A 57671-nucleotide genomic window follows, 5' to 3' on the forward strand; every position below is an offset into this window, starting at 1 on the left:
GCCAAAAGCGTTGTCAGACAAAGAGCTTTGTTCAAGGGCTGAGGGGGCGAAACGTACTGGTTGGCTGCAACCTACGACAGCCTCAACAAGAGCTCCACACAGAACCAATTTGGAAAATTGAGTTAGTTTATTCACAGTATCCCCCCGGATATCAGAGCTTATTCAGAGTCGCGAATGGATTTGACCTCAACCTCGTCCTCGTTCAGAAACGGATTGTATTTCACGGGATTGCGTTTGCTATCAACCACCGTGATCACGTCACCTTTAAAGGTGGCTCCACCGGTGGAGCTGATATTGCGTGCAATTGTTGAGTTTAGGCTCTTGGCTGCGGCATTGCCTTCATCAATCATTTGATTAAATGTACCTGTGGAAATGGCCTCTTTCGCCAAGGCATATTCTGGAACCGCTGCTGCTACAAATAATATGGTCCACAAAATCTTTCTCATCGTTCCCCCCTGCAGAGGATTCCCAAAGCAATGGATGGGCCAGCACCTAAGCTGCTGAAATCTTACAAAACTGAATGTCGACGAAATTGCTCCAAAAGTTTTCGATGTTGGGTGTGAGTCCTTGTTTTTAGATAAGTTTTGGAAAAATCGGAAAATGTTTGAACATGTGCTGGATCTGTACAGTTGTGAACCGGTGCAAATCGACTGTCTAATATATTTTAGACAGTGCTAAGGGAGTTTTCGTTTATAAGCAACCTATTGCAATAGGGGTGGCAAGGAGCGTGCAAAGGGATCTATCTACGATATCCGGGGGGATGTATGAAGTTGAGAGTGGTATTGTTGTGCCTGCTACTTTTGAATGTTGTGTCCTGCGCCAGTGCGCCGTCCTTATTGTCCTCCAAAAAAGATCCCACAAGAAGTATCTATATAACAGAGGCCTTTATCTATCCTGAATTCCGTCAAGTGGCTGTGGCTGAAAAAGAAACCGCCGCTGTTGTCGCGGCGGTATCATCAAGTTCGCGTGCTCCAGCCAGTGAGCGCTAGGCTGCGTCTTTGATTTTCACTTTGTCTGCGGCTTCGGCTTCATAGTCGGAATAAGGCGTGCGCACTTCAACCATGCTTCCGTCTTCAGCTCTGTAGCCGCGGACTTTGAACATCTTCAGGGCTTCGGAACGCCCTTTTACTTCGGCAGCACCAGCCAGTTCGGTTTTGAAATCCTCGCCAATTCTTTCGATCACAGTATCCGATATCAGCAGATCCGCACCGAAGGCTTTTGTCGAAGCTTCAATACGGGAAGCCGTATTGACGGTGTTTCCAATGACCGTGTATTCCATACGTTCGTCAGAACCAATCGTACCCGAAATTGCTTTTCCTGCATGCAGACCCATACCGATGTTGATCGGGGGTTGGCTGCGGGCAATGCGGCGTTCATTCAGTTCTTCCAAGGCGCGTCTCATTTCCAGACAGGCGCGAACCGCATGGTGAGCGTCGCGGTCAGAGCTCTTCGGAGCCCCCCAGACCGCCATGATTGCATCCCCGATGAATTTATCGACAACGCCACCGTGGCTGTTGATGATCTTCACCATCACGCCAAAGTATTCATTCAGCATTTCAACGACCTCTTCCGGAGAACGCTTTTCTGAAAAGGCTGTGAAACCACGGATGTCCGAGAAGAAGACCACGACTTCTTTGGTCTGACCACCGACCCCGATATCTTTGCTGATCAAGTCTTCCGCAACCGAGGACCCGTGGAACTTCGAGAAAAGACTTTTCACTTTGTCGCGCTCTTTCAAGCCTTCGGTCATGTGATCAAAGGCTTCGGCCAGATCTCCCACTTCATCGTGGGATCTGACGGCGGCGCGGGCTTTAACGTTGAAGTTTCCTTTGGAAACCAGGTTGATCATCTCCGCCAGTTTTTCAATCGGGGAGGTCAGCGTCATAGAGAACAGGAAGATAAAGAAGATGGCCATAGAGATCGCAGAACCCGCGACAAAGATCGCCCGGCGTTTCACCTCGTTGGACACTTCCAGAATGGTTTCTTCAGAGGTTTGCGAGATCACCGTCGCGCCGTAAGAGGTCTTTACGGAAGCTCCAAAGTAGTCTTTTTCGTTGTCCGGATTTAAGAACTTTGTCTGGAACTGCGGTGATTTCTGGGTCATGGCTTTTTGTACGATAGGGTATTTCCCCATGTTCAGACGGGCCATGGCTTTTTGTTCATCTTTATGAGCCAGAAGGTCCCCATTGCGATCAATCAGATATTGAGTGCGCTCGGATGGATCTGTAAAAGGCTTTTCAAACGGGGCGAGAGACACATCGGCCAAAGCAATGTGTGTGATTTTACCCTGTTCATCGCGAATCAGAGGGATACCAATCGTGATCATCGCCGGAGCTTTGGGATAAGAGGCATTCTTGATTTCAATGCTTCCCTGCGCCACTGAGCGGATGGGAAACTTCTGCCAGGAGCGCAGATGAGTGATATAGACGGGAGTCAGACCATAAGGCTTTAGCACGTCATCTTTCACTCGACGGGCCACAGTTTCCACAGCGGGGCCGTCCAGTTTCAGGACTTCCAAAGCAATGAAGTTTTTGTCTTTGGTAAAGTTGAAATCAAAGTCATCACCCGTAACCGTGTGTGAAGCCGCTTCTTTGGTCAGCAGGGATGCTGTGGTGCGGGTCTTATCAACAAGTCCGGCAATGATGTTTTCGATTTCTTTGGCTTTGGCTGCGGCGGATTCCAGATTGGCGATATCCACCTGTTCAGCGGCCTTCTTCTCAAAGTAAGAGGAAGAGATCCAGGTGATCGTTCCGGTTGCCGCCACCAGAATCAGGATGGTGACCGTGATGAGTTTTGTAGAAATGGGTATTCTCATAATTCTCTCCTGATCACTAGAAGCTCCACTCGGCAAAGACGTTCAAATAATTTCCGACGATGGTAGACTCATTGATGTCTCCGTCGTTGGCGAAGCTGTCTGTTCCTGTCGCGGCCTTATAAGACATTTTATCTTCCCGGCGAGCGTAACCAATCAAGCCCGTAAAACGGGGCGTGAAGCGGTAACTGCCCAGGAATCCAAACTGCGTTGACATCTTGGGCTCCATCGGCTGACCGTTCGGAGTGCTGATTTTCATTAACGACATATAGATATGCGCATTCACCTGAACGCCCAATTTCGGAGTCAATGAATACCAATATTCAGCACCGAAGTGTGGTCCTGCCGAGCTGATTTTCAGATCCGAGGACTGACCCGAGAAAGGATCACCCACAGTTTCTGGAAGTTCTTTATAGTAAGGCCCCATTTGAAAGCGGAATTCACCGCGATCTCCGGTGGCTTTGCGATAAACGGCGTTGGCTTCTGCGGAAGCAAAGGTTTGGGTTTTGCCGTTGAAAGTAAAGCCGCTCATGTCCAGAATACCCAGGAAGCCCCATGGGGTTCTTGGACTGAACCAGCCCACACCCATGCGTCCGGTGCCACCCAATGCTTTGTAGGCCACGGAGGAATTCTTTTCGGGATTGATCCCTTGATATTGCATTTCCGTGACAAGATAACTGGCAACAGCATACCAACCTGTGACGCGGTCGATGGATTTACGAACCAGAGCTGTGTATTCGGCGGCGGGGGAGCGGTCTCCACTACGCACGTTGAAAGACTGCTTGGCAATTTTAGAGGAAGGCCGCAGATCAGACTTTGCCCGGATGCCAACCTGATATTGCCCGCCGGGCCAGCTTTCATCGAATGGCAAGGTGTCTTGTTGATAGTTCTCAAGAACTTTCATTTTTTCCCATTTGCGGGCAGTCTTATTATATTTCAGGATATAGATGTCATAGCTGCTGACATAGTCAGGCTTGGACCATTTCAACTCTCGCACAAAATCGGATTCGGGCTTTTCAACGCGTGGGTTTTCAACGGGTTTCCCCATCACTGTAAACTGACCCACCGCTGTGGCATCGCTGACGATCCCTTCGCTATTGGAAGAAGAGACTTTCCAAGTGTAGTGAGAAGCTACCGGAATCGTGGTCTTGAAGGAAGGTTCTTTCAGTGTTTCTGTAATTTGTGTTTTACCGTCTTCAGATGTCAGGGTGAACTGATACTGGTCGGCACCGCCCACAGGGTCCCACTTGAAGTTCATTGTGGTTTTGTCGTTTTCCTGCGTTGGCATTTGCACGCGGGAACCCGGGAATTTCAGCACGGCTGTTTCCAGGCCAACGTTGAATTCGCTTTCCTCACTCCAGTCGCCTGGAACGCCACGATAGTCACGGGAACGCAGCTTCATCATGTATTTGCCTGGTGTCAGGCGGCCGTTCCAGACGGCTTCAGTAACTTTGAAAGTGAAGGTCTTGGCTTCTTCACCTTTGACTTTGACCTGTTTCAATTCGATTTCGTAAGACTTGGCGTTTTCAATTGCTTCCCACTCGAAATTAACGAGTCGGCGATAGGGCGCCGCCCAGACCACTGAGGTCCAGAAAGAGATTAGCAAAAGAATGAACGCACTACTTAACTTCATCAATTGACCTTGATCTTCCTTAAAGTAGGGGCTTTAACATTCGACTTATCTGGCACCAGCAGCTTGCGCGCAGGTAAAACTTCACTGCTGCGACCATAGTTATCAACGGCGGTTACTTCGACTTCGTATTCTCCCGGAAGCAGATTCTTCAGGGACGTTGAGTTCTGGGCATATTTGCTGCGTTTAAGTTCTTTGCCATTTTTTCTGATGGTCAGCCAGTATTCTTTGGCGCCTTCCACTTTGCTCCAGATCAGTTGGCTGCGACCGTCGTTGGAAGCTTGCAACTGTCCTTCCGCAGGGGTAAACACCGGCGCTTGTAAAAGTGGTAATGGGCTGACTGTCAGCACTTGCGAACTGGCGGCCCCCAGCACTTTTCCTTCTGCAGAAAGAGCTTCAATGGAAGCAATGTAGCGGCCTGGTTTGCGAACGGGAGTTGTCACTTTGGTTTCTTTGACATCCATACTGCGCGCTGATTCCGGGGCCTCATTTTCGCCACGGTATTTGACTCTCCAGGATGCCACCTGATCCGGGCGATCGCCCTTCCAGGAAAGACCCAGTTGCGGTTGTTCAACATAGTATTGCACTAGATCTTTTTCAGGTATTGTGAAGTCGACCAGTACCGGGATCGGTGCTTTCTTGGCGTTGATTTCCGCCAAAGAGCTGACAGTGAACTTTTGTACTTTGCCCAAAACGGGTTTTTCGGTGTCGACGAAGTAAGAGGTCATGCGCCAGTAGTAGGTGCCGCTTTTCAGGCCGGGAAGAGTATAACCTTCTTCTTTGGTGAAAGACTGCGTGGCCACCTTGCGGGTCATCTTTTCGTCGGACCAGATTTCCAGAGTCATCTGTTTGGTGTCGTCGCCTTTTTGCCATTTGAAGCTCAGGTCATATGGAAGCTGAGTCGCTGGAATTTCGGCGTCGGCCGTAGGGAAGGTGACTGTCGGAGCATAGCGCGCCAGTACTTCAGTTTTATAGATCGGACTTTCGGCAGCCACAGAGCCTTGCGGTGTTGTGGCGACAAGTTTCCAATAGTGACGGCCAAAAGACAAAGGAGCCTGAAGCTGGCTGGCATTCAGGTTGGCTTTTTTAACTTCTTTAAGTTGTTTACGACTTGGTCCCACCCACAAAGACACCTGAGTGTTGGCAGGGAATCCGCGCCATTGGAAAGAAACAGGGTCTGGACTTTCCGCGTCCATAGCGACAGGTTTTTGCGGGGACGGAGACAGAATCTGCACCTCTTCACGAGTGGTCAGATCTTGCGTTTGACCATTGTTACCTTTGATAGAGGCTTTACCCTCAAGGACCTGGACATCAACAGAATTGCCACGTCCTTTGGAAAGAGACGCAGACGCCTGGGACAGATCCACTTTTCCGTTGGCAGAATTCAAAACCAGGCCCGGGGCATTGCTGTCACCGGCGCCAGCTTTGGCATTGACGAACAAACTACCTTCCATCAAATCCAGGGCGATTTCACCTTCGGATTTCTTGATGACAATTAAGGATTCCGGTTCCAGATCCAGATAGCGATCTGAATCGACAAATTGAATACGCACTTCGCCGCGCTCACTGGTACGAATCGCTTCACCGTTGTATAAGGGTTCACCCGTGTTGACGAGCTGCCAGAGCAGGCGGGAGGCCGGACGACGCTGAATATCTTCAACAACTTTTCCGACGTAAGCCAGTGGTTTTTCATTGGAATGAGAGGCGCGATTGTTGTCGGTGGATTGATACCAAAACCACGTTCCAGCAAACACGGAAGACGAGCTTAAAGCGGCAATAAGCAGACGTTTCCATTGTTTTTTCATCGATTCCTCCTCAATCTTTTTTCGGAGAAAATGTCTCATTGTTAAAGGGCGCTTAAGTCTAGGTCCGAGTGATTGAGGGTCGAAATTATGGATTCCGAGGTAAAAACCTTTGTAAGGTCTCTGGCAGATGGTCTAGAGTCTTGCATTATGGACAACAAGAAGAACTATATTACCCCCGAAGGTCTGGCCAAGCTTAAAGCGGAATATCATGAGTTGATGCACGTGGAGCGTCCAAAGCTTGTCGAAGTGGTGGCTTGGGCTGCCAGCAACGGAGACCGTTCGGAGAACGCAGACTATCAATACGGCAAACGTCGTTTGCGTGAAATTGATCGTCGCGTGCATTTTCTGACTAAAAGAATTGAAGATGCCGAGCTTGTTGACCCAAAACTGATGAAGGGCAGTACGGTGCTTTTTAGTGCCACGGTGACATTGGTGAATGAGGACGGGGATGAAGTCATTTATCAAATCGTGGGCGAGGATGAGTTCGATCCCAAGGTGGGCAAGATTTCCTGGAAATCCCCTGTGGCGCGGGCCTTGCTGGGTAAAAAAGAAGGCGATGAAGTGCGTATTGTCAAACCTGCGGGTGAAGAGTTTGTGACCATTGATAAAGTGGAGTTCCGATAGTTCAGAGACGTGAGCTTCTTTCTTTTCCGGCCGCTGAGGGCTCTAGCAGTAAATTTTACAGAGAATGTAAGACTCTTTTTGATTGTCAGATGTCCGCCTTTGGAGCAGACTCCGACCGCGTATAGGGCATGCTTCGTTCATGAGGGGGATATGATGAAGTCTTGGGTTCGTGTTGCTATCTATGTTTTTGCATTTGTTCTGGTTGTCTTTTCTCAAATGGATTCTGCAGAAGCGGCTCGCTTCAAACAATATCAGGAAACTGGAAATATCAATAACGACCGTGAGATTGTGGATGCTGTCAACAATCGCCGTCGTGAGGACTTTGTTGAAGGTGCGGATATGGTTGTGACCAAGATCCTGCCGGACGACAACAGTGGTCTTGAACATCAAAAATGGACAGTTCGTCTTTCTAATGGCGAGACTATGCAGGCTGTGTATAATTTGGATATGTGTCCTCGCGTTCCGCTGAAAGTGGGCGATAGAGTTGCGATGGGTGGCCAGTTTATCTGGACTCAAAAAGGCGGCCTGCTTCACTGGCTGCACCATGATCCACGCGGTAGAAGACCGGATGGATATGTTTATGTGAATGGGACTTTCTATTGTAAGGAGTAAGCTTGCGACGCCTTGATCTGATTCCATGCTCTGCGCCTTTTTGGGCCGATAGTGGTCATGGTCAGACATTGTGGGCGCATTTCCTTAAGTCTGTTGAGCTTTCTGATTTTGGTAACAAGTTTGAAGTCGATCTTCCGGATGGGGATCGACTTTTTTGTTCTTATCTGCCGGGTTCTTCTCCGATTGTGGTCAGTCTTTTCCATGGTCTTTCTGGTGATATTTCCTCTGATTACATGCAAAGAACGGCTTTGATCTGCCAAAAGCTGGGGCACACCGTCGTGCTGGTGAATCATCGTGGAGCTGGCGAAGGGGCACCGTATGCACGACGTCCCTATCACTCCGGCAGTGCCGAAGATGTCTCTTTCGTGTTAGGGCATTTGCGTCGGATGTTTCCACAACATAAGCACGTGTCAGTGGGCTATTCTTTGAGTGGCAATATCATGTTGTGTCTGTTGGGTGGGTATGGCGGCCAGGTGAAACCGGATGCTGCGATCACAGTGAATGCGCCTATAAACCTAGCCAATGGATCTTTGCTGCTGAAGACAGGGTTAAATCGCTTGTATGATCTGCGCTTTGTTTCGCGATTGCGCAAGCTGGTTGATGAAAAGTACAAGATGGGATTGATTCCTGAGCGCTATGAAATTCCACGGTGGGCCACGGTCTGGGATATGGATCAGATCTATACAGCGCCGGCCTCAGGATTTTTAAGTCGTGAAGACTATTATCAGCGCTGTTCTTCGATCAACTATGTCAGCAATATTGATGTTCCCACGTATTCTTTGACGGCCGGGGATGACCCCTTTGTTTCAGTCCAGGATTATTTGAAAGCCCCGTTTTCCAAGAACGTTCAGCTGCACATTGAAAAACGTGGTGGGCACATGGGCTATCTTCATCAGGGGAATCTGCCTATCGGTGGGAATCGCTGGTTGGATTATTACTTGTTTGAGGCCTTGCGTGGCTTAGAACAAACACTCTTTGAAAAGACCCCAGCGCGCTTTCCATAAAGAAAAGCCAGGGGCTGTCAGGCCCGAATCCAGTATCGGCAGTTGTTCCATTTGCAAAGGTTGTTGTTTCAGGGCACGCAGTAATACCGGTGCCAGATACCAGCCTTTGATTTTTCCGATGTTCGTAGTGGAAGTCAGCTTCTTCAGGGCGCTTTGTTTTATCATCACAACATCACTCAAAGGATCTGCAGGAAGGGCTCCGAACTTTTCCTTAAGGATGCCGTTGAACAGGTGCTCTGTTTTTTGACGGGGGCTTTCTTTTTTAAGGAAGGAACTGTTTTTGTGGGCATAGCGATCACCCCAGTAGAGATCAATTTTTTCTTCGCTCATCAAATACTGAAGCAGTCGGAAGAGATCTCCCAATGGCGTGGTCATTTCAACGGAAGACACGGCAAGAAAGTGGCCCTGAGCGGCCTGCAGTCCCTGCCACAAGCTGGCCGCACGCCCGAGGCGGGTTTTGTTGTGAATGATTCGGACAGGAGTCTGCTTTTCCGAAAGTGTAACTCCCTTTTCCGCCATCAGGATGACTTCGTAAGGCAGGGGAAACTTGGTAAAGAAAGTCTGCAAATCCCGCAGGCAGTCCTCCAGGTGTTTGCTTTCCTGATCCAAATATATCACCAATGACAAGAGCGGGGTTGACACAGCAGATTCCATCTTTACGATAGTTAGCAATGAAATCCTTGAAGGTCACGAACTTCTCTCAAATAGCGCTGTGGTTGGGGCTTTTGCTGCTGGCGATCCTCAGTCGATTTATGCTGCTGACGAACAAGCCCATTCATTTTGACGAGGGCATCAACGGCTGGTTTGTCATGCAGATGTCCAAGCTGGGGTTTTACAAATACGATCCTAACAATTATCACGGGCCTCTTTATTTTTACGTGCTGCAGTTGTTTGAGTCCTTGTGGGGGCGCAGTCTGGAAGTGCTGCGGGCGGTGCCTGCCGTTTTCAGTGTCTTAAGTGTGATGGTCTTTTTGTACGGGGCCTTGTCGTCACGTTTTGTCAACTTAAGCATGGCTGTTTTAGTTCTGATCAGTCCGGCCTTTATCTTCTTCGGCAGGTCCGGGATTCATGAGATGCCCTTTGTGTTCTTTCAGATTGTGTTTGCCTTGGGACTTTTACGCTGGCTTCAGCGGCAGGATAGCAAGGCTTTAGGGCTTTTCTTGTTGGGGCTTTGGGGCATGCTGACCCTGAAGGAAACTTTTGTAGTGACCTTGTTTGCCTGGGGTGTGGGGTTGTTGGCGTTGGGACCACGCACTTTGCGTGATCTTTTTGGCGTATCCCGTATCGCGCAGGCGTGGAACCGTTCTGTCACCGTTCTGTTTTTGGTTCTGCTGTTGTTGTTCGTGCAGTTATTCACAGGATTTTTTAAGAATCCATCCGGGCTGCTGGACTTCTTCAAGGCTATTTTGCCGTGGTTGAAAACTGGCGTGCACGGACAGGGACATGAAAAGAGCTTCTGGTATTGGCTGCAGGTCCTCTATACGGCAGAGCCTTTGGCATTGTTAGGTGTGGCCTGTGCATTCTGGGGCGCATTTTCTCGTCATCATATTTTGCGTGTTGTCAGCGTTTTTTCGCTGGTGCAACTGCTGGTGTACTCATTGATTCCCTATAAAACTGTTTGGTGCATTCTGTCGCTGGTGTGGGGCTTTTATTTTGTGTTGGCGTTCAGCCTGCAGCAGGTCTTTGCTGACAAAGCTCGCGGACGCTGGGCCTTGGTGGCATCCGGGTTGGCGCTTGCTTTGATAGGCTTCCAAAGTACTTATGCATCTGTTTATAAAGTGCCGGTGGATTTGACACATCCCTATGTTTATGTGAATTCAAGTTACGAGTTGGTGGATGTGGCTGTTAAGATCACCTCCACGTTGAAGGCCCATCCAGAGCTGCGCAAAGAAACCGTGCAGTTCGGCATGAAAGAGCAATGGCCTTGGCCATGGATTCTCAGGGATTCAAGTGCCGCGGCATTTGAGCTTTGCAGTAAAAGAATTCTGCCGAACGCTTTGGTGTACTTCTGCGAGAAGATCGACAGTGAACCATTGGAACTTCTTTTGAATGAACCCTATTGGAAGATTGAAACAGTTTTCCGTCAGGGGAAAGAGGCCAGTGTTGTCTATTTGCGAAAGTCCGCTTTTGATATGAGCGGTTATAAAGGAAGCCTGCAAGTTGTGGGTCCGTCAGAGGAGGATGCTCCATGAGAAAAAATATTATTCTTGCCGGTCTTTTGATTGGATCAACAGCTTCAGCGCAGGTGCATAAGATTGATGTCAAAAAAGAGTTATCTGGAACTGTGGTCGATTTGTATCAGGTCACTCCGGAAAAAAAGAAAGTAAAGCTTTCTCCGTTATCCCAGCTGAAGGACTATGAGATTCATCTGAAATGGGCGGAATGCTCCAAGCTGGCGCCTCAGGTGTTTAATGCTCGCAAGGATCTGCGTGGTTGGGTGGCGACAAGTTGGCTGCATTGTCTGGAAGGTGCGCAGAATAAGGTTAAGGATCGGGCTGCCGTGGACAAGGCTTTGAGCGCGATGGAGGCTCATAAGGACTTGCTGCAGGAAGGACCGTGGTCTGCAAATTTGGCGAAGTCTTATGTCAGTTTGAAGCTTTCGGCGTTGGAAGATCAAGTCAGTCGCAAGGTGAAAACAGCGGTCAGTGGTATCGACAGCCTGCTGGGTGGTTCATACACTTTGAATAAAGATCAAAGAGGTCGTGTTTACCAGTTGTTGGGTGACTTGGCGCTTTTGGATAACAATTATGCCGAAGCGCAATTCTTCTATGAGCAGGCGCAGGATCAGCGTGACTCAAAATATCTTCAGGAAAAATTGGATTTTATCAGTCGTACAAAAGTGACGGTGGTGGCCCCCACTAAGCCCACTGTCACTGTTCCAGAAGTCAGCGGCGAAGAAAGTAAATTGGAAGAACGTGTGGCCGCAGCCTTGAAGCAGAATGATCCTATCTCGGCGCTGAAAGATTCTATTCAGATTTTGAATGAATACCCGGGCAGCCGGGCGGCTCGTCGATTGAAAGACAAACCGTTGGAAATATATAATTCCCTGTCTGAAAAGCTGGTGAGGGTCAAAGCTTTGAATGAAATGGAAGAGGCCGACACCCAACGTCTGATGGATTGGGCGCAGAATCTGCATCGTCGTGCGGATTATGCAGGCTCTATGTCATTGGCACTGAAAGCGATGGAAAAGAACCCTGCGGCTCCAAGTACAACTTCTGCGTTGTGGATCGCCGGACGGTCTGCGCACTTCCTGGGACAGTATGATCGGGCGTTGGATCTTTATAAAAAACTTTTCACCAATCATCTGGGTTCGGAGGAAGCGGCGGAAGCCTTGTTCCGTTCCAGTTTGATTTACTACAGAAAGAAAGAGTTCACGAATGCATCGGCGCTGTTGGAAAGGCTTCTGCAACAGGGACGCGAGCGCTATGAGCTCAACGGGCAGTATTGGTTGGTAAGATCTTTCCAGGCCAGCAAGTCGGATCGGGCCAAGCAGGCGGCTGCGGATTTGATGGACCGTTTTCCGTTTTCTTACTATGGACTGCGCCTGCGTGCTGAAGCTCAGGAAGGCAAGCTGACTTGGCCGGATAACAAAGATAAAATTCCGGCATTGACGAACGAGTTTTATGTCGTGGGGGCGCAGAAGTCCGCATGGCTGCGCTTTAAGTCGTTGTCTGAATCCGGTTGGGTGAGCGAGGCACAGGAAGAGTTGTCGTTCATGCCTTTCATGAAGGATGCGACGCTGAAAGTGAATCTGGCGGAAAAAATGATGGAGCGTCAGCAGTACGTCACCGCCATTCGCTGGATCAATGAGGCGATGGAGTCAGATCCTCGTCTGCGCCGTGAACAGTTTGTGAAGATCAGTTATCCGGAAGCGTTCTCTAGTTTGTATCAGGCTGAGGCAGAACGTTATGGCGTGGATGCGGTCTTGTTTAAAAGTCTGACTCGCCAGGAAAGTGCTTTCAACTTGAAGGCGGTTTCGACTTCCAACGCCCTGGGGTTGATGCAAATGATTCCACCCACTGCGCAGGAAGTGTCTCGCAAGCTGGGAATGAAAGTGGAGCTTCCAGACGATATGTTCCGTCCGGAAGTGAATATCCCGATGGGGTCGTTCTATATATCCCAGATGTTAGACCAGTTCCAAGGAAGCGTGCCATTTGCTTTGGCGGCTTATAATGCAGGGCCCTATCGCATGAAATTATGGATGGAGGGAAGAACTGAGGTTGGCGAACTAGTTTCCAAGCCCAGCTCTGAACCCCTTGATGAGCTTTGGTTTGACGAGTTGCCATGGACGGAGACGAGCTTCTATGTGAAGGCGATCTTGAGGAACGTCCTGCTGTATCGTCTCTCAGAGAAGGGAAATTATGCCCCAAATCCCGTCCTATGGCAGGATTTGCTGATTAAAAAGGCAAAATAAGGACGATGTTTTATTGAAAAAGTCCTCTGACTTTTGTAGCCTGAAAGCTGCGTCGGAGGACTCATGAGGAGACTTTTAACATTGAGTTTGGTCCTGGCCTTTTTGGCAGGGTGTGCTCATAAGGATTTGGGCACAAATGCTGGCAGATCAGCAACCAACAGTGAAGGGGATTTGAAGGACATTGGCTCGTTCCGCTTGTCTGACCCCGAAGGCCCCAAGGTGGTGGATCAGGAATTGGAATCCATCCCTACTGAAGTTAACCCCCTAGTTGAAAAGTGGATTGCCTACTTCCAGGGTCGCGGTCGCCCGCACATGGAACGTTATCTGGCCAGATCCACTCGTTACGAAAAACTGATGAAAAAGGTTTTGCGTGACAATGGACTTCCTGAAGATCTTTTCTACATCGCTTTGATTGAATCTGGATTCAGTTCCCGTGCGACGTCACATGCGTCAGCAGTGGGTTACTGGCAGTTCATTCGCGGTACAGGAAAACGTTATGGCTTGGATATCAACGCCTTCGTGGATGAACGCCGTGACCCGGTTTTTGCCACGCAAGCAGCGGCTGAATATTTCAAAGGCCTTTATAGCGTCTTCGGTTCCTGGTATCTGGCGATGGCTTCCTATAACGTGGGTGAAAACCGCGTAAAGCGCGAAGTGATGAATCACTATACACGCGATTTCTGGGAGCTGGCTCGTAAGAAAAGACTTCCGGCTGAAACTATCAACTATGTGCCTAAGTTCATTGCCGCGAAAATGATCGGTAAAGATCCTGCGAAATATGGTTTCGACGATATTGATTATCTTCCGCCAATTGAGTTCGATCACATCACAGTCAATCAGCCGGTGAACCTGCGCATGATGGCTGAAAAGCTGAATTTGAACTATGAAGACTTCAAAGCTTTGAATCCAAAGTTCAAAGGTGAAGTGGCGATCCTCAAGGGCAGCGATCTGGTCCTGCGCGTTCCACCGAGCACAGCCATTGATGCTAAAGTGGCGGCAACAGAGAGCTATGTGACCAGCGTTCAGTTCATCGCTGACTCTGGTGACACGCAAACTTACCGTATTCGCCATGGTGATACGTTGAGCACAGTGGCTCGTCGCTATCGCACGACTGTGGCTTACCTGCGTGATCTGAATGATCTGCCTCGCCGCAAGGCTTTGAAAGTGGGCATGCGTATTCAGGTTCCGGATCGCACTCCGGTGAAAGATCGTTCAGCGACTCGTTCCATGGTGGCCAAGAAGTCCAACACCGCTCCTCGCAGCGGTGAAACCGTGACGGTCAGCAGCGATGGTCGTTACTACATCGTTCAATCCGGGGATTCTTTGTTCACGATTGCACGTAAGTATTCCACCAGCGTTTCTGAGCTTCAACGTATGAACAACATCAAACGTGGTCGTACATTGAAAGTTGGGATGAAAATCAAAGTTCCAACACCAGGCAGTTCTGCTATCGCCAAAGCAACAGTGGATGTGGCGAAATCCAGCAAGCCTAAGGCAAAGGTTCACGTGGTTCGTCGTGGTGAAAACCTTTCTGTGATCGCTGCGAAATACAACGTGGCGGTTTCTGAAATCAAACAGAAAAACAATATCCGCAACCCGGCTTCTTTGATGGTGGGGACGCGCATTGTGATTCCAAATGAAGTGAATCAGTAAAATTCAGATTAAATTAGAAACTAAAAGGGACTCTGTGAAGAGTCCCTTTTTTTATTCCCGGAAACCTTGCTGCAAGTTCTGAATAAACAGCCGGGCAGGCTTGGACACCTGATGTTCACCAAGATGGATCAGATAGATCTTATAGCGGATTTTTGCGGCCCACTCTGAAAACTCATCAACGGTTTTGAGTCCCGGCTGTGAGGCGGCGATAAAGTCAGGCACAAAGCCGACGCCCATTCCCAGCAGACTCATTTGGGCAATGACCTCCCAGCTTTCCACGGTTAAGGCGGTAAGCGCACTTTTTCCTGTGGCCCGTTTGTAGGCTTTTTCCAGTTCGAGTTTGCCGGGGCTTTCCTGAGTGCTCAGGAAGCGGGGTTGCGCAGGCAGGACACTGGATTTTTGAATGCAACAGAAGCCGCCTTCGCCTAAAAGTTTGCCTTCAAATCCAGAGGGACGGCTTTCATCAATGATGATTCCCAGTTCGCATTTGCCAGAGCGGATCATCTGGGTGATTTCCTGGACAGAACCGAATTGAATTTCAGGTGTCGTGGAGGGGTGTGCCTTCATAAAGTTTTTTAAAATGGATGGTAGAAGATAGTGCGCCACCGCACTGGACGTGGCCACACTTAAGGGGCCTGAAACAATTTCAGAACGGCCTTTGAGGTCGACTTTGAGTTCTTCAAGCTGGCCAAGGATTCCTCGCGAACGCTCCAGCAGCAGGCGGCCTTCCTCGGTCAGTTTAAAGCGATTTTTGGTGTGTAGAAGCAGTTCGCACTGCAGGTTTTCCTCAAGCTTTCTGATGGCTTGGCTGATTGCGGGCTGGCTGATGTTCAGGGCCTTGGCGGCGGCGGCCAGGCTCCCTAGTTCGGCGGCTTTGATGAAGTATTTCAGGTGGTAAATATTAGGTTCTGACATAATAAGTAAATCTTATTAATGTATTAATAATAATTCAATTTTGATTGTTTCATTTCGGCGTTATAAGGCCTTTCGTTGTGGAGGTCCTATGAAAAGTCTTGTTGTATCCGTTGTTATGTCCTTGATGGTGTCAGTGGCAATGGCGGCAAAGCCAGTTTGTGCTATCGAATATCGCAGTCCAGCCCATACATACGATGTGCAGGTTGAAATGGCCGTGGAGGTGAAAGAAAATACAGATCTGGCGGCTTGGGTTCTGGATCGCCAGGTGGAAAAGTTCAAGGTTCGTGTGATAGAAGTGGATGGCCGCTATCTGGCTAATTTGTCTTCTGGTGATATGTCTGTTCATGCGGAGACAGAAGGGGATTTGTCCCTGTCTCTGCGTAAGAGATCTGAGCAAGTAACTGTGACCTGCCCAAGTTCTTACTAAATATTCTTAATCGACAATAAAGAAATGGCGCTTTTGATTTTTCGGATCGAAGCGTTCCTGTCCGGCGTCGCTGTGGCATTGCGAATTTCCCAGCGGCGTCCCTGGTAGAGGTAATACAGATAGTTTTGCAGAGTTTCCTCGGTGATCTCTGAGTGGTGATACGCCACATTGCGCAGATCTTTCATCAAGTCGGCACTGAAGGCCAGGGTGGCGATGGCGGCTGATTTTGGATCTTTCAAATCACTTTTTTCCATTTTGTAGTGTTCAATGATGGTCTCGGGAATGCGTTTGATTTGTGTCGGGCCACGGCTGTTGGTATCAGTGTCAAAACCATTGCCCTTGGCCAAAGAAACCAAAACCGGAGCCAGTTCCTTGATTTTGTATTTCCAGTTCTGACCGTAGTCAGTTTCTGGTGCAAGAACGCCAAAGGCAAACTGTGCCAACATATTGTAATCATCATCTTCAATGCGCAGCAGTCCCATCAAAGTGCTTTTTTCGTCCTGCAAGGCTTTAATATAGGCTTGCGTGAAGCTGTCGTTGAGTTTCACTGTGATAGCAATTTTTTTGAAGTCGCGGTTCAGCGGGGTGTAGTTGTAGGCCACACGATTGCGGAACACCTTGCTGGCGCCAAAGGTCAGCTTATGATTGCGAATGCGGAAGTGATGTTCGGAGGTTGCTGGAAGAACATAAATAGGTGTTCCCACTGGTACAGAACCATTGGATTTGAATACGGCCCGAGTCAGGTTGTCGCGTTCGGCTTGCAGAAAATGGAATCCGCTGGCTTGGGAAGCATAGAAGTAAATACCAGCGCCACCCGAGTTGATTTCATCACCCGGATAGGTTTCGATCTGAGAGCTGGAAAGCTGAACTCCATCCTGACGGAAGTAAATCAGTTGTTTTTGTTTTTTATCAACCACCACATAAGCTGAATCACCATAGTTGGCGTGGAAATACTGAATCACTTCCAGATCGCTGCGACGATTGATGGTGTGGCGTTTCTGAATATAGGTTTCATAATTTTCAGAAGCGTATTTTTTTGCAGTGATAAATTTGGTCGTGCCTGGGTTCAGGCGTTGATCCGGCAATTTGATCGAAGGAACTGCGACAAAGACCTGTCCCAGGACCACAATGCGGGCGCCATCGACGTCCGCTGTTTGCTTTTCCCTTAATGTCAGCCAGTAATCCTGGCGCATTTTCGTTTGAATTTCCGCATCGGTGAGCGAACTGCAATCACGCCCCAGTCCACGCAGCAAAGAATTGAATTCTGCCACCGTCAGATGGCGTTTCTTATCCGTGGCTCCGGAAATAGCGGCCAATTTTTTCGACAGCGATGTTCCATCAATACGCGGCCAGTTGTGACTGATCCAAAGACTTTCAATTTCGCTGTCACTGATGTTCAGCTCACCCAGATGGCGGGCCAGTGCCGCAACCACTGCAACATAAGAGTTCTGCATGCGCAGTTCGGGTTTCCAGTAGTCTGTTTTTTTCAGTGTTTGAATGAAGTTTTCATAGTCTGACGCCTGACCATATTTGACGAAGATGGCTTTGAAGCTTTCAATCTGTTCTTTTTGCAGACGGGTGCTCAGGGCTGCGGCGTAGGCTTCGATGGTACTAAGATTTTCAAGGCTCAGTCTTTGTGCCAGCTTCAGGAAAGCTCTTTGGTACAGATGTCCCGTCAGGGATGGGTTGAGAATTTTTTGTTCAGAATCCTTGAGGCTGACAACGGGTTCTTTGCAAAATGCCGGAATATCGGAAGCCCAGGCCGAGCCGGAGATCAAAAGACCAGTCACAAAGAGTTTAAAAGCTTGAATGCGCATGATCGACTTTTGAGCAAAGCTGAAGCCAGTCTGAGAGGGAAATCAGACTGTTTTGGGTCCCCGGGGCCTGTTCATATCTTTGACAGAAGCCCGGAAGCGGCAAGGGCCCTTAATTGGCAGGGGTACCATTTTAGGCGCGTATTTGACAGTCTCTCGGCTTTAGATTCGCTCCGGACCGGGTATGAATATCGCTAGAATAAATTTTCTGAGAGAGGTCTTATGCGTTGGAAAAATATTTTTGCAGTAAATATTGTGATGGCTTGTATGGTGGTCTTTCAGGCGCAGGCCTCGGCCACACAGTATGTTTCGCCGGATTATTATCTAGGACAACTGGTCCGCGGAATTTTGCTGGCGGCCGCGAAGGTCAGTCATCCGCAGTTTAAGGAAATCGAGGCTCCTGAAGCCAAACACAAGGCGGAACAAGCGCTGCAGAAGATCTATCAGTATCCGGCCTTTAAGTATCGATACGACAAGCTTTCTATCATCATTATTCAGGGACTTTCCGATGAACCCAACGGGTTTAGTTTTGGCAACAACATGTTTTTGACCAAAAGCATTGTCGAGATGCTGTCTCCGGCTCAGTTGACAGCCGTGATTGCGCACGAATTGGCGCATTCAGAAAAAGCGCACAATCTGCAAAAGACGCCGTTGCCACTGGGAGCTGCGGCTTATCAGCTTAAAAACATCTATGAGGCGGTGAAGGCCGGAACATGGCCTAAAGGACGCGATCTTCTAGCCTCTATTCAAGATTTGATGGCGACGAGTGGACTGGCGATGGAGCTGCAGGCTGATTGCGTTGCTGCTCAACAGTTGGAATATATGAAGCGTCAGGGACTTCCTCATTCGGCAGCGGATTTAAATAGCGCCACCAGTGCGCTGATGGGTTTTGATATTACGACAGACAAGTCTGATGATCCGGCGGCTGTCAGGGCGCAAGCTTTGATGAATAAAGTTTATGAACAAGGCTCCTGCGATATTTTCTAGTGTCGTAGGTCTTTGATCTGGTTTATGGCGAGGCCCGGGTTGCTTGCGAAGAGGTTCGATGATAAACATTTTCGTGTGTATCAACTTGCCTCGGAGAATCGCCTATGAAAACCATCCTGAATCTGGTCACTATTGTTGCTTTGCTGGCCAGTACTACTGTCATTCCCAATTCCAGTGAAGCCTGCACCCGGTTTGTCTATCATGGTGCCGGCAGTCAGGTTATGACAGCCCGTTCAATGGATTGGAAAGACGATATTAATTCAAATCTGTGGATTTTCCCCAGAGGCATGGAGCGCAGTGGGCAGGCTGGTCCGAACTCGCTGAAGTGGACTTCAAAATATGGCAGTGTGATTGCATCCGGTTACGATATTTCCACGACAGACGGGATGAACGAAAAAGGACTTGTGGCAAATATCCTGTGGCTGGTTGAATCGAATTATCCGAAGTACACCAAAGACAAACCGGCGGTGGCGATTTCCTTGTGGGGGCAATACATCCTGGATAATTTTTCTTCTGTGAAAGAAGCTGTCGAGGCTTTGAAGAAAGAGTCTTTTATTGTTGTGACCGCCAATGTGCCTGGTCAGAATCGTCTGGCGACCTTGCATCTTTCGATTTCTGACTCCAGCGGGGACAGTGCCATTATTGAATATATCGACGGTAAGCAGGTTATTCATCACAGCAAAAACTATCAGGTGATGACGAATTCTCCGACGTTTGAAAAGCAATTGGCCTTGGACTCCTATTGGAAGGAAATTGGTGGGACTGTGATGCTGCCGGGAACCAACCGATCCGCAGATCGTTTTGCCCGCGCATCTTTTTACATCAAGGCGATTCCCAAGGAAAAAGATCCGGTAGTTACTTTGGCTAGCGTCTTTGGTGTGATCCGGAATGTTTCGGTGCCCTATGGTATCAGCACACCGGGCCAGCCGAATATTTCCTCGACACGCTGGAGAACCGTGTCGGATCACTCTCGTCTTCTTTATTTCTTTGAATCAGCTCTGACTCCGAACACTTTTTGGGTGGACTTGAAAGAAGTTGAGTTTTCGAAAGAAAAAGGAAAAGTCATGAAGTTGGATTTGGGCAAAGACCAGCGCAATATCTACTCTGGAAATTCGACAAAATCCTTCAAAGAAACAGCTCCTTTCGCATTCCAAGGGCTTTAGAAAGGTTTCTCAGTTTAACACGGGGCTGCGGGCCTATTAAAAGGTGAAAAACGCAATCGAAGTTTGACCATTGTGCCGAGGTTCGGTAGGTCCATGGTATGACAACAATTACCAAGACACTGACGACCTCGCCGAAGGCCCTTCCTCCGTCCAATCAACTTGGATTTGGGCAACATTTCTCTGATCACATGTTTGTGGCTAAGTTCACCGAAGGTAAAGGGTGGAGCGAAGCTGCTATTGTTCCTTATGGTCCACTTTCTTTGGATCCAGGTGCTTCTGTATTTCACTATGGTCAGGCCCTGTTTGAGGGGATGAAAGTTTTCCGCCAGCAAGACGGCAAAGTGGTTTTCTTCCGTCCGGAGTTCAATCAGCGTCGTATGGCCGATGGGGCTGCTCGTCTGTGTTTGGAAGCTCCTCCATTGGAGCTTTTCATGGATGCTTTGCAGGAACTTGTGGCGGTCGATGAGCGCTGGATTCCTGAAGGTCCCAATACCTCTTTGTATATCCGTCCGACCTTGATCGGATCGGAGCCTTTCCTTGGGGTGCGTCCTTCTCGTGAAACCATTTTCTTTATTTTGCTGTCTCCGGTGGGTTCTTATTACTCTGAAGGGACTAAGCCGATAAAAATCTGGGCGGAAGAAAAGTATCTTCGTGCGGCACCAGGCGGGTTGGGGGCTGTAAAGGCGGGGGCGAACTATGCCTCCAGTCTGAAGGCGGCTTTGGATGCTAAAAAACAGGGCTATTCCCAAGTGTTGTGGTTGGATGTGGAACATCAGGGGATCGAAGAGGTCGGCACGATGAACGTGTTCTTCGTTTTCGATAACGAGATCGTCACACCAGCTTTGAACGGCAGTATTCTTCCGGGTGGGACTCGTGATGCTATTTTGGAGCTTCTGCGCTCAAAAGGTCTGCCTGTCGTAGAACGCCGTATTACCATCACTGAGGTGATCGAGCGTCTGGGCAGGGGTGAGCTTAAGGAAGTCTTTGGAACCGGCACAGCGGCGGTTATTTCGCCTGTGGGTGTGCTGCACTACAGAGGTAAAGACTGGATCATCAACAACAATGAAAATGGTCCGTTGAGCAACGAACTTTACAGCGAGATCACGGCCATTCAGCGCGGAACTCAGCCGGATAAATTAAACTGGCTGGTGCCTCTTAAGAAGTAATTTTTATTGATTCTGCTTGGGCGAATTTGTCTGGAAACGACAAGGCCCAAAAAAAGTGCTAGCGAGGAATCGTCAGTGATAACTCGCTAGCTAAGGGGAATGAAACCAATCCTTGTATGTATTTGTTCCTTCCATATGCACACCTCTGATTCCTCAGGTGACTCACCTTTGGCAGCTGGCTGGCATGGCTTACGCCGACACCCCTTTAGCTTTGCGTCCCGCCGTTTCCGACGGTTTGCCTTGAGGCAAAGGAAGGATCTATATCCTAACGAGTATAACCCTAGGAACCTCCTTTGAGTTATTCATCAGATCCTACCAGTCCATTCTTGTTTAGAGAGGCATGAACCGCACCTCTTTGTAATAAACCTGGTGACGCATCTTCACTTCAGTTCGTCATCGTGATGTTCGTAAAAACGAAAATTCATCCGTGTCCTCCTTTAGCTGGCCCTACTAGCGTTCACTTACTCGAGGGTAAGTCTCACGAGCCTTGTGGTTTCAACAAGATCAGGATAGCTCGACCAAAGTTTGATTTTCAAGAGCACCAATGTCGATTCTCAATTTACGTCAGATTTGCGTATCAGGGTGGGAAACAGAATGGTTTTTTGTTTTGGCTTGAAACAAAAAGGCCGTCTTCGCGACGGCCTTTTTTGAGAATAAAAAATAGAATTATAAAAATTTGAACTAGGTTGTCGGAAGAAGTTCACGAATTTCATCAGCGATCTTCATGAAGGCCTGCGCCTCTGCGCCATTGCTGTTGGCTTCAACAATAGGAATGCCAGCTTCGCACGCCATGCCCACAGAAGGGTTGAATGGAATCTGCCCCAACTTGTTGATGCCTTTGGAGTCTGCGTAAGCATCGATTTCGCCTTTAGGGAAAAGCTGCATTTTTTCGCCGTTCGCAGGGTTGATCATGTAAGCCATGTTTTCAACAAGACCCAACAAAGGAACATTCACACGCGCAAACATATCGACGGCTTTTTTCACATCCACCAACGCCACGTTTTGCGGAGTGGAAACCATCACTGCGCCTGCCACTGGAACTTTCTGCGCCAAAGTCAGTTGGATATCACCTGTGCCCGGAGGTAGATCCACCACCAGATAGTCCAACTCGCCCCAATTCACATCACGCAGGAATTGGTCCATTGCTTTGAACAGCATAGGTCCACGCCAAACGACTGCTGCACCTTCTTCCACCAGGAAACCGATGCTCATCAGCTTGATGCCGTAACGGGTGATTGGCTCCAGTTGATTGGTGTCGGGATTGATATGAGGTTTTTGAGCCAGAGTTCCTAACATACGAGGAATGCTCGGGCCGTAGATATCAGCATCCAGCAGGCCGACTTTGTTTTTTTTGCCCAAAGCCATGGCAAGATTGGTAGCCACCGTGCTTTTACCGACTCCGCCCTTACCAGAGCTGACGGCGATAATGTGTTTCACTCCGGGAATTGGCGTCTGTTTTTCAAAGGGATTTGGGGCTGCCATGAAGGTGACTCCTTGCTAATTTGGTCCACACAACCAATAATAGAACTTGGATGAATAGCCAAGACTTTTTGACATTGAATCTAGTGGGAGCAGGGGCTTTCATTTTCTGGTATCTCGTTTCGCGGGGCGGAGGGCGTCGTCCGACGCAACTGAACCTGAAGGCGAAAGACAGTGCACCACCTCTAATCGATCCTGCGCCAGTTCAGGCGCCGGCCATCGAGCCTTTGCGTCGAAATGTTGCACCCCCTCAAGTTCATCCGGATCTTGCGGGGAGCCAATCGAAAAACCTCAACGTGATGTTTAATTACAACGGGCATTCCTGGGATGCTTATGAGGTTTTGGGGGTTCCGGCAGGGGCCTCTATCAAGATTGTGACAGAGGCCTATCAGGCCGCCATCCATCGCAGCGACCGCGAATCGCTGGAGTTTTTGGAGACGGCTTACAAGGCTATCCTTAATAAATCGGCTTAGAATTTTTACTGTCTTCGGTAAGGCATATAGCGTGGGGTGGATACGAAAGTTCCATCCCATCTTGCTTTTGAACACCACAGTTTTGAAGAGGTGTCCATGGCGCAGTAAGTGTACCCTGCGCCATGACCTTTGATGCTGGTGAAAGTCGTCGCAGGCTGAATGGCTATGGGTGCCTGGTCAAAGCGTGCGGTTGGCCAGTAGTGCAGTTTTCCGTCCGTGGTCATCGCCAGGGCGGAGCTGCTTCCAACCTTGATGTCCAGATAGGATGTTCCAGCGTTGACCACAGTGGGCGAAGTGACCGTCAAATTCCCAGTGTAATCCCCCCAGTAGCCCCAGCATTTCAAAACTTGTCCACTGGTGATCGCGCAGACCGGGCTGGAGCCAACACTTAGCTTGGTGAAGGTTTCAGTTGAGTCCACAGTGTAAGGAACGCTGGTGTTGGTGGTGGTACCATTGCCCACTTTACCTGTGCTGTTTGCGCCCCAGCATTTGACTTTATCCGCGGTGGTAATTCCGCAGATGAGCGCGTAGGCGACAGACACAAATCGATATTGGGTGCCGCTGTCCATAAGGGTTGGTGTGTTGCGCGAGACACCGCCCAAATGACCTGTTCCACCATCGTAGCCAAAGCACTTCAGTTGATCTCCGGTGGTGATGGCGCAAGCTAAACTGTCGGCGACGGCCAGGGTCTCAGGTTTGTACGTTGTGCCCGTATCCACCGCTGCCGGTGTGCGACTGGGGCAGCTTGATTCAGATCCCCAGGCGTAAAAGGTGCCGCTGGTTGATATGCCATACCCGCAATAGAAAGTTTCCCTGGCTGTGTTGGCAAAAGCAATTGAGTGAGCAACCGGAGACATATAAGGGACATACGATTCCGTCGCACCATTTCCGACGGCACCAAAGCCATTGGCTCCGGAACAGAACATCTGCCCGCTGCCATTGATGACACAACTGCCGTTATTCGAAGGAACCGCCTTGCCTCCGGTAAAGTTAGAGCCGTTGTCGACAATAGCGGGGGTGGACACTGTCGATCCCGCTCCGGCATGTGCGCCAAGGCACAGGGCCAGGCCGTCGGACTTAATCGCGCAGGCACCCGCAGACCCGACGCCGTAGTCTGATACGGTGGTATCGGTATCCACAAGGGTCAGGTCAAAGAGGATCGCGGGCTCAAACCAGTTGTTGTAGTGATCGCCCATGCAGACAATCTGTCCATCCGTAGAAACACCACAAGCCCCATAACCAGCCATCGCAATCTGAGAGTACTTGATCCCGTCGTTAACATCGGTGGGCGACGTCAAAAGTGTGGTTTGATTGGAGTTGACCGTACCGCGAACCTCGCCCCAGCACTTCAGGTCATTGTTAGAGGTGATGGCGCAGCGATAACCCATATCATCTGATATAAAAAGATAATTGGTGGCGCCGTCGATGGTGGCCCGTGTGACAACGGGGTTGGTGCCAGCATAAGCTCCGACATTTGAGTTGTTGTTCCATCCCCAACATTTCAATTTGTTGGCTGTTGTAATCCCGCAGACAGTGGACCCGCCAGTCGCAGAAAGATACGTCGTTCCGGCGTCGACCACGGTCGGTGTCAGCACATTGCTGGTGCTTCCGACAACAATCTGCTGGTAAGAGTTCCCGCCCCAGCATTTCAATTCCTGAGCCGCCGTGATTCCGCAGGCAGTACCGGATTTTCGGTGAACACTGGTATAGGTGACAGAACTATCAATCAACTGAGGCGTGGAGCTGTTGGCGGTGGTGCCATCTCCGTTCGTTCCACTCACATTTCGACCCCAGCACTTCACTTTTCCGAGTTCGGTCAGGGCGCAGGCCCCATTGGCTCCAAGGGATACCTGCACATAGTTTTCTGCACTGTCGACATCTGCAGGAGAGGTCTGATCTGTGGTGGAGCCGATCCCCAGATCGCCGTAGTAGTTGTATCCCCAGCACTTGAGTTTTTTGGCGGAGGTGATGGCGCAAATGGATTGGGTCGTGATGGAGACATCGATGAAGGTGGTTCCTGGAAGGGGCTCCACAATAGTGCCAACCCGATTTTTGTGACCCAAACCAAGTTGACCGTAGTAGTTGTCACCCCAGCAGAACAGGCGGTTGTCAGAATAAATAGCACATTGATTGTTGCGGGCGGCGACGACTTTGAGGACGGTTTTAAAGACTGCGTCGTTGTCCTTGATCAGATGAGAGACCAGACTTGTCGCGCCAATGCGGACGGCCGGCTGGTCGGTATGCGATATATAAATTCTTAAGTCCCGATCGCTGTCGTTCAGTCCGTTATCGAAAGTATCATAGCTGACGGATGCAGTGAGAGTTCCCGCCGGGATTGTGACAAATCCGGGAGCCAGGTTGTGATCCGCCATGTAGATTTGTCTGCCGAAGTAGTCGAAGTAAATTTTGACGTCATAGGTCTTCGTGCCGGAAAGGGCGAAGGTGATCGTGTTATTGGTGGTGCCCTCGTCGACGGAAATATTTTTTGAAGTGATGGTGGCGACCACTTCGGAATCCTTGGTCCAACTGACACTGCTGGCCGAAGCGAAGTCCTGCCATAATCCATTGACCGGATTTTTACCCACGGCACACAGAGTGACGTTACCATTGCTCAGCCCGGAAATATCCAGCGTTCTTGTTGCCGGAGCTGCAGTTTCCGTTGAATAGCCTGTTGACGAAGAGCAATCGGTGGAATTTCCGATTTTGTAGCGAACCGAGCCGACGTTGGTGCCGCCAAAGTTGACATTTACAGAGCTCAGAACGCTGACGCCAGAAGGCGCTCCTGTGATCTGCACCGTCGGCGGAGTGGTGGACAAAGTGTAGGTGGCGGATTTTGTCTCTTGAACGATTGAATTGTGCAGAAGCTGCGCGGTTAAGGTGATGGTGGCTCCGTCAGCTCCAGGTACATTGATGGAAGCCGACCAGCTTCCAGCTGTACACGTGGTCGTTGTCGTCACCGGACTTGTGATATTGATCGTCGCCCCTGAAATATTGCACGAACCGCCAAATTGAGTTGTGGGTCCGATCGTGGTTGCGGGAGCGGGCGTTTGCAGTGAAAGAGTTCTGGTGATTGTATAGGTCTTGGCATTGCTGGCCAGGGTCTCGCTGCCGTCTTTGAGGGTGGCGGTGACATTGACCGCCGAGTTGTTAGCCAGAGCGCTGGTGTCCAGCGTAAGCTCCCAGCTCTGGTCCGGGGCGCAGGTCGTACTGCCTGTAAGAGTGCCGCTAAGTTGGACTTGTTTATTGGGGATCGAACAATACCCACCGATCACAAGCGAATTGCCGATCTGATCCTCAGTTGCGGGATAATCAATGGAAATCTCTGGAAGTTCCAGACGGATGCTGGCCGAAGAACAGAAGGTCTCCTGGTTAAAGGCGTCGCGAAACTTGACAAAAAGTTCTTTGGGGCCTGAGCTGGCAGTTGCAAAAGTCCAGGTTGTCGCAGCGGTAAATGCTGTCCAGGTTCCTCCAGAAGAACAACTGGGGTCTTCGGTAAGATAGGTTTGGAACATGGGAGAGGGTGTGCTGAGCGCGACATCAACAAGATTTTTGACCGCGATCGCATCGCCGTTATTTAAAGAGATGGTTTGAGTGGCGCCAGTCCCAGCGCTTTCCCAACGAAGATTAAAGCCGGCTTGCGTGTAACTTACATCTGATATGAATTCGACCCGAACGTTGTTCGAGGTCGTGGTGAAAGAATCTGGCAACTCGGTGCCAGAGTGATCTAAAATCTTGGTCTCGCCGTCATAGATTTTGATGAAGTCATAGCCTTCTTCTGTATCAAAAAGGTCAAATGTGAAGTTTGTTGGGCCAGCAAGTGTCAGGTTCAGTGCGCAGTTTTCGTTGTTTTGATAAGGTCCCGATGTTCCACCGGAGTCGACGATACGTCCGCGAGAAAGGCTGGAGCTGGTGCTGGTGCACATAGTGTGGGAGGTGTAGATAGGCCACTGAATGGAGTCGTGGTAACAGGCGGATTCCTGCATGGTTGCAGTTCTAAACTTTACACTGACATAGGCAGTGCCACCTTCAGCGGTTGGGTCCAGTGCCCAGTTAGGCACAAAGTTTTCGGTGCTGATCCAATTCTTGGTCCCAGAACAAGTTTCATTGTTGAACAGGGCCATCTCCGGAAGGGAGGCCGGGGCCAGGATATTCAGATCTTCGATACCATTCAAAGTCAGTTCTTTTGAAAGCGCGCCGATGAATATTTTCGGCTGGCCCACGTACAGTTGGACTTGGACCGGAGCAGACAGATTTTGTGCCTTATCAGTGGCTTGGATGTATAGATAACGAATGCCCGGCGTAGACAGTGAAGCGCTGGCGGTGCTGTTGAAGTCTTCAGCAACGAAGACAAAGGCTGGAGAATCACTTTCCTGAACGCGGAACTGGCACAGATCCAGAGGGTCGAGGCAGCTCCAGGAGGCTGTTTGCGGTAGAGCAGGTATAAGCTGGCTGCTCAGGGGAGTGAGTTGCGGTGGAAGAGTGTCTTTAAGGAGCACGGCTGTATCTGTGAGAAGTTCTCCATTGACGGTAGTTTCCTGGACTGTGAGAGTCAGGTTGTCACTGTCCGGAGTTGGTGAGAAGTCATGAAGAATGGACCACTGATTGTTGTTGCAGGCAGCGGATGCAAGGGCATCAGTGTTCAACGTAATTTGGACGGAGCCATCATTGTTCGTGCAGGTTCCTGAAATGGATTTGGCTGCGACATTGGCGGCATTGACGATAAGATAAGGATTTTTTTCAGAGATCTTAAGTTGAATGGGGCCTTGAGATTCCGCTTCCAGAAGGTCTTGAATCTGTGCGCTAAGGTTGCATCCTGATAACGCCAATATCAGAGAGAGAAAAACACCAATTTTTCTGAGACGTGCCTGGCAATTCATGACTATTTATTCGGAATAAAAAGGACCTGCAATTAGCCAATAAGCTCATATTCCCACTTTGAGACAAAAAGAATGTTTCGAGGAATACACTACCTGGTGTAGAGACAGCTGTAGCCTCGCCCATTACGGCTGTGTTCCCATAGGAATTTTTTGGGACCGTCCTGAATGACAGTGTCCTCTTGCAGCAAGCTGAGAGAGTTGTCTTTATCCAAATAAAGGGTCGTCTCTTTTTTAGTGATGTAGTTGTCGCGACTGACCACTTCGCGCAGAACCTTTTTTCCCGGTGATTGAAGAACCTTAAATCCCCGGTTGATCTGGCAGAATCGAATGGTGTCCATGGAGGCTCCCTGCGAAGAAGGATACAGAGCGAAGCCGTCGCAGTCTTCCGCCCACTCCACTTCTGTGGGGCAGTTGTCGGTACCACTGATCAGGCGATAGTAACCTTCTGCAGTCTCAGCGCCAGGCAAGGGGGGTGAGGCCGTTAGCGCCTGCGCAACATCGGACAACAGCAGTCCCAAAATGAGAATCAAACGAGGCCAGTGCATGCACACTCCTTCATTCCTTTTTCAAGGAGCAAGCTTCGTGCACACGTCAGATGGGTTATAGCTGAGGTCACAGACAAAATCTTAGGTTGATACGTCGAAATGCCGTCTCTTGTCAGTCTCGGGCCGAAGGACGGGTCCAGATAAAAGCCAATACGCAGGAGCAAACCACAGCCGCGCTGACCTTGGCGTACAGTGGAACGTCGCCAAAGAAAAGGGAGATCGACACCAAAGGAACCATCAGCACCGTGGCCATGATCTTGGCCCGTGTGCGGATGACCCCGTGTTTTTGCCAATCCAGAATCAGCGGGCCCATGTGAGGTTGCGCCAGCAGCCATTTGTGCCAGCGAATGGAACTGCGGGCAAAGAAGAAGGCTGTCAGTAAAAGAAACGGCGTTGTCGGGAGAAGTGGCAGGAAAATACCGATGATCCCCAAGCTCAGGAACAGCCAACCCAACACAAAGTAAATTGTTCGTCGGGTTCGCTTTACAATCTTCACAGTTCGACCTTTTTCCTTTTGCTTTCAAGTGGTGAAAGCATCAAATACAAAGCAGGCACCACAAACAGCGTCAGCAATGTTGAAACAATGGTTCCCCCGATGATGGAAAGACCCATTGGAATACGTGTTTCAGAACCGATACCATGACCGATAACCAAAGGCAAAGCCGCAGCGACAGTGGCGACCGAAGTCATCAAAATCGGGCGCAGGCGGATCGGGCAGGCTTCCAAAAGTGCTTTGGATATGTCGGCCTGTCCACGATGTCGGACCTGGTTGGTGAATTCCACTAACAGAATGGAATTCTTTTTGGCAATACCCATCAACACAATCAAACCGATAAAGCTAAACAGGTTCAGGGAAATATCAAACATCCACAACGCGACCAGGGCTCCGGTGACCGAGAAGGGCAGCGCCACTAGAACTGAAACGGGATGGATGAAAGAATTAAACTGAACAGCCAGAATCAGGTAGGCCACCAGAATTCCGACCATCATGGCAGAGTAAAGACTTTTGAAGGAATCCGCAAAGCCCGCCGAAGCCCCTTCCAGGGCAAAGGAATATCCTTGTGGCAGAATCTCTTTGGCAATGGCACTGGTTCTTTCCAAGACCGCGGCTTGGGATTGCCCCGGAGACAGATTTCCGAAAACGGAAATAGCGCGCTGGCGATTCACACGGCTGATGCCCTGGATGGCTTTTTTCTCTTCGATTTTCACCAACTGAGAAAGTGGAACCAGATTGCCGAAGTTATTGCGCACATACAGACGCTTGAAGTCTTCAGGCTTTTGGATCTGCTCTTCCAGGAATTTGAAACGAATGTCATAGCGTCGTCCGTCGGCGGTATAGCGCCCTTGACGGAGACCGCCGACGCCGGCGGAAAGAATTGCGCCAACGTCCTCGACAGAAACACCACGCGCAGCCATGGCTTTTCGATCCGGAGTCAGGACCAGTTCTGGAATCCCTTTACGGAAATCCGTATCCAGATCCACGGCCAGATTTTCTTTTTCCAGGCGATCCATCAGTTCGTTGGATTTTGCAAACAGGACATCCAGATCCGGCCCGCGCAAGTTGATGGCGACAGGATTCTGACGACCTGAAGACAGATTGCGCGCAGAGATATCCCGCATCGACACACGCATGTCCTTGATCTTGCGGAATTCTTTACGCCAGCGATCCATGATCTGCAGGTGTCCTTCTTTACGATCCGCTCGGGGCTTTAAGGCCACCGGCATGAAGACCTGATTGACGTTGGAACCACCACCGCCCCCTCCGACAGACACAACAAATCCTTCGACGGTTGCGTCCCCCTTCAGAACAGCTTCCAGTTTTTCGGCGGCCTTGCTGGTGGCTTCCAGTGACGTGCCCGGAGGCATCTGGGCATTCAGAATAATAAAATCCTGATCCTGCGCCGGAACGAATTCCTGGCGAACCTTGCTGACCAAAACCAAGGACACCGCAAAGAAGATCACCGAGCCCAGCACCACCAGATATTTAAAGCGCAAAGTTCCGTGCAGAACTTTCTGATAAGAGTGAGCGAATTTTTCAAACAATTCGTCCAGGAAGTGTTCCAGCTTGGAAACTTTGGGTTCAGTGCTTAGCAGGGCTGCGGCACGCATCGGTGTGATAGTGACGGCTTCAAGCAAAGACAAAGAAACCGCGGCACTCATCGTAACGCCAAACTGGAAGAAGAACTTACCGATGATCCCATCCATGAAAACCACAGGCAGGAACACCGCAATAACCGCTAAAGTTGCAGCCACCGCCGCAGGCAGAACTTCCTTAGAACCGTCCGAGGCGGCTTTGGCTGACCCTTTCCCCATACGATAGTGCCGGATGATATTTTCCAGCAACATGATGGCGTCATCCACCACGATAGAAATCGAAAGTGTCAACGCCAGCAGGGTGAACAGATTCAGCGTGAAGCCTGAAAAATATAAGATGATAAACGTTCCGACAATGGAGGTCGGGATCGAGAACAGGATGTTGATGGCGGCCTGGACGTTGCCAAGGAAAAGGAAGCAGATCAGGATGGTGATCAGAGCGGCCACCCACAGCTTTTCAATTGTCAGGTTGACGGTCGCATCGGTGGGGCGGGTGAAGTCCACGTTCACACGGAAATTGAAACCTTCCGGGAAAGTGCCTTTGATGCTTTCCAGCTTTTCGCGCACTTCGTTGGCGACGGTGACCTCATTGGTGCCACGCTGTTTACGGACGATGATGGACACCGCCTGCCGCCCATCAACACGGGCTGTGCGACGGACGTCGGAAAGGCCATCTTCCACCCGGGCGACGTCCTTGATGAAGATGTCACGATCAAAGATGCGTTGCCCGCCTCGGCGTAAGATTTGAATATTGGCGACTTCGTTGACGTCCGAAGCCTCACCCAACCAGCGAACACGCAATTCGCGCTCGCCTTCGGTGAACTGACCCGCAGCACTTTCCAAGTGTTGGGTGTTGATCGCAGATACAACATCGTTCAGGGTCAGATACAAGGATTCCAGCTTCTTGGTATCAACCCAGATACGCAGGTTGCGTTGGCTGAAGCCGCCAATACTGACCTCACCCACACCGGGCAGGAAGCGGACTTGGTCCAGCAGATAGTTTTCCGTCCAATTGATCATTTCACGCAGCGGAGCTTCGCCGAAAACGGACAGAATAATGATCGGATCTTCCTCGGGGTTCTGTTTGCGGATTGTTGCCGGGTCCACGCCGGGAGGCCAGCGCATACGGCTGAGCGCAGTTTGTACTTCCTGCAAAACAACATCAACGTTGCGATTGATATCGAATTCCAAAGTCACAGAACCAGACCCTTGGCGGGCCGAGGATCTCATTTCCTTGATTCCTTCGATCGCAAGCAGGCGTTCCTCGACAGGGTCCAGCAATTCAGCTTCGACGACCTCAGGGGCGGCACCTTCATAGTCCACAGAAATACTGACGACCGGGAAATCAACGTCGGGCAGTTGGCTGATGCCCATGCGGTTCATACAGATGGCTCCGAAAACAATCAGAGCGAACATGAGTACCCATGCAAACACCGGGCGTCGGATCGAGAGGTCAATCAGGTTCATGGCAGTCCTTTCGCACAATTCATTTTTCCCCAAGTTTAACGAGAGTCAACGAGGGGACTGGAGGGCATGTCACTTTAGACGAAAGAGAGGCGACTAAGGTTCGTCGGAAAGGTTTTTTGCTGTAAAAAAGAGGGATGCTTAGAAAGCCTTTGCGTTAGCGGGCTCTTTATAGTCGGGCATCAGTTTTCCGCGATGACACATGTAGCAGGTGGCTTTCGGGCCTTTTTTTCCGTCTAAGCCGTTGTCCCTCAACATTTGAGTCAATTTCATGTGCTCTTTGCTGACTTTGAAGGCTTTTTTGTCGTCGGCTTTGAAGTTTTGGACATTGTGGCAGGCGTTGCAGGTGACGCCCAGTTCTCGGGAAATGACGATCATCTCGTCACGGATCTTTTCTTCGTTGGTCACGAATTTGGACACAGACTCGGCCTGTGCTTGCGGGATGGAAAGGCTCAAAAAAAGGGTGGTCAGGAAGAAGCTTTTTCGGATGCGCTGCATAGGAATAGCTTCTCCGAGGACCCGGCCTCAGGCAAGGGAGGACCCTGATTTCTTGACTGGTTCTAGACCCCATATTAACTTGAAACCCAACCTGTGGAGTTCTGTATGAAAATTAAGCATTGTGAGGACCTCAATACTCTTGTCAGCCTCAGCAAACGTCGTGGTTTTGTTTTCCAATCCAGTGAGATCTATGGTGGTCTTGCAAGTTGCTGGGATTACGGTCCTCTGGGCTCATTGATGAAGCTCAATGTGAAACGTGCATGGTGGAATGCCATGACTCGTCGTCCGGATATCGTGGGCTTGGATGCAGCTATTTTGATGCACCCAACGGTGTGGAAAGCATCTGGGCACGTTGATGGATTCTCTGATCCTTTAGTGGATTGCAAAGACTGTAAAACTCGTTTCCGTGCGGATAACACGGATTCTTACATCAATGAGAAGAAATGCCCGAACTGCGGCAGCAAAAACCTGTCTGAAGAACGCAATTTTAATTTGATGTTCAAAACTCACATGGGTCCGTTGGAAGATTCTGCCAGCGTGATTTACCTGCGTCCGGAAACGGCACAAGGTCATTTTGTGAATTTCCAGAACTGTCAGCAGTCTTCACGCTATAAGATTCCATTCGGTATCGCTGCGATTGGTAAGTCCTTCCGTAACGAAATCACTCCGGGGAACTTTATTTTCCGTACTCGTGAATTCGAACAGATGGAAATGCAATATTTTGTAGAGCCAGGCACGGACGAAGGATTCTTTAACGAGTGGAAAGAACGCCGTTGGAACTTCTATATCAAGTTCGGTATCAAGCCAGAGAATTTGAAATTCAAAGACCATGACAAGCTGGCGCACTATGCACGTGCCGCCGTGGACGTGGAATACAAATTCCCAATGGGCTTCTCTGAGTTGGAAGGTATCCACAACCGTTCGGACTTCGATTTGACTCAGCATATGAAGTTCTCTGGCAAAAACCTGGAGTACTTCGACGAACCAAATAAAAAGAAGTACATCCCTTACGTGATCGAAACAGCCGTGGGCTGTGACCGTTTGTTCCTGGCATTCCTTTGCGATGCTTATCGTGAGGAAATCACCACGGACGAGGCGGGTAAAGAGGACGTGCGTGTGGTTCTGGGCTTGCACCCGGAAATCGCTCCATACAAAGTGGCGATTTTGCCTTTGTCCAAGAAAGAAGAACTGAGCTCCATCTCTGAAAAGCTGCGTGACCAACTGGCGGAAGATTTCGACGTGAACTACGACGAATCCCAGTCCATCGGGAAGCGCTACCGCCGTCAGGATGAAATTGGGACACCGTTCTGTGTGACTGTGGACTTTGACACCATCAACGACCAGGCGGTGACGGTTCGTCACCGTGACAAGATGACTCAGGAGCGCGTGGCGATTTCTCAACTGAACACGTACATCGCGGCAAAACTGAAGACCTTCAATCAGTAAGCTCGGCTCCAGCCGGCAGAGCTGGAGCACCAGTGGTGCGCAAGCTGAAGCAGCAACAAAAAAGGGAGTGTTTTACGCTCCCTTTTTTATTTCCTTTTAGAGGATATTATTTGTTCAAGCTCCAGCAGGAGTAAGGACCATTCTGAGTCAGAAGCACGATGCTGTCGTCACCGTTGTGAGCCAGCGTTTTGCCTGTTTTGGCGTCGAAGATCAAACCGTATGGGTTGTCACCCGGCCAAGTTTTTACCTGAATGTAAGTGCGGCCAGTCACTTTGGATTTGAAAGTGATAAGGTGCAGGTCGTTGTAGGATTGCTCGCCGCCTTCAGAGAACAGGGCTTTGATTTCCGCGAAAGTCAGATCTTTTGCAGTGTACTGCTCTTGTACCAGGTGAGCATTCACCAAACCCAGCTCAAACGCGGTCAGTGAGTTGATTTCCTTGATGTCCAAAGTGCTTTGTTCGTTGAAGATGCTTTCATAGTCCTCTTCGTGTTCAGCTTCCAAGGCACAAAGCTCTTTCAGGTTTTCCAGCTTTTGGCCTTTGGCGAAAGATGTGGAAACTGCGAACAGAGACAGAATAAGAATGAACTTTTTCATTTGATAACTCCCCATGTGTGATGACGAACTGGCTTTTAACAACCGATGTGATTTTTGGTAAGTGAATAAAAAATAAGTTAATATTCAAAAATCACATGGATGTAATTAGTACAGAGACAAAAAGGCTGGGTCTCCGTCGACATTGCGATAGACAACACCGCTGATTTGGTCGCCAGTTTTGTAGTCGCAGGACGTGATCACACCAAAGGAGCTGGCTTCATCGATATCCAAGGGGCAAACGTAAGAGGAGTTGAACATCCAGTTGCCGGTCCAAGCCAGCTTTACACGGCATTGAGTTTCAGAAACAGGCTCTACAGAGGCCACTTCGGCGATCATAAGAGCTTCCAACTGGGTGCAGGTTGGGAAGGCAAAAGACGAATTGGCAGCAAGAAGGGTCAGAGCGAACGCAAGTGCTTTCATGGTTTTCTCCTTTGGATTTTGTGAATGCGCTCTTCTAGCATGCATGACGGGTTCTTGGCGTCAGGAATGTGTCAGTATTGTGTTGGCCTGTAAAAATGTCTAAGTGCTCGATAAATGTGTGCTTTTCCGTGAGTCTCCGCAGCCCCGGAGGGTGGAATCTTAGCTCTATTCACCAGAGCCTCGGTGCGCCAATAAATTTCATTGAAATTAAGGGGTTAGCGATGTTTTATTACAGCGTACAGACAATCAATTTACTTTTCGGTGGGGGAGACTAATGCACCAGAATGTAAACTCTGAAAATAAAACGACCAAATCCACCATTCCTCAGAAGTTCGTGTACTTCTTTGCTGCGGGTGACTCCGAAGGCAATGCGGGAATGAAGAATATCCTTGGCGGTAAAGGGGCCAATCTGGCTGAAATGACCTCCTTGGGAATTCCAGTGCCTCCGGGCTTTACGATCTCCACAGAGATCTGCGCTCACTTCTATGAGGCCGGTGGCAAACTGCCTGAATGGGTGCGCCCTTCTGTTTTGGAAGCCATGAAAAAAGTGGAAGCCAAAATCGGCAAAAAATTCGGTGACGTGGCAAACCCACTGTTGGTTTCCGTGCGTTCCGGAGCTCGCGCTTCCATGCCGGGCATGATGGACACCATCCTGAATCTGGGTCTGAATGACCAGACGGTGGAGGGTTTGGCGACGTCCTCCAACAATCCTCGTTTTGCGTGGGATTCTTACCGTCGTTTTATCCAAATGTACTCTGATGTTGTGATGGGTATGAACTCTTCTCTTCTGGAAGTGACTCTGGAAGATTTGAAGGAAGAAAAACACTATAAACTTGATACGGAAATGACCGTGGATGATTTGAAACTTCTGGTGAAGAAGTTCAAGGATCTGGTTCATCAGATGACCGGCCAGTCTTTCCCGGCAGATCCTTGGGAGCAGTTGTGGGGAGCGATCTCTGCGGTCTTCCATTCCTGGAATACTCCGCGTGCGATCACTTACCGTGAATTGCACTCCATCCCAGCGGCCTGGGGAACGGCCGTGAATGTTCAATCCATGGTCTTCGGGAACATGGGTGATGACTCTGCAACGGGTGTGGCGTTCACGCGCAATCCGTCCACGGGTGAAAAAGCTTTCTATGGCGAGTTCCTGATCAATGCTCAGGGTGAAGACGTTGTTGCGGGTATCCGCACTCCACAGCCAATTACGAAAGTGGCGGCTGCGGCTGCAGGCGTGTTGTCCCTGGAGGAAGCTCTGCCAAAGGCTTACGGTCAGCTGGTTGAAATCTATAAAAAATTGGAAGCTCACTATCGCGACATGCAGGACATCGAGTTCACTATTGAACGTGGCGTTTTGTGGATGCTGCAAACCCGTAATGGGAAAAGAACCGCAGCGGCAGCATTGAAAATTGCCTGCGATATGATCGATGAAAAGTTGATCACTCAGGACGAAGCGATCCTGCGCCTAGATCCATCTGCTTTGGATCAGTTGCTTCACCCGACATTGGACCCTAAAGCGGCGAAAACCACTTTGGCCAAAGGTTTGCCGGCGTCCCCGGGCGGTGTGAATGGACAAATCGTCTTCACATCCGAAGAAGCGGTTGAATGGAAAGAACAAGGCAAAAAAGTCATTCTTGTGCGTATTGAAACTTCTCCGGAAGACATCGCGGGGATGGTCGCGGCTCAAGGGATCCTGACAACTCGCGGAGGGATGACTTCTCACGCGGCGGTTGTGGCTCGTGGTATGGGTAAATGCTGTGTGGCTGGTTGTGGTGACGTCGAAGTGGATTACCGCAATGAAACTATGAAAGTGAAAGGCTACGTTCTGAAGAAGGGCGATGTGATCACTTTGGATGGTTCCACTGGTGAAGTTTATCTGGGTGAAGTTAAGACCATCGAACCTAAATTGGATGGCAGCTTCGAGCGCATCATGAAGATTGCTGATGGCATCCGTAAACTGAAAGTTCGTACTAACGCCGATACTCCAAAAGACGCGCAAACCGCGCGCAATTTCGGAGCAGAAGGTATCGGCCTGTGCCGTACTGAGCATATGTTCTTTGGTGCAGATCGCATTGATGCTGTTCGTGAGATGATCATTGCTGACAATAAGGCTGATCGCGAAAAAGCTTTGGCGAAATTGTTGCCAATGCAGCGTGAAGATTTCTATGGATTGTTCAAGATCATGGATGGTTTGCCGGTGACGATCCGTTTGCTGGATCCACCATTGCACGAGTTCGTTCCTCACACAGATGAAGAGACAAAAGAATTGGCGAAACGTTTGGGCACAGACTTTGATCGTCTGCGTGCAAAAGTAAAATCTTTGCATGAGTTCAATCCAATGCTGGGTCACCGTGGTTGCCGTTTGGCGATCACTTATCCAGAGATCTATACCATGCAGGTTCGTGCGATTGCGGAAGCAGCAGCGCAGTTGATCTCTGAAGGCAAGACATTGGCTCCGGAAATCATGATCCCGCTTGTGGCGACGGATAAAGAGCTAGAGACACTTCGTGGTCAAACCATCAAGGAAGTGAACAAGGTTCAGGCTGAAAAGAACGTGAAGTTTGAATACACAGTCGGAACCATGATTGAACTTCCTCGTGCGACCCTGACCGCAGATGCCATTGCAGAACATGCGGACTTCTTCAGCTTCGGCACGAACGATTTGACTCAGACGACTTTGGGTCTTTCTCGTGATGACTCGGGTCGTTTCCTGGGCTCTTACGTTTCTCAAGGCATTCTGCCAAAAGATCCGTTCATGTCTATTGACCAGGTGGGCGTGGGTTCATTGGTGAAAATGGGTGTGGACTTGGGTCGTCGTGCGAAACCGGACTTGAAAGTCGGTGTGTGCGGTGAGCATGGGGGGGGATCCGGAATCCATCGAATTCTTCCACCGCGTGGGCTTGGACTACGTGTCTTGTTCTCCGTTCCGTGTGCCTATTGCCAGACTGGCGGCGGCGCGAGCGGCGTTGGTTGGTAAAAAGTTGCACTAAATATTTAAATGCCAGTAAAGGGCCCTCTTCAAGAGGGCCTTTTTTTTTCGGGTCACTATTTCGTAAAATACGTCACAAGAATTCCGAAGACCAAGGTTGCGATCAGGACCGAAAAAGCGATCTCTGAATTGGTCTTTTTGGGTTTGTATTCTGCCTCTGGCTTTTTGTATTGCATGGGGCCTCCTTCCTGTACTTGATCTTATCGTCTGGGGAATCAAGGCCGAGTAAAAAGCGGCGTTTTGCGCATAAAAAATATGTTAAATTGCTGGTCTCTGGTTCTGGAAAAATCCGGGTGCGCTCTTGTTTCTTTGCATAGAGTTGTCCTTCGTTGCCGCTAGGTAACAACATTAACGAATCCTCATTCAAAGTTAAAGCTCTTGCTCCTTATCCTGTTTGGGTCTTTTAAAACTCACGAAAGGATGCATCATGGCTCGCACGAAAAAAGGTCTGACAACGACGGCGGGGGCTCCCGTGGTTGATAACCAAAACTCTATGACTATAGGACCGCGTGGTCCCTTGGTTCTGCAGGATGTGGCGCTGATTGAAAAGCTGGCTCATCAAAATCGCGAGCGCGTTCCCGAGCGGACCGTACACGCCAAGGGTTCTGGAGCTTTTGGAACGCTGACCATCACCTCAGACATCTCCAAATACACGCGCGCAAAATTTCTGCAAAAAGGCAAAAAGACGGACATGTTGATTCGCTTTTCCACAGTGGCTGGAGAACGTGGCGCCGCAGATGCCGAGCGTGATGTGCGCGGCTTTGCCATGAAGTTCTATACAGAAGAAGGCAATTTTGATTTGGTGGGGAATAACACGCCTATTTTCTTTGTGCGGGACCCTTATAAGTTCCCGGATTTTATTCATACGCAAAAACGCGACCCTCGCAGCAATTTGCGAAGTCCCACGGCCATGTGGGACTTCTGGTCGCTAAGCCCGGAAAGCTGTCATCAGGTGACGATCCTGTTCTCGGATCGGGGCTTGCCGGCGACGTACAGGCACATGCACGGCTTTGGTTCGCATACGTACTCTTTTATCAGTGAAAAGGGCGAGCGTCACTGGGTGAAGTTTCATTTTAAAACTCAGCAGGGCATTCGGAATCTGCGCAATCACGAGGCGGCGGATTTAGTGGGGCGCACGCGGGAAAGTCATCAGGAGGATCTTTACAATGCCATTGAAGCCAAGGATTTTCCGCGCTGGAAATTCTATGTGCAGATCATGACAGAAGAGCAGGCGAAGAAGACGGCCTACAACCCCTTTGATTTGACCAAAGTGTGGCCGCACGGGGATTTTCCGATGATGGAGGTGGGGCATTTTGAGCTGAATCGTAATCCTGTAAACTATTATGCCCAGATCGAACAAGCGGCCTTTAATCCGAACAACATGGTGCCTGGAATTTCGTGGTCGCCGGATAAAATGCTACAATCGCGGACCTTTGCTTATGCCGATGCTCATCGCTATCGCATCGGAACTCATTATGAAATGCTTCCGGTGAATAAACCCCAAGTGGAGGTTCATAACTATCATCTGGATGGGGCTATGCGCTTTGATACGCCAGAGTATCACCATGCATTCTACGAACCAAATTCCTATGGAGGACCGGTTCAGCAAGAGCAATATCGCGAGCCGCCTCTGCGGTTGGATGATGCCACCATGGATCGTTTTAACCACCGTGAAGGTAACGATGACTATTCCCAATGCCGGGCTTTGTTCAATTTGATGACTCCGGATCAGAAGGATCAGTTGTTGAACAATATCGCGGAACACATGAAGGGGGGCCAGGTGCCGGAAGAGATCGTGCGCCGGCAGGTTGATGTCTTTATGCGGGTTCATCAGGATTATGGTTTGGGCCTGGCAAAACTGATGGGTCTGCGAGTGTATTCGGATTCAGAGCATCGTACGCCCTCTCATCATTAATTAAAGGAGTTTTATATGCCTACCTGGGAAGAATTTAAAAGAACGATGGTCATGGAACCGCAGATTTTTGAAGAGGCCCGGATGGGGAACTGTGAGGCCTTGCGGCAGTATCTGGCTTTTGGCGGTGACATAGAGATCCGCAATCATAAGGGCCACACGTTGCTGATGCTGACGGCCTATCATGATCAGGAACACGCGTCGGAGCTTTTGATCGAGCATGGGGCTGATGTGAACTCCATGGATGATATGGGGAATTCCATCCTGATGGGCGCTTGCTTTAAGGGGCATGTCGGGGTGGTTGAGCTGTTGCTGTCGCAAGGAGCGATGACAGATCTTAAAAATCCCCACGGAATGACTGCCTTGGATTTGGCGCGGGTCTTCGGACGAAAGGATGTGGTGTCTTTATTAAGTGATCGTCCCGCAGCGTGGAGTGACCCTATGGAAGTAGCCTGTCGTCTGATTGCCCGCAAGCTGTCGCGCCCGACACCGGAAGTGTAAAGAGTTGGGATCAAAAATGCAAAAGCGAGTTTGGTCTTCGCCAACCTCGCTTTTGGTGGATCTCCTGTCCGATAAAAACAGGAGGTGTCCGATGCGCAAACATACCTATTTGCGTCTTCGGCGCGTTTTGAAGATTACTAAAGAGCTTTTAGTGATTCTGGTGGTGATCTTAATGATCCTTCTCCAGATGAAACAGCTACGATAGGTCTTTAAAGCTTCTCCAATGTGTACTAGGTCCAAGGACCAGTGATTGGGAGACGGATCTAAATAAACCCGGACGGGAATGACACAGGGAAGAGGTTGGTGAGGGCCCTTTTAAAAAGTGTCTAGAGTTCGTCCATAGTCCTAAGTTGTTTGTTTCATTGTGGAACAATGTAAAGTTGCTTAAAGCCTTTTCAAAACGACAATTGTCGTCACTGTCCAGGCATCAGACAGTTTGAATCTACTCCATCTTTCTTACATGGTCTTATAAATCCTTGAAATCTATGTTGGATTCTTCATTGGCCTCATTGTGGCCGTGGATTTGCTTTAGGGATAGGCATAGAGAAGGAACAAATTTTATGAAAATCAAAAACTATATTCTGACGATGATGAAAGCTTTGGCTCTGACAGCAATGACTGTCGGTTTGGTAAATTGTAGCAAGGACAATGGGAACTCGAACACGGTGAATGCAAATGCTTCTTCGTATCGTTGCTTCCAGATCAGCAACAATGCGCAAGTGCCGAATTCTTACTGCTACGGTAGTGGTACTACCCAGGGTGTTTATCAGTGCCGTGACTTAAACAACTATCAAGTTGCTAATAATCTTTGCGCGAATACAGGCACTACCAATGGATATTCTTACAATCAATATGGCTACTGTGTGCAAACTTCAACGGGTCAGCAAGTTCCACAAAATTACTGCACCTCAGGTGTTGGTGGTGGATCTGTTGTAAACTGTAATGGTCAGACCTTCTTCTGGCAGGGTATTCAGATCACTTGCGGTGTGACTTACAACTGCCCATCCGGTGTTGTGCTTCAGAATCAGCAAGGTCAAACAGTACAGTGCATGTAATCTAGAATCCTTCTTTGAGTTCAGAATAATCAACGGCGCACCGACCCCCTCGGCGCGCCGTTTTTCGTTTCCCGAAAAGGTGCCTGGTTGTTTTTTCTGGCTACATCGCATCAGGTGGTGGATCTGTTGTTCTCTTAAAGTCTGTGGGCCTAGATGATGTGGTGCTCGTAAGAAACTCTGATTTCTGCTGCGCCGTAGCCAGAAAAAACAACCAGGCACCTTTTCTAATCCCAACGCAACATGTAAATCGGTTGTAAGTCTGCTTAAGTTTTCAGCGTTAGGGCTTCTTTTGAGAGGCTATGGTTGACATGACTCTCAACACTCGCGAAATTCTAATGGTCTTTGGTCTAGCTAGACTAAAGGCGCGTATTTGAGGGGAAGTACTCAAGAGGGGAATATACCTTGAGAATTAAAAAGATTGAACTGATTGGTTTTAAGTCATTCAAAGACCGCACGGTGATCCACTTTGATGCTGGTATCACAGGTATCGTCGGACCTAATGGTTGCGGTAAATCCAACATCGTTGACGCGCTTATGTGGGTCATGGGTGAGATGTCTGCCAAGGACCTGCGTGGTTCCCAGATGACGGACGTTATCTTCGGTGGTGCTGAGGGGTATGCGCCGCTGGGGATGTGCGAAGTTTCTCTGACTTTGGAAAATGACGGGGGCGCGTTCCCTGCCAAATACATCAAACATTCCGAAATCATGGTCACTCGTCGCCTGTACAGAAGCGGTGAAGGTGAGTACTTCGTGAATAAAGAACCTGCACGTTTGAAAGACGTTCAAGAGATCTTCATGGATACTGGTGCGGGTTCCAAAGGTTTCTCCATCATCGCTCAAGGTATGATCGGTAAGATCATCACTGCGAAACCTGAAGACCGTCGTATGCTTATTGAAGAAGCTGCGGGTATCACGAAGTTTAAAGCTCGTAAAAAAGAATCTCAACGTAAATTGATCTCTACGGATCAAAACTTGGTGCGTTTGCAAGACATCATCGGCGAGTTGAAACGCCAAATTGATTCTTTGCAAAGACAAGCTCAGCGTGCAGAACGTTACCGCAATATCAAAAACCAAATCGAAGATTTGGATCTGTGGTTGTCGTCGGCTCAGTATATTGAGTTGAAGCGCGCGGCGGATGAAGCTCAAGCGATCTTCAATGAAGCGCAAAGCATGGAAGTGGAAGGCGAAACAAACCTTTCCACTTTGCAGGGCCAGCTGGAAGTTCTGAAACTGCAAATTCTTGAAAAAGAAAAAATGGTGGAAGAACAACAAACTCAGTTCCACGACAAGCAGTCCACGGTTCAAAAGAAGGAAATGGAAATCCAGGAACTTCGTTTTGAAATCGAACAGGCTCGCCGTAATGAACAAATGACCGGCACCATCCTTCAAGAGCAAGAAGCCCGCAAAGAGCTTCTGACTCGTGATAAAGCCGCGTTGGACGAGCAAGTGACTGAGTTGAAAGAGGAAGCTGAAACACTGGCGACCACTTTCACTGAGAAAAACGACATCTTCCAAAACTCCAATTCTCGTATCTCTGTTGTGGATGAAGAACTGACGACCAAGCGCCGTGAATTGTTTGCGGTGGGTCAGTCCGAGTCTTCTTTGGACGCTCGTGTGAATTCTTTGACAGCACAAATCGCTGACATCACTGAGCGCCAGGACAACGAGCAGTTGGTTCTGAATGAGCTTCGTGAAAAACAAGTGGAGTTCGAAGGCCGTCGCAAGAAGGTCTTCAATGAACTTGATAAAGAACGTCAGATGCAATTGGATCTGGCGAACGATGTTGATTCCTTTGAGGCCAACAAAAAAATTCTTATGGATTCCGCTGCGGTTAAAAAAGCCGAAGTGGAACAGTTTAAAGACAGCTTGAACGAAGTGGCATCCCGCTTGTACGGCTTGGAAAACCTGCAAAACAACTTTGAAGGTTTCCAAGAGGGCGTGAAGCAGGTCATGTTGTGGCAGAAAACACGCACTCAGGAAATGATGGCGGATGGTTCTGTTGTGACTCACTTCCAACCGGTTTCTGAGGTTGTTGAAGTTCCGGCTGAATATGAAGTGGCTATGGAAGCGGCGTTGGGCTCTCGCCTGCAAATGCTTCTGTCCTCCGATTCTGATATCGCGATGGACGCTGTCACTCATTTGAAAGAAAATAAATCCGGTCGATCCAGCTTCCTGTCTGCCAACGACAATGGCAAAGGTCTGAACCGTGCGTCGGCTCCGGTTTCTGAAGCTGGCGTTCAGGCGATCCTGAAAGACGTTGTGAAGTCCGCTGACAAGTTCCAGAACACAGTGGCTTACTTGCTTGACGGTGTGGCAATTGTGGATTCCATCCGCACGGCTTTGGCTTTGCGTCCTCGTTATGAGGGTTGGACTTTCGTAACTGTTGACGGTGATACGTTGACGGCTGACGGAGTTTTGACGGGTGGTTCTTCTGAATCCGCAGACTCTGGCGTGTTGAAACGTCGTCGTGAAATCAAAGAATTGTCCGAGAAAAAAGACGAATTCGCTGGGAAATTGGCGTTGGCTCAAGCGGCTTTGAAGAAAACCGAAGAGCAGTTGAACAATGTCCTGAATGACTTCGAAGGCGCACAAAAACGCAAAATCGAACAGGAAATCAAAGTAACCGAGCTTCGTAAGGACTTGGAACGCGCTGAAAATGAACTGGTCAACGCTCAAACAGCGGTGGAAAGACAAGAGCGTGAACTGAAGAAGATCACGGAACAGGTTGAAGTTCAGGAAGCCAAACTGGAAGAACTGAATTCGGCGTTGCTGGAAGCTCGCGAGAAGAAAGTTCTTCTGGAGATGGAAGTTGAGACTCTGAACACAGAGTTGAACAGCACCCGTCAGGGCTTTGACGGTTTGCAGGCTGAAGTGACAGAGCTTCAGGTGAAATCTGCTTCTAAAACTCAGGAATACCAAGGTGTTTTGAGACAGCTTGAGATGGTGACCAAGTCTTTGAATGATTTGGACAGTCAGTTGACTCGTATGAGCGAAGAGGCTCAAGGGTACAACTCTCAAATGACTGAAAGCCAGATGGCTTTGGAAGAAAAGAAAATCGAATTTGAACGTCTTTTGGATGAAGTTGAGCAGCTAAAACTGCAAGTCGGCCGCACCAAAGACGAATACGAAGTGATGTCCGAAACTGCTCGCGCGATTGAAGATGAAGCCATGTCTTCCCAGCGTGCACGCAATGAAAGACAGCACAAAATGAATGACTCCCAGTTGAAGCTGGAGCAAGCTAAAATGAAAGAGCAGTACCTCATCGATCAAATTCGTGAGCGTTACATGCTGAATCTTCCGGACGTTGTTGAAAAATACGCGGACCGTGAAGGTGACTTCCTTGAGGCGGATGCTCAGTTGAAAGACCTGCGTGAAAAGCTGGCTAAGATTGGTGAAGTCAATCTGTCTGCGATCGAAGAGTACGAAGAAACAGCTCAACGTTATGAGTTCCTGACGAAACAGCACGCGGATTTGACAGAAGCCAAAGAACAGCTTCGTAAAGTGATCGATCGTATCAACAGAATCTGTTCCAAACGCTTTAAAGAGACCTTCGATTTGGTTAACGACCGTTTCACTCGCGTATTCCCGGTTCTGTTCGGTGGTGGTGAGGCGAATCTGACGTTGATTGAAAATGAAGAAAAAGGCGAAGCGGGTATCGAGATCATGGCTCGTCCTCCGGGCAAGAAGACGCAAAACGTGTCTTTGATGTCGGGTGGTGAGAAAGCGTTGACAGCGGTGGCGCTGGTATTCTCGATCTTCCTTGTGAAACCTTCTCCGTACTGCTTGCTGGATGAGGTTGACGCTCCACTTGATGACGCCAACGTATTCCGTTTCAACGACCTGGTTCGTGAGATGGCGAAACGTTCTCAGATCATCGTTGTTACCCACAATAAACACACCATGGAAGTGGCTGGTAAGTTGTACGGTGTGACGATGCAAGAACGTGGAGTTTCCACGATGGTGTCTGTGTCCCTGCAAGACATCAAATAATACAGATGTCATAACGATCAAAATTGGAACCCCGCTGATAAACTCAGTGGGGTTTTCTTTTTTGCTGTTGGGAAAAATATTGTCGAGTCCTAAGGAACGTAACTTGCGAACTGTTAAAGTCTGATTATACTTGGGACGCTATGAGTGTGAATCAAGGGATGCATCCCGCAGAACGAATGGTGCAATTGCGCGAAAAGCTAGGATTGTCCCAACGGGAATTTGCGAAAGAGTTTCAAGTCTCCAGCGGTGCGATTGCGTGTTGGGAAACGGGAGTGCGTGCTATTCCGGGACCGGTTTTGCGATTGATGGATCTTTACGAGGATTCCCTGCCATCGATTCAGAAAAAAAGAAATTCCAAGGAAACTGAGGCGCTTCTGGGCGAGATCCGTGCGGCCTTGAATATCTCCAATCAAGGATTGGATCAGCACGAGCTGCATTCGTTATCCGAAGGGATGGAGGAATATCTGGAGGATACCCTTTCACTTAATAGTTTAAGCGGACAGATTAAGCGCATGTTTATTCAGCGCTTGGTGAGCTCGCTGCAAAGTCGCAAGGGTGTTTCAGTTAAAATTGCTCAACTGGCCAGTTTTTTAGAGATGGGGCTTCCGATGGAGGTTCGTCAGGCCTTGGGGACTTTACAGTCCCGAGGTAAGCCTGAAAAACACAAAGTCATTCAAAGAGTCATTGAGGCAGAGTACGGCAAGCCCCTGAATGAGGTCTTTCCTCATTGGCGAGAAGAGCCTTTGGCGGTCACCAGTTTGGGGCAGGTTCACTATGCTCGTTTGCCGAACGGGGACGAGGTCGCAGTCAAAGTCCAGCATCCCAATATTCGTGAGACGCTAAAAAAACAAATTGGAAAGCTGGAGCTGATTCAGTCGTTGGCGGCCTTCTTGGGTAAAGAGGAAAACGAAATTACTGGGGAAATCAGCCGGGCTTTACTGCAGGAATGTGACTATGCCCAAGAGGCTTTGAATCAGGAAAAGTTCCGTAACATTCTTTCAGATTTTCCCGGCATCATTGTGCCTTACGTATATCGGGAATTAGTTCGCGACCGTGTCCTGGTCACCCAGTATGTGAAGGCCGAAAGTTTTCAGAGCTTCGTGGCGCGCGCCAAGCAGGAGCAGCGAAATGCCGCAGCTGAAAGCCTGCTGGGGGCTTTGTCCACGGCGGCTTTTGGATATTGTCTGACCTACACGGATCTGCATCCGGGAAACTTCATGTTTGCTGACGGCAAAGTCGTGATTCTCGATTTTGGCCGAGTCATCAATTATCCACGCGAAAGAATGAAAGTCGAAAGTAGGTTCTATCGGGCCTTTCTGGATCGCGACTACGAGAAATGCCGAACGATGGCCCCGCAACTCTTTGCAAAAGAAGGTGCGGATTTTGATTTTGATGCGTTTTGGACTTTCCTGCTGAAGGCGCATGTCCATCTTTTGTCAGATACACGTTTCCGTTTCACTCGTGATTATGCCAAGGCCATTTCACGGGAGGGGCGTGTCTTTAGTAAAAAGCATCAGTTGCAGATGAATAAAGATGTCTTCTGGGCCTTTGTGTACTCTGCCAGCACCTGGGCTCTTTTTGCGGACCTGGATGCAGATGTGAACTTCCGCAAGATCGCTCTCGAATCATTGGAATTAGGTTTATCTTTATAGCGCTTGCACTGTAAGCGCTTTTGATTGCAGACCTGCAAGTCCGCACCATTTTTAGTCGAAAATGGTCTGGTTTTCATACATTTTTTTCTTTTTTCACAGTCGATGTCTCGACGTCAAATAGCATAAACGAGGATTTTCAACACAAGCTAAAAAGCGGTGTTTGGGGGACTTCGTGGCATTTAAATCAATTTTGCCTGCAGGCAAAGTGGCTCTGCTGTTTTTGGGATTTGTTTTGGCCAGCGGTAGTTTTGCTGGTGAAGCCCAAAGGGTTCAGGCTTCGCTGGCGAAGAAACAAGAGGAAGTCCTCGCTATCGAAACAGAACTTTCGGGCAGGCCGGAGTCTAGCCTTCAGTCGCGGCGCTTACAGGCCAAGTTGCGGCGACTTCAGGATGAGCTAAAAGATTTGCAAAAACGTAAGAGCGCAGCTTCGGAAATCAAAGATTAGAAAATATTCCCCACCGGCGCATTTTCAGATTTTGAATTTAACAAATATAAGATTTTTTTACCCAACAATAAGGAGAATACATGAAAGTTCTAGTTAAGGCAGTTTTGGCGATCACAGCCATTTATTTGAGCGCTTGCAGCTCATCATCAGATAGTGCGCCGTCGACGCCGCCGGCATCAGCAAATCAAATCAGCACTTTGATGACCTCGGTGGGTAAAGCGCTAGAAACAGCTACAGCCAGCGGCAGCTCTGCTCCAGGTTTTGTTGCAGCATCGAAGGTGGAATCATCACCATTCTATCTTGCTGCGGCTATTACGTGTACTGAAGGCGGCTTCTTTGAAGATCATAATGATCCGGATTGGGCATCAAAACAGATTTACTGCTTGACCAGAACAAAGAGCAATGGGCCGGACACACTGCTTGGGGCCTTTGCGCAGGCGACAGGTTTTGTCTGCTCGGTAGGGAGCCTGACATTTGATGGAGTCGAGCGTGCGGCAACGATGAATTTTTCGACAGCATGTTTTTCCCAGGCCTTCGTCGATATGGTTCAGCAGGAGTTTGGCGGCACTTCATTCTCAGTCGATATTACAGCTGCGGATATCTCTGCAACTCACAAACTGGGTGCAGTGACTGTGAACAGTGCTTGGACAAAATCACTGCAAATCAAGTTCAACGGCGCGATTTCCGCTGTGGCCCCAGGTATGACGATTTTGGTGAAGGATGATGCTGGTGCAAAAGCAGTGGCTGTTCATCAGGCACTGGTTCTTGCCGGAGAGCAGAATGGAACAGAAGTGTTCGCCGTCTATGTAGAGCCGGGTGTTTCCGGGAAGGTGGCTTATGAGGGACGCTTTGCAACTCCGACAACAGAAACATTCAGCCGTCACCTTCGCTTGTATCTTGGTGGTACCATTGATGCGACGACTCTGACCGCTTCAGATGTCAAGGACATGGCATTCGTATGGGGAGACGGTGCAAATATGGACGATCCAACTTATGCGTCTTATGCCTCTATCCTGGGAACGCCTGTTGCGGGTCGTAAGGTTCTAAGTCAGTGGTGGAATAAGAATGCCGGTCCGGCAGCTTGGCAAAATGCTAATGGAAATAACCAGTGTTACGGTGAAGGCACTCCTGCTTGCACTGGAAATAGTGGAATTGGCCTTGGTGCTGATAAAAAATTCTTCTTCCAGGGCGCTTACACAAGTTCTTATAACTGGTTTATTAATAGTTCATATCTAAGCCATTTTGATATGGATATGACTATGGAAGACATTCAACAGTAAAAATGAGAAATAGATGATCACCTCAAAGGCCCGGATATCTCCGGGCCTTTCTTATTTAGCCCCGAAGGTACGGACTTACTTTTGGTAGCAGCATCGCGTTTAACGCTGAGGCGCTACCAAAAGTAAGTCCGTACCTTTTTGAGGCACACGGAACAATTTTTTTGGTGAAACTTGTCTCAACTCGGGAGGTGGGGTCGAGTTAGGGAGTGTTTCTCCGATAAGATAATAGAAGATTCGCGGAAACTTCTATGGGGGAATGACCGTGTTAAAATATCTATCAATAAGCTTGCTGTTTCTGGCAGGGCCCGCGTATTCGCAGAAAACGAGCGAGGTCGGCTTATACAATCGATGTTACTCCCATTTAACCGGGAAGCCGGTGCCGCTGGGCCATGCAACCATGGCTCAGGTTCGCGCCGGGAAAATGCACGCTCTGGATGCCTGCAATGCTTTGTTGGACAAGGCCGAGCTGGATGCCAGTGGTCCTTTGATCAATCGCTCTGACAAAGAAGCGCGTTCTGTTTTAAATACTTTCTATAATTTTCATCGCACCTGGTTCACTTCAAACACCATGGAGCAAATTCAGGAATACAGCGAAGAGATGTCACGCGGAACGGTGGATATTTATGATTCCACGGAACCCAGCTTGGCTTTGACCCGTGCGATGTTCGCTCGAGGTTCCCGATATTCAGAGGTGATCACCGCAAATCAAGGCGTTCGGGCTCAAAGAGAAGACGACGCTCGTGTGCGCGCTTCCATCGGGTGGTCTGTGAATTTTCCGGGCCGTCGTATTTATGGCAACAACGGTGGGATGAATGAAAACTTGTTCCATTTCCGAGCCTTGAGTGGCGGTTTCGATGGTAATTCCGACACAACCAATTCCATCTTCATGAATTTGCCCAAGATCGAAACGGGCGAGTTGGTGGGAATTCGTACAACGACGGAAACAGCCGTTATTCCTAATATGTCTTTGCAGCCTTTAGGGGCAGACAAACGCGCCAGCGATCAGCCAGGTTTGAATTTCAGCTTCGATATTTTAAAAAACTTAGGTGGCGGTGTGCTGGGGTCTCCGATCTATCTTATGCTGAACTATGGTCATGGTCGTGGGCTTGAAGCCAATGGAACGACAAAAGTCCCACGCCGCTGGTCGCAGACCAATATGGAATCATTCCTGTGTGCCCAGCTTCCGGCTTTGCGGGAAACTGATATTTCTCAGTATGTAGTTGGGAATTCCTCCGCACCTTTCCGTAACTCGGCAAGTTGCGTGATGTGCCATGCGACGTTGGACCCGATGGCTTACACGGCTCGCAACGTGGTGATGGGGAACTCTGACTATGCGGAATTCGGGGCCGGAGGCCGTACACATGCCAAGGCGGCTTTGCATATGGCAACCTATCGTTCTGAAATTGCTTCCGTAAGTGGCTGGCCTTCAGAGCCTGTGGCGAACTTCCACCGTCAAACTCCTAACGGTCGTTTGTATTTCCGTTCGATGACAGGTCAACTTATTGACAAGTCGGTCAATGGAATTGGTGGTCTGGGGCTGGCCATGAGTGAGACCAAAGACTACTACTATTGTGCTGCCAAAAGATACTTCCAGTATTTTACAGGGATTACGGTGGCTTTGTATGACCGTTCAAATCCCAATAATGAAGTTTTGAATGCGCAACTATCGAAAGAAGCCATTGAAGATCGCAAGTTTGTTGAATCTCTGGGGGATGAGCTTCAGCAATCACAGTCCGTGCGCCAGTTGGTGAAGCGGATTATGGCTTCCAAGTACTATAGCGACGTGAACTATCGCGAGAAATAATCCGGGGGGATTATGGGGGACGGAAAAAATCTGACACGAAGAGGCTTTATTGCCGGTGGCGCTGTCGTCGGAGCATCAACTGCTCTGGCGCTGACACCCTTTGAGCGTCTGATGAATGTCCTAAGCACCGGGTTTATTCATAAAGCCCAGGCCGAAGCCAACGGCACTGAAGGCTCTCGAAACTATATCAATATCCTGATGGCGGGCGGGCCTTTGCGCTACACCTTTGATGCGTGGATGCGCACGAATCCTTCCGATCCTCAGTTGGACTATAATCCGATGGTGGCTACCAAATTTGTGTCTTCCGGCGGACGAGTGGTGGGAACCGAGTATGCCACCTTCAACTATAACGGCGTCCTGGTTCCACACATGTTTTCGCATTCAGTGACGACCTCTGCGGGAAGTCGTGCGCTTACCGATTTATTGAATCACATGCTGGTGGTGCGCGGTTTTGGAACGGGTTTCGACGGGCACTTGTTCAACGCCACTATTCAGCAGGCTCCCGTCGGCGGGGTGGCGTCCTTGATGGGCCTGGCTGCCGATTATTCCAAGAAAACTTTTGAAGCTATTGAATGGCCGGATCGTGGTGCTTATGGCAACTATGCCTCCATGAACGGAAAGGCTCTGAATAAGCTAACGGGCAATCCTTTGAACTCCCTGCTGGAGGGATTTGGGGGGCCACAGGGCGGCCGTACCAAAGGCCGTTCTTTGAAAGAGCGCAACCAAGAGTCCTTTGAGCTGGCACAGGCGCGACTGCGTGCTTATGCACAGTCGGATTTTGCGGGTGCAGGTATATTAGCCAAAAATCTTTCCAATGCTTCGGCGCTTATGAAAAAGGGTATTGGGAATATCGGTGCTTACTGGGATGGAGCTGTCGCACGCTATCGTGGTTTGATGGAGGCCAGCCTGCGACAGCAGGGCTTGGTCGGTATTAATGATGTCCCAATGATTTCAGCTCAGAGTGAACACTGGCGAGTTCACGTGGCTGACGGCAATCGCGGAATGACCATCGGTGCAAACTCGGACCTTCGGGAATCCATTAAGACAATGACCTGTCCGGGGGCTTTGGCCGAAGGCTTTGCTTTGGCGGAATACGTCTTGAAAGAAGGCCTGGTCAGCACCCTTAATTTGCAAATGGGGGATCCGGACAACTTAACGATGATGGATGCTGCCAATGGTGTGACTGCAAAGCATCTTGCCATTAAGGATATGCATGAAACCGGTTCCATTCCCGGTGTTCTGATCACAACGGCTTACTATCGCGCTTTGTGTGCGGGCATGCTGGAGCTGATTGACCAGTTGAAGAAAAGCAAAGTTAACGGTGTGGATCTGTGGTCCGAAACCGTGATTCAGGTGATTTCCGAATTCAACCGCACAGCTCGTACGAGTGGTTCGGGCAGTGACCATGGCTTTGACCAGTTGGTCACCAGTGCTTTTTCCGGTGCGATTCAAAAAGGTCCTTTTGTGGTGGGCAATATCTATAAGGCTGGCCATGGTGGAGGATATACAGGTACCCAAGGGCGGGCCGCACCGATTGAGGGCTATAATCAAAAAGGAATGCCATCACCAACAATGGCGGCTTCTACAGTGGCAGCTTTGCTGCGCACGAAAAATCCTTACGAAAATCTGGCGGAACCCTTGGTTCGCTTAAGTGGAAATGATCTGCAGGTTTTGAAGGCGGCGAAAATCGTATGAGGTGGTTGATGTTAGCCAGCAACAAATACAAGATTTTTGGTTTGCTTTTGGTCGGGACGGTGATGACCCAGTTCTATCAAAACTGCGGCGAAATGGGCGGTTTTGCCGTTCTGGATCAGTCGTCCCTGAATCTGGATATGGGGTCCACTGGCGGCACCGATCAGAACCATCCTCCACAGAAAGATGTGGTTTTGCCGACGCAAAAACTGCAGGTGGTCAATCGCGAGTACGTGGCCACTTTGATGCGCGAGATCTTTACGACCTCTGGGGGGCCGGTGTCGAATCTGGAGGCATTGATAAATCAGTGGATCCTCAATCGTGGCGCCCAGTATGGACTGGGATGCAATCCCTATGACAGCTATTCGGGCCGGGATTGCGGAGGCGATATTTCCAACGCCAATTTGCCGATCAAAGTCGATGGCAATACCGTGCGAGAATCCTTCCGCGTGCAATTCTGTGAAAATATCCTGGGAACGGATGAAGGTGTGAATGCGATTTTGGAAAAAATCCAGAATCGACCGGCAGCGCCAACGGCCGAAGCGGTTCGTCAGGTTTACGGTTTGTTCTATCGTGGGGACGGAGCTTCAGATCTTACCATCGGTTCATTGCTGGAACTGGATAAGGTTCTGGCGCAAAAAGGAGAGCCCGCTATTGAACGTTGGCGAGCTCTGTCGCTGCAGGTATGTGAATCACCCGGCTGGCAGCTTCAGTAGGAGGTCCGCTGCCGAAATGAAATGGCAAAGTGTCTTTTGGGGGACCTTGCCAGTTCAAGTCAGCAGCGGAAGTTGAAAGGTTATTTTACGTAATGAATAAGGTCTGCTTCGTTGAAGCGGACCTTTTTTTGATGCTGCAAGGGATCTTCGCTGTGGCGATAGCCCAAAGCAACAGTGGCGACAGTTTTCCAGCCGGAGCCTTCAGTACCCAGGATTTTGTCATAGGCCGCAGGATCGAAGCCCTCCATCGGGGTAGCATCAATTCTTAGAAGGGCCGCAGTTTGCAATAGGAATCCCATGGCAATATAGGTCTGGCGTTGGGACCAAACACGGATTTTTTCCTCTGGAGCCTTCACCAGATTTTCAATCAGCAAGTTTTTATATCCGTCCAAAGACTCTAAAGAGGTCTCACGAACGTCGGCCATGCGCTGAATGAACTTTTGAATAAAATCCGGATCCATTTTTTCTTTGTACTGGAACACCACATAGTGGCTGGCATCTGTGACCTGAGTTTGATTCCAGGAAACAGGTTTTAGTTGATTGCGAACCTCTGGATTTTCAACAACCAGGAATCTCCATGGCTGAACCCCGTATGAGGAGGGGGCCAAGGTCAAAGAATTGCGCAGTTGTACCCAGTCTGCGTCCGAGATTTTTTTGGTCGGATCGAACTTTTTCGTGGCATAGCGCCATTCCAGGGCATCTTGAAGAGTTTTATGTGTCATCGGGAGGGTCTCCTATTTAATGTAACCAACATAAGCACATTATGTGGGGATTTGATTTTAAATGCAACTATAAAAAGCACATTTAAAGAAAGGTTCATATAATTCAGCCCGGTTGTTTATTTTTGAGGCTTGGGGTACAGTATATATATGGTTGACCAAAGATTTTCTGTCTCAGTCCATATTATGACCGCCCTGGCTTATCACAAGGGTGAGCTCATGACCTCCGAGGAGCTGGCGTCGGGCATCCGCACCAACCCCACGGTGATCCGCCGTTTGATCTCCAAACTGGTGGAAGCAGGGCTGTTGAGTTCTTTTAAAGGAAAATCAGGCGGAGTGAAGCTGGCCAAGACCCCTAAAGAGATTTCTCTGAAGGACGTCTATATTGCCATTTCTGAAAAGCGCCTTATCGCCACCCCTGACAAAGACCCCAATAAAAACTGTGTCGTCAGTTGCTCCATGAAAAAATTGATGTGCGAGGTTGTGGACGGTATGGAAACAAACTCCATGCAATATCTGCAAAGCATCCGCCTGTCTGATCTGACCTCCAGGATTTCTAAGTGACGCCTGTTTCTTTGCCGGAAGAAATCAAAGGTCCACGTATCACCCTTCGTAAACATGCTCTTTCTCAGGCCGCCACTATGTTTCAGTATGTGGATCAGGACCGGGCACGCCTGGGGCAGTTTTTGCCGTGGGTGAAGTTCACAAAAGGGGTGGATGATGAGCGTGACTACATCGAGATGACCCATCGTCAGTGGGAAGACTTCCGTATGTTCGACTATGGCATCTTCCACAATGACGACGACCTTTATATGGGGAATATCGGAGTTCACACGATCAGCTGGGAAAACTTCCGTTGCGAGCTGGGATACTGGATCTTGGGCGGTTTTGAAGGCCAGGGTTATGTCAGTGAAGCTGTCAGGACATTGGAAAATGTTTTGTTCGCAACAGGCTTTTATCGAATTGAGATTCATTGTTCAGGTCTTAACAAAAAGTCGAGTTCGGTGGCCGAACGCTGCGGTTACAAGTTCGAAGCACGCCTGCGCGAGCACGCCTTGGAAAACGGTTTAAGACGAGACACTTTGATATACGCGAAATTATTGCATGAGCGATAAGAAAACAGCACTGGAAGTTCTGCAGGAGCTGCATCGGCAGGCCTGTGAAGCGAAACAAGATTTCTACAATGACCCCGAAACAGGTTACACAGTTTTCACGGCTTTTTATCATCTGCAGCGCGGAAGCTGTTGCGGTTCGGGCTGTCGTCATTGCCCATGGAAAAAGAATAGTCAGAAAGATCCAAAAGACCCCAACTAGCCCTCTGTAGTGTCGAAAGCTTCGGCACTTTACAATAAAGAAAAACACTCAATTCTGTTTTTGATCCACCGAAAAGAAGATCGACGCTGTTATTCTTAAAAGCAGGTGGGGTGCGTAGGTATGTCGTTTAATTACCAAAAAAACAAAGAACATTCGAGCGACAGTTTTTGGACGTCGTATTCGGATCTCTTCTTGGGTTTAAGTACGATCTTCCTTCTTTTGTATGTGACTTCCAGTCTGCGTACCGGGACCGATGCTTTGCGTGGGCAAGTGGAAAATCAAAAGCTATCCATGAAAGTGGAAGAACTGCAAAGTCAGTTGAAGATGTATGAATCCGTTAAAAATGAATATCTTGCAAGTCAGGCCCCGAAGGATGAAATGCAGGAGTATCAGGAGCTGATGGATAAACTGACACTGTTGCAGGAAGACGCTAAAACTGAAAAAGACCGTCTGATCCAGGAAGCCCGGGAAAACGGTGAAAAGGTCAAAGCTCTTAATAAGTATCAGCAGATGGTTCGTAATGTGCTTAACGCCAATAAAATGGCCAAAGCCAAGATCATCAATCGTGATGACCTGATCAAAGAACAAGACGTGGAAATTGAGACTCAGGAAGGTCAGATTGTTGAGCTGAATAAAGATATCCAGCAAAAGAAACAGTTGATCGCCCAGGGTGAACAAAGAATCGAACAGACTCAAGTGCAATTGCAGAAACGTCTGACCGAGTTGCGTGGGGCTTATAAGGCCAACAAATTGTCCAAGAAGCTGTTTGAACAAAAGATGGCGCAAGCTCGTGCTGATGGGAACCAGAAAGTGGCCCAATTGAATCAAGTCAATGCTCAGTACCAGGCGCAGTTGAATCAGGCCAATGTACAGTTGGGTCAGGTTCAGGGCGAACTTTCCAAAACTCAAGGTCTGTTGTCACAGAAAGAAGACGAAGCCACTCACTTGGCGGGGGCCCTTTCTCGTACGAAAGCCGATGCCGCAGCTAAAATTGCGGGGCTAGAAGGCGGTCTGGCCGATGAACGTGCCCGTGGGGCGCAGAAAGCGGCGGCTCTGCAAGAAGGTTTCGAAGCTGAAAAAGGTGCTTTGAAGCGTGGTTTTGCTCAGGAAAAGGCTGGCTTGGTTCAGGAAAAGAACGCTTTGCGGGGCGCATTGAATGATACCCAGGGCCAGTTGGCCAAAGCGCGTGCTGAAATCGAAGCCAGAAAGTCTGTTGCCGGAGAAATCCAAAAGGGCTTCGCCAAAGCGGGGATCAAAGCGGACATCGATATGCAGACGGGTGACGTGGTTTTGGATTTCGGTCAGGCATACTTTGACAGTGACTCGGACCGCTTGAAGCATGAAATGAAGGGTGTGCTGGAAAAGGCCATGCCGATTTATTCGCGCTCCCTGTTCGGCAATCCAAAGGTTTCAGACAAAATATCTGCCGTGGAGATCATTGGTTTTGCGTCGCCGACCTATCAAGGCCGCTACGTGGACCCACAAAGTGCGAAGCCTGAAGACAAGGCCGCTTTGAAATACAATATGGATTTAAGTTATCGTCGTGCCAATTCCATCTTCAGCTACATGCTGGATGAAGGAAACATGCGATTTGAACATCAGCGCGAGCTTTTGTCTTTGATGAAGGTTTCAGGGCGAAGTTTCCTGGAAGTCATGAAAGTGCAAAACCGCAACGTCGCTTCGGCTGCAGAGTTCTGTCGTCAGAACGACTGTAAGAAAGCGCAGCGGGTTATTATCCGCTTTAACATGGATCAAAAGAAATAAAAGGGGTGGGTTGTGACACAAAAGGCATTAGCTGAGTATTTCATCATAGGTCTGCCGTATGCGATGGCAGCCGTCTTTCTTGTCGGTTTGTTCTTCCGATCTGTGATCTACTACACTGTTCGCCGCCACGAGTGGTTCGCGAAAGAGTTTGAAAAACGCGTGAACCGTTTTATCGAGGCTGAAGTTCCCGGTAAAGTTGAAAATGTGTCTTTCTATGTTCTGACCAAAAAAACGCTGGAAAGAACCTATTACGAAGTTTTTGAAATTCGTGATCGCATGAAACGTCGTAAGCCGGATTCAGTGATGGCGACCAGTGATCGCATCTTCCTGGTTCGTCAGGGCTGTGCTTGGTTGGTGAAAGACATCCTGAAGCAGGTGAAGTTCCTGCGCTGGACGGATGAAAATCCAAAACTTTTGAATATCACCAAAGCGACATTGCAACATAATCCTTGTTTCAATCGCGTGTTTGGCATCTTCCCGATGGTGGGAATGAATGATTTGATTTCGATTCTGCCGGGCTTGTTCGTCGTTGCGGGGATTCTGGGGACCTTCATCGGTATTGCCGGTGGTCTTCAGGAACTGGGCACGATGAATCTGCAGGATCTTGAGAATACGAAAAACATCATGGACCGCTTCCTGCACGAGATCTCTTTTGCGATGAAAACCTCCATTGCAGGTATTATCTTCTCGTTGTTGGCTCACGTGACGAATGTGATTCTTTCCCCGGAAAGATCTTATGTGTCTATGGTTGATCGTTTTGAAAGTGCTTTGGACCTTCTTTGGTACCGCAGCGACAACAATGAATACCCAGCCCATGAACGTCCTTTTGATGAGCACCGCGACGCTGTAGAAGCTTTGGCTGAAGATGCACTCAACAAGGAGATTGGAAAGACGACCGTAGTCTCTCGAGGAGCTTAATTGAAT

At 49.2% G+C, this 57671-nt stretch carries 46 protein-coding genes, 1 pseudogene and 1 riboswitch (2 of these 48 running past the window's edge); of the genes and pseudogenes, 30 read left to right on the top strand and 17 right to left on the bottom strand.

The genetic code is table 11. The annotated features are described in order from the left end of the window. Together ACES2G_RS04805 and ACES2G_RS04810 are read right to left on the bottom strand one after the other, a co-directional pair. Positions 1 to 135: the start of an iron-regulated protein frpA gene (locus ACES2G_RS04805; protein ID WP_347357218.1), read on the bottom strand. The gene continues 1869 nt to the left of window position 1, outside the view; the window shows 135 of its 2004 coding nt (coding positions 1-135); it begins with the start codon at positions 133 to 135; its stop codon lies beyond the left edge, outside the window. Between the two features lie 23 nt (positions 136 to 158). Beyond that, a complete protein-coding gene (locus ACES2G_RS04810; protein WP_347357216.1) occupies positions 159 to 446 on the bottom strand; it encodes a hypothetical protein in 288 nt (95 codons plus the stop codon). Between the two features lie 318 nt (positions 447 to 764). Here ACES2G_RS04810 and ACES2G_RS04815 point away from each other — a divergent pair, with 318 nt between their 5' ends. Then, a complete protein-coding gene (locus tag ACES2G_RS04815) occupies positions 765 to 989 on the top strand; it encodes a hypothetical protein (protein WP_374001444.1) in 225 nt (74 codons plus the stop codon). Here ACES2G_RS04815 and ACES2G_RS04820 read toward each other — a convergent pair. Genes ACES2G_RS04820 through ACES2G_RS04830 form a run of 3 tightly spaced genes read right to left on the bottom strand, consistent with a single transcriptional unit; the run spans position 986 to position 6247 of the window. Then, positions 986 to 2815: an adenylate/guanylate cyclase domain-containing protein gene (locus ACES2G_RS04820; protein WP_374001445.1), complete on the bottom strand. Its 1830-nt coding sequence runs from the start codon at positions 2813 to 2815 to the stop codon at positions 986 to 988. The genes ACES2G_RS04815 and ACES2G_RS04820 overlap by 4 nt on opposite strands. Before the next feature lie 16 nt (positions 2816 to 2831). Further along, entirely contained in the window at positions 2832 to 4445 is a 1614-nt protein-coding gene (locus ACES2G_RS04825; RefSeq protein WP_374001446.1) for a hypothetical protein, read from the bottom strand. Then, on the bottom strand, positions 4445 to 6247 hold the full coding sequence (locus tag ACES2G_RS04830) for a hypothetical protein (protein ID WP_347357210.1): 1803 nt from the start codon (positions 6245 to 6247) through the stop codon (positions 4445 to 4447). The genes ACES2G_RS04825 and ACES2G_RS04830 overlap by 1 nt, the downstream gene beginning before the upstream one ends. Before the next feature lie 147 nt (positions 6248 to 6394). On the opposite strand from ACES2G_RS04830, the gene greB reads away from it, so the two are divergent. The 3 genes from greB (at position 6395) to ACES2G_RS04845 (ending at position 8487) form a co-directional block, all read left to right on the top strand. Further along, positions 6395 to 6871, top strand: a complete 477-nt coding sequence (gene greB / locus ACES2G_RS04835; RefSeq protein ID WP_347357208.1) for a transcription elongation factor GreB — start codon at positions 6395 to 6397, stop codon at positions 6869 to 6871. A gap of 150 nt (positions 6872 to 7021) precedes the next feature. After that, positions 7022 to 7483 carry a DUF3465 domain-containing protein gene (locus tag ACES2G_RS04840; RefSeq protein WP_347357206.1) on the top strand — a complete coding sequence of 154 codons (462 nt, stop codon included), beginning with the start codon at positions 7022 to 7024 and terminating at the stop codon, positions 7481 to 7483. A 2-nt stretch (positions 7484 to 7485) separates the two neighbouring features. Further along, positions 7486 to 8487, top strand: a complete 1002-nt coding sequence (locus tag ACES2G_RS04845) for an alpha/beta fold hydrolase (RefSeq protein WP_347357205.1) — start codon at positions 7486 to 7488, stop codon at positions 8485 to 8487. On the opposite strand, the gene ACES2G_RS04850 is transcribed toward ACES2G_RS04845, so the two are convergent. Further along, positions 8443 to 9129 carry a hypothetical protein gene (locus tag ACES2G_RS04850; RefSeq protein WP_374001447.1) on the bottom strand — a complete coding sequence of 229 codons (687 nt, stop codon included), beginning with the start codon at positions 9127 to 9129 and terminating at the stop codon, positions 8443 to 8445. The two genes, ACES2G_RS04845 and ACES2G_RS04850, sit on opposite strands and share 45 nt — an antisense overlap. Positions 9130 to 9158: 29 nt before the next feature. On the opposite strand from ACES2G_RS04850, the gene ACES2G_RS04855 reads away from it, so the two are divergent. The 3 genes from ACES2G_RS04855 to ACES2G_RS04865 all read left to right on the top strand — a co-directional run bounded on the left by ACES2G_RS04855 (position 9159) and on the right by ACES2G_RS04865 (position 14554). Beyond that, positions 9159 to 10679: a flippase activity-associated protein Agl23 gene (locus ACES2G_RS04855; protein WP_374001448.1), complete on the top strand. Its 1521-nt coding sequence runs from the start codon at positions 9159 to 9161 to the stop codon at positions 10677 to 10679. Next, complete coding sequence (locus ACES2G_RS04860) at positions 10676 to 12901, top strand: transglycosylase SLT domain-containing protein (protein ID WP_374001450.1); 2226 nt, start codon at positions 10676 to 10678, stop codon at positions 12899 to 12901. The genes ACES2G_RS04855 and ACES2G_RS04860 overlap by 4 nt, the downstream gene beginning before the upstream one ends. Before the next feature lie 63 nt (positions 12902 to 12964). After that, entirely contained in the window at positions 12965 to 14554 is a 1590-nt protein-coding gene (locus tag ACES2G_RS04865) for a LysM peptidoglycan-binding domain-containing protein (RefSeq protein ID WP_374001451.1), read from the top strand. Positions 14555 to 14605: 51 nt separating this feature from the next. On the opposite strand, the gene ACES2G_RS04870 is transcribed toward ACES2G_RS04865, so the two are convergent. Beyond that, on the bottom strand, positions 14606 to 15469 hold the full coding sequence (locus tag ACES2G_RS04870; RefSeq protein ID WP_374001452.1) for a LysR family transcriptional regulator: 864 nt from the start codon (positions 15467 to 15469) through the stop codon (positions 14606 to 14608). 88 nt (positions 15470 to 15557) lie between these two features. Between ACES2G_RS04870 and ACES2G_RS04875 the strand changes: the two genes are divergently transcribed. Continuing rightward, positions 15558 to 15896, top strand: coding sequence for a hypothetical protein (locus ACES2G_RS04875; RefSeq protein WP_374001453.1), 339 nt, complete (start codon positions 15558 to 15560; stop codon positions 15894 to 15896). On the opposite strand, the gene ACES2G_RS04880 is transcribed toward ACES2G_RS04875, so the two are convergent. Beyond that, positions 15893 to 17713, bottom strand: coding sequence for a hypothetical protein (locus tag ACES2G_RS04880; protein WP_374001454.1), 1821 nt, complete (start codon positions 17711 to 17713; stop codon positions 15893 to 15895). The two genes, ACES2G_RS04875 and ACES2G_RS04880, sit on opposite strands and share 4 nt — an antisense overlap. Before the next feature lie 219 nt (positions 17714 to 17932). Between ACES2G_RS04880 and ACES2G_RS04885 the strand changes: the two genes are divergently transcribed. The 3 genes from ACES2G_RS04885 to ACES2G_RS04895 all read left to right on the top strand — a co-directional run bounded on the left by ACES2G_RS04885 (position 17933) and on the right by ACES2G_RS04895 (position 21026). After that, on the top strand, positions 17933 to 18697 hold the full coding sequence (locus tag ACES2G_RS04885; protein ID WP_374001455.1) for a M48 family metalloprotease: 765 nt from the start codon (positions 17933 to 17935) through the stop codon (positions 18695 to 18697). 104 nt (positions 18698 to 18801) lie between these two features. Further along, on the top strand, positions 18802 to 19860 hold the full coding sequence (locus ACES2G_RS04890) for a linear amide C-N hydrolase (protein ID WP_374001456.1): 1059 nt from the start codon (positions 18802 to 18804) through the stop codon (positions 19858 to 19860). A gap of 98 nt (positions 19861 to 19958) precedes the next feature. Further along, positions 19959 to 21026, top strand: coding sequence for a branched-chain amino acid aminotransferase (locus ACES2G_RS04895; protein ID WP_374001457.1), 1068 nt, complete (start codon positions 19959 to 19961; stop codon positions 21024 to 21026). Between the two features lie 167 nt (positions 21027 to 21193). After that, positions 21194 to 21276: riboswitch (cyclic di-GMP riboswitch) on the bottom strand. Positions 21277 to 21707: 431 nt separating this feature from the next. On the opposite strand, the gene ACES2G_RS04900 is transcribed toward ACES2G_RS04895, so the two are convergent. Further along, the gene (locus tag ACES2G_RS04900; protein ID WP_374001458.1) at positions 21708 to 22508 is read right to left on the bottom strand and encodes an Mrp/NBP35 family ATP-binding protein; all 801 of its coding nucleotides are present in this window, start codon (positions 22506 to 22508) and stop codon (positions 21708 to 21710) included. Between the two features lie 68 nt (positions 22509 to 22576). Between ACES2G_RS04900 and ACES2G_RS04905 the strand changes: the two genes are divergently transcribed. Next, the gene (locus ACES2G_RS04905; RefSeq protein WP_374001459.1) at positions 22577 to 22978 is read left to right on the top strand and encodes a hypothetical protein; all 402 of its coding nucleotides are present in this window, start codon (positions 22577 to 22579) and stop codon (positions 22976 to 22978) included. A 5-nt stretch (positions 22979 to 22983) separates the two neighbouring features. Here the strand turns inward: ACES2G_RS04905 and ACES2G_RS04910 are convergent, their stop codons facing one another. The 5 genes from ACES2G_RS04910 to ACES2G_RS04930 form a co-directional block, all read right to left on the bottom strand. Then, on the bottom strand, positions 22984 to 27855 hold the full coding sequence (locus tag ACES2G_RS04910; protein ID WP_374001460.1) for a CUB domain-containing protein: 4872 nt from the start codon (positions 27853 to 27855) through the stop codon (positions 22984 to 22986). A gap of 89 nt (positions 27856 to 27944) precedes the next feature. After that, on the bottom strand, positions 27945 to 28400 hold the full coding sequence (locus ACES2G_RS04915; RefSeq protein ID WP_374001461.1) for a hypothetical protein: 456 nt from the start codon (positions 28398 to 28400) through the stop codon (positions 27945 to 27947). A 112-nt stretch (positions 28401 to 28512) separates the two neighbouring features. Continuing rightward, positions 28513 to 28896, bottom strand: a complete 384-nt coding sequence (locus tag ACES2G_RS04920) for a YbaN family protein (protein ID WP_374001462.1) — start codon at positions 28894 to 28896, stop codon at positions 28513 to 28515. Beyond that, on the bottom strand, positions 28893 to 31910 hold the full coding sequence (locus ACES2G_RS04925; protein WP_374001463.1) for an efflux RND transporter permease subunit: 3018 nt from the start codon (positions 31908 to 31910) through the stop codon (positions 28893 to 28895). The genes ACES2G_RS04920 and ACES2G_RS04925 overlap by 4 nt, the downstream gene beginning before the upstream one ends. A 189-nt stretch (positions 31911 to 32099) precedes the next feature. After that, positions 32100 to 32456: a photosynthetic reaction center cytochrome c subunit family protein gene (locus ACES2G_RS04930; protein ID WP_347359166.1), complete on the bottom strand. Its 357-nt coding sequence runs from the start codon at positions 32454 to 32456 to the stop codon at positions 32100 to 32102. A 105-nt stretch (positions 32457 to 32561) separates the two neighbouring features. Between ACES2G_RS04930 and ACES2G_RS04935 the strand changes: the two genes are divergently transcribed. Continuing rightward, positions 32562 to 33902, top strand: a complete 1341-nt coding sequence (locus ACES2G_RS04935; protein ID WP_374001465.1) for a glycine--tRNA ligase — start codon at positions 32562 to 32564, stop codon at positions 33900 to 33902. A 106-nt stretch (positions 33903 to 34008) separates the two neighbouring features. Here the strand turns inward: ACES2G_RS04935 and ACES2G_RS04940 are convergent, their stop codons facing one another. After that, on the bottom strand, positions 34009 to 34497 hold the full coding sequence (locus ACES2G_RS04940) for a hypothetical protein (protein ID WP_347359164.1): 489 nt from the start codon (positions 34495 to 34497) through the stop codon (positions 34009 to 34011). Between the two features lie 105 nt (positions 34498 to 34602). After that, entirely contained in the window at positions 34603 to 34917 is a 315-nt protein-coding gene (locus ACES2G_RS04945; RefSeq protein ID WP_347359163.1) for a hypothetical protein, read from the bottom strand. A 274-nt stretch (positions 34918 to 35191) separates the two neighbouring features. Between ACES2G_RS04945 and ppdK the strand changes: the two are divergent. From ppdK to ACES2G_RS05000, 11 genes and pseudogenes are all read left to right on the top strand, one after another. Then, positions 35192 to 37904, top strand: a pseudogene (ppdK, locus tag ACES2G_RS04950) (pyruvate, phosphate dikinase). A gap of 426 nt (positions 37905 to 38330) precedes the next feature. Next, positions 38331 to 39818, top strand: coding sequence for a catalase (locus tag ACES2G_RS04955; RefSeq protein ID WP_347359161.1), 1488 nt, complete (start codon positions 38331 to 38333; stop codon positions 39816 to 39818). Between the two features lie 15 nt (positions 39819 to 39833). Further along, positions 39834 to 40316 (top strand): ankyrin repeat domain-containing protein, encoded by a 483-nt coding sequence (locus tag ACES2G_RS04960; protein ID WP_347359160.1) that lies wholly within the window; start codon positions 39834 to 39836, stop codon positions 40314 to 40316. A gap of 560 nt (positions 40317 to 40876) precedes the next feature. Further along, positions 40877 to 41371, top strand: coding sequence for a hypothetical protein (locus ACES2G_RS04965; protein ID WP_374001466.1), 495 nt, complete (start codon positions 40877 to 40879; stop codon positions 41369 to 41371). A gap of 402 nt (positions 41372 to 41773) precedes the next feature. After that, a complete protein-coding gene (gene smc, locus ACES2G_RS04970; protein WP_374001467.1) occupies positions 41774 to 45361 on the top strand; it encodes a chromosome segregation protein SMC in 3588 nt (1195 codons plus the stop codon). Between the two features lie 140 nt (positions 45362 to 45501). Further along, the gene (locus tag ACES2G_RS04975; protein WP_374001468.1) at positions 45502 to 47013 is read left to right on the top strand and encodes an AarF/UbiB family protein; all 1512 of its coding nucleotides are present in this window, start codon (positions 45502 to 45504) and stop codon (positions 47011 to 47013) included. 172 nt (positions 47014 to 47185) lie between these two features. Then, entirely contained in the window at positions 47186 to 47458 is a 273-nt protein-coding gene (locus tag ACES2G_RS04980; protein WP_347356568.1) for a hypothetical protein, read from the top strand. 80 nt (positions 47459 to 47538) lie between these two features. Next, on the top strand, positions 47539 to 48738 hold the full coding sequence (locus tag ACES2G_RS04985; RefSeq protein WP_374001469.1) for a hypothetical protein: 1200 nt from the start codon (positions 47539 to 47541) through the stop codon (positions 48736 to 48738). Positions 48739 to 49135: 397 nt separating this feature from the next. Continuing rightward, positions 49136 to 50542 carry a hypothetical protein gene (locus ACES2G_RS04990; protein WP_347356565.1) on the top strand — a complete coding sequence of 469 codons (1407 nt, stop codon included), beginning with the start codon at positions 49136 to 49138 and terminating at the stop codon, positions 50540 to 50542. 12 nt (positions 50543 to 50554) lie between these two features. After that, positions 50555 to 52237, top strand: coding sequence for a hypothetical protein (locus tag ACES2G_RS04995; protein ID WP_374001470.1), 1683 nt, complete (start codon positions 50555 to 50557; stop codon positions 52235 to 52237). Between the two features lie 8 nt (positions 52238 to 52245). Next, positions 52246 to 52950, top strand: coding sequence for a hypothetical protein (locus ACES2G_RS05000; RefSeq protein ID WP_347356561.1), 705 nt, complete (start codon positions 52246 to 52248; stop codon positions 52948 to 52950). 80 nt (positions 52951 to 53030) lie between these two features. Here the strand turns inward: ACES2G_RS05000 and ACES2G_RS05005 are convergent, their stop codons facing one another. After that, on the bottom strand, positions 53031 to 53672 hold the full coding sequence (locus ACES2G_RS05005) for an NAD(P)H-dependent oxidoreductase (RefSeq protein ID WP_374001471.1): 642 nt from the start codon (positions 53670 to 53672) through the stop codon (positions 53031 to 53033). Between the two features lie 147 nt (positions 53673 to 53819). Here ACES2G_RS05005 and ACES2G_RS05010 point away from each other — a divergent pair, with 147 nt between their 5' ends. The 6 genes from ACES2G_RS05010 to ACES2G_RS05035 all read left to right on the top strand — a co-directional run. Further along, positions 53820 to 54233, top strand: coding sequence for an Rrf2 family transcriptional regulator (locus ACES2G_RS05010; protein WP_374001473.1), 414 nt, complete (start codon positions 53820 to 53822; stop codon positions 54231 to 54233). Next, on the top strand, positions 54230 to 54784 hold the full coding sequence (locus ACES2G_RS05015; protein ID WP_374001474.1) for a GNAT family N-acetyltransferase: 555 nt from the start codon (positions 54230 to 54232) through the stop codon (positions 54782 to 54784). The genes ACES2G_RS05010 and ACES2G_RS05015 overlap by 4 nt, the downstream gene beginning before the upstream one ends. Further along, entirely contained in the window at positions 54774 to 54983 is a 210-nt protein-coding gene (locus tag ACES2G_RS05020; RefSeq protein ID WP_374001475.1) for a DUF5522 domain-containing protein, read from the top strand. Before ACES2G_RS05015 ends, ACES2G_RS05020 begins: the two co-directional genes overlap by 11 nt. A 120-nt stretch (positions 54984 to 55103) precedes the next feature. Beyond that, a complete protein-coding gene (locus tag ACES2G_RS05025) occupies positions 55104 to 56747 on the top strand; it encodes a microtubule-binding protein (RefSeq protein ID WP_374001476.1) in 1644 nt (547 codons plus the stop codon). Positions 56748 to 56759: 12 nt separating this feature from the next. Beyond that, the gene (locus tag ACES2G_RS05030; RefSeq protein ID WP_347356554.1) at positions 56760 to 57665 is read left to right on the top strand and encodes a hypothetical protein; all 906 of its coding nucleotides are present in this window, start codon (positions 56760 to 56762) and stop codon (positions 57663 to 57665) included. Further along, positions 57666 to 57671 carry the 5' portion of an FHA domain-containing protein gene (locus ACES2G_RS05035; protein WP_347356552.1) on the top strand. Its footprint extends 2343 nt past the window's final position, so 6 of the gene's 2349 nt are visible here — the first part of the coding sequence; it begins with the start codon at positions 57666 to 57668; its stop codon lies beyond the right edge, outside the window.

Source organism: Bdellovibrio bacteriovorus, from assembly GCF_041888015.1.
Classification (GTDB): Bacteria; Bdellovibrionota; Bdellovibrionia; order Bdellovibrionales; family Bdellovibrionaceae; genus Bdellovibrio.

Coding starts and splice junctions, on each gene's coding strand:
- ACES2G_RS04830 (WP_347357210.1), bottom strand. CDS start 6,247: ATGAAAAAACAATGGAAACGTCTGCTTATTGCCGCTTTAAGCTCGTCT.
- ACES2G_RS04985 (WP_374001469.1), top strand. CDS start 47,539: ATGAAAGTTCTAGTTAAGGCAGTTTTGGCGATCACAGCCATTTATTTG.
- ACES2G_RS04860 (WP_374001450.1), top strand. CDS start 10,676: ATGAGAAAAAATATTATTCTTGCCGGTCTTTTGATTGGATCAACAGCT.
- ACES2G_RS05010 (WP_374001473.1), top strand. CDS start 53,820: ATGGTTGACCAAAGATTTTCTGTCTCAGTCCATATTATGACCGCCCTG.
- ACES2G_RS04935 (WP_374001465.1), top strand. CDS start 32,562: ATGAAAATTAAGCATTGTGAGGACCTCAATACTCTTGTCAGCCTCAGC.
- ACES2G_RS04955 (WP_347359161.1), top strand. CDS start 38,331: ATGGCTCGCACGAAAAAAGGTCTGACAACGACGGCGGGGGCTCCCGTG.
- ACES2G_RS04945 (WP_347359163.1), bottom strand. CDS start 34,917: ATGAAAGCACTTGCGTTCGCTCTGACCCTTCTTGCTGCCAATTCGTCT.
- ACES2G_RS04870 (WP_374001452.1), bottom strand. CDS start 15,469: ATGTCAGAACCTAATATTTACCACCTGAAATACTTCATCAAAGCCGCC.
- ACES2G_RS04895 (WP_374001457.1), top strand. CDS start 19,959: ATGACAACAATTACCAAGACACTGACGACCTCGCCGAAGGCCCTTCCT.
- ACES2G_RS04900 (WP_374001458.1), bottom strand. CDS start 22,508: ATGGCAGCCCCAAATCCCTTTGAAAAACAGACGCCAATTCCCGGAGTG.
- ACES2G_RS05000 (WP_347356561.1), top strand. CDS start 52,246: ATGTTAGCCAGCAACAAATACAAGATTTTTGGTTTGCTTTTGGTCGGG.
- ACES2G_RS04840 (WP_347357206.1), top strand. CDS start 7,022: ATGATGAAGTCTTGGGTTCGTGTTGCTATCTATGTTTTTGCATTTGTT.
- ACES2G_RS04825 (WP_374001446.1), bottom strand. CDS start 4,445: ATGAAGTTAAGTAGTGCGTTCATTCTTTTGCTAATCTCTTTCTGGACC.
- ACES2G_RS04885 (WP_374001455.1), top strand. CDS start 17,933: ATGCGTTGGAAAAATATTTTTGCAGTAAATATTGTGATGGCTTGTATG.
- ACES2G_RS05005 (WP_374001471.1), bottom strand. CDS start 53,672: ATGACACATAAAACTCTTCAAGATGCCCTGGAATGGCGCTATGCCACG.
- ACES2G_RS04915 (WP_374001461.1), bottom strand. CDS start 28,400: ATGCACTGGCCTCGTTTGATTCTCATTTTGGGACTGCTGTTGTCCGAT.
- ACES2G_RS04990 (WP_347356565.1), top strand. CDS start 49,136: ATGGCTCAGGTTCGCGCCGGGAAAATGCACGCTCTGGATGCCTGCAAT.
- ACES2G_RS04910 (WP_374001460.1), bottom strand. CDS start 27,855: ATGAATTGCCAGGCACGTCTCAGAAAAATTGGTGTTTTTCTCTCTCTG.
- ACES2G_RS04875 (WP_374001453.1), top strand. CDS start 15,558: ATGAAAAGTCTTGTTGTATCCGTTGTTATGTCCTTGATGGTGTCAGTG.
- ACES2G_RS04865 (WP_374001451.1), top strand. CDS start 12,965: ATGAGGAGACTTTTAACATTGAGTTTGGTCCTGGCCTTTTTGGCAGGG.
- ACES2G_RS05025 (WP_374001476.1), top strand. CDS start 55,104: ATGTCGTTTAATTACCAAAAAAACAAAGAACATTCGAGCGACAGTTTT.
- ACES2G_RS04815 (WP_374001444.1), top strand. CDS start 765: ATGAAGTTGAGAGTGGTATTGTTGTGCCTGCTACTTTTGAATGTTGTG.
- ACES2G_RS04965 (WP_374001466.1), top strand. CDS start 40,877: ATGAAAATCAAAAACTATATTCTGACGATGATGAAAGCTTTGGCTCTG.
- ACES2G_RS04820 (WP_374001445.1), bottom strand. CDS start 2,815: ATGAGAATACCCATTTCTACAAAACTCATCACGGTCACCATCCTGATT.
- ACES2G_RS04855 (WP_374001448.1), top strand. CDS start 9,159: ATGAAATCCTTGAAGGTCACGAACTTCTCTCAAATAGCGCTGTGGTTG.
- greB (WP_347357208.1), top strand. CDS start 6,395: ATGGACAACAAGAAGAACTATATTACCCCCGAAGGTCTGGCCAAGCTT.
- ACES2G_RS04995 (WP_374001470.1), top strand. CDS start 50,555: ATGGGGGACGGAAAAAATCTGACACGAAGAGGCTTTATTGCCGGTGGC.
- ACES2G_RS04960 (WP_347359160.1), top strand. CDS start 39,834: ATGCCTACCTGGGAAGAATTTAAAAGAACGATGGTCATGGAACCGCAG.
- ACES2G_RS04930 (WP_347359166.1), bottom strand. CDS start 32,456: ATGCAGCGCATCCGAAAAAGCTTCTTCCTGACCACCCTTTTTTTGAGC.
- ACES2G_RS04880 (WP_374001454.1), bottom strand. CDS start 17,713: ATGCGCATTCAAGCTTTTAAACTCTTTGTGACTGGTCTTTTGATCTCC.
- ACES2G_RS04890 (WP_374001456.1), top strand. CDS start 18,802: ATGAAAACCATCCTGAATCTGGTCACTATTGTTGCTTTGCTGGCCAGT.
- ACES2G_RS04925 (WP_374001463.1), bottom strand. CDS start 31,910: ATGTTCGCTCTGATTGTTTTCGGAGCCATCTGTATGAACCGCATGGGC.
- ACES2G_RS05020 (WP_374001475.1), top strand. CDS start 54,774: ATGAGCGATAAGAAAACAGCACTGGAAGTTCTGCAGGAGCTGCATCGG.
- ACES2G_RS04975 (WP_374001468.1), top strand. CDS start 45,502: ATGAGTGTGAATCAAGGGATGCATCCCGCAGAACGAATGGTGCAATTG.
- ACES2G_RS04810 (WP_347357216.1), bottom strand. CDS start 446: ATGAGAAAGATTTTGTGGACCATATTATTTGTAGCAGCAGCGGTTCCA.
- ACES2G_RS04940 (WP_347359164.1), bottom strand. CDS start 34,497: ATGAAAAAGTTCATTCTTATTCTGTCTCTGTTCGCAGTTTCCACATCT.